49 protein-coding genes and 1 pseudogene (2 of these 50 cut by a window edge) are annotated in these 57,671 nt (G+C 62.4%); 28 read left to right on the forward strand and 22 right to left on the reverse strand.

The annotated features are described in order from the left end of the window. The 3 genes from C482_RS01070 to C482_RS01080 form a co-directional block, all read right to left on the reverse strand. A protein-coding gene (locus C482_RS01070) for an ATP-grasp domain-containing protein (RefSeq protein ID WP_006165493.1) crosses the window boundary here: on the reverse strand, nucleotides 1–847 show its 5' portion. 29 nt of this gene lie to the left of the window's left edge; the window shows 847 of its 876 coding nt (coding positions 1–847); it begins with the start codon at nucleotides 845–847; the stop codon falls past the left edge of the window. A 118-nt stretch (nucleotides 848–965) separates the two neighbouring features. Further along, complete coding sequence (locus C482_RS01075; protein WP_006165494.1) at nucleotides 966–1,685, reverse strand: hypothetical protein; 720 nt, start codon at nucleotides 1,683–1,685, stop codon at nucleotides 966–968. Nucleotides 1,686–1,921: 236 nt separating this feature from the next. Next, entirely contained in the window at nucleotides 1,922–2,452 is a 531-nt protein-coding gene (locus tag C482_RS01080) for a 50S ribosomal protein L16 (RefSeq protein ID WP_006165495.1), read from the reverse strand. Nucleotides 2,453–2,692: 240 nt separating this feature from the next. Between C482_RS01080 and C482_RS01085 the strand changes: the two genes are divergently transcribed. The 4 genes from C482_RS01085 to C482_RS01100 all read left to right on the forward strand — a co-directional run bounded on the left by C482_RS01085 (nucleotide 2,693) and on the right by C482_RS01100 (nucleotide 6,643). Then, nucleotides 2,693–3,940, forward strand: a complete 1,248-nt coding sequence (locus C482_RS01085) for a CBS domain-containing protein (protein ID WP_006165496.1) — start codon at nucleotides 2,693–2,695, stop codon at nucleotides 3,938–3,940. 105 nt (nucleotides 3,941–4,045) lie between these two features. Beyond that, nucleotides 4,046–5,131, forward strand: coding sequence for an ABC transporter ATP-binding protein (locus tag C482_RS01090; RefSeq protein ID WP_006165497.1), 1,086 nt, complete (start codon nucleotides 4,046–4,048; stop codon nucleotides 5,129–5,131). Next, a complete protein-coding gene (locus C482_RS01095; RefSeq protein ID WP_006165498.1) occupies nucleotides 5,131–5,943 on the forward strand; it encodes an ABC transporter permease in 813 nt (270 codons plus the stop codon). The genes C482_RS01090 and C482_RS01095 overlap by 1 nt, the downstream gene beginning before the upstream one ends. 85 nt (nucleotides 5,944–6,028) lie before the next feature. Continuing rightward, entirely contained in the window at nucleotides 6,029–6,643 is a 615-nt protein-coding gene (locus tag C482_RS01100) for a zinc ribbon domain-containing protein (RefSeq protein ID WP_006165499.1), read from the forward strand. 129 nt (nucleotides 6,644–6,772) lie between these two features. Here C482_RS01100 and C482_RS01105 read toward each other — a convergent pair. Next, nucleotides 6,773–7,841 (reverse strand): annotated as a pseudogene (locus C482_RS01105) (NADP-dependent oxidoreductase). Between the two features lie 174 nt (nucleotides 7,842–8,015). Between C482_RS01105 and C482_RS01110 the strand changes: the two are divergent. Further along, entirely contained in the window at nucleotides 8,016–8,717 is a 702-nt protein-coding gene (locus C482_RS01110; RefSeq protein WP_006165500.1) for a carbonic anhydrase, read from the forward strand. Between the two features lie 137 nt (nucleotides 8,718–8,854). Here the strand turns inward: C482_RS01110 and C482_RS01115 are convergent, their stop codons facing one another. The 3 genes from C482_RS01115 to C482_RS01125 all read right to left on the reverse strand — a co-directional run bounded on the left by C482_RS01115 (nucleotide 8,855) and on the right by C482_RS01125 (nucleotide 13,736). Further along, nucleotides 8,855–11,344, reverse strand: coding sequence for a DUF2309 domain-containing protein (locus C482_RS01115; protein WP_006165501.1), 2,490 nt, complete (start codon nucleotides 11,342–11,344; stop codon nucleotides 8,855–8,857). Beyond that, nucleotides 11,341–12,834 (reverse strand): proton-conducting transporter transmembrane domain-containing protein, encoded by a 1,494-nt coding sequence (locus C482_RS01120; RefSeq protein ID WP_006165502.1) that lies wholly within the window; start codon nucleotides 12,832–12,834, stop codon nucleotides 11,341–11,343. The genes C482_RS01115 and C482_RS01120 overlap by 4 nt, the downstream gene beginning before the upstream one ends. A 437-nt stretch (nucleotides 12,835–13,271) precedes the next feature. Then, complete coding sequence (locus tag C482_RS01125) at nucleotides 13,272–13,736, reverse strand: Lrp/AsnC family transcriptional regulator (RefSeq protein WP_006165503.1); 465 nt, start codon at nucleotides 13,734–13,736, stop codon at nucleotides 13,272–13,274. A 188-nt stretch (nucleotides 13,737–13,924) separates the two neighbouring features. Here C482_RS01125 and C482_RS01130 point away from each other — a divergent pair, with 188 nt between their 5' ends. The 15 genes from C482_RS01130 to C482_RS01200 all read left to right on the forward strand — a co-directional run bounded on the left by C482_RS01130 (nucleotide 13,925) and on the right by C482_RS01200 (nucleotide 33,702). Beyond that, entirely contained in the window at nucleotides 13,925–14,119 is a 195-nt protein-coding gene (locus tag C482_RS01130; protein ID WP_004267330.1) for a cold-shock protein, read from the forward strand. Between the two features lie 260 nt (nucleotides 14,120–14,379). Continuing rightward, nucleotides 14,380–15,093: a ubiD operon protein gene (locus C482_RS01135; RefSeq protein ID WP_241431858.1), complete on the forward strand. Its 714-nt coding sequence runs from the start codon at nucleotides 14,380–14,382 to the stop codon at nucleotides 15,091–15,093. Then, nucleotides 15,090–16,724, forward strand: coding sequence for a UbiD family decarboxylase (locus tag C482_RS01140; protein WP_006165505.1), 1,635 nt, complete (start codon nucleotides 15,090–15,092; stop codon nucleotides 16,722–16,724). The genes C482_RS01135 and C482_RS01140 overlap by 4 nt, the downstream gene beginning before the upstream one ends. Next, nucleotides 16,721–18,217 (forward strand): UbiD family decarboxylase, encoded by a 1,497-nt coding sequence (locus C482_RS01145; RefSeq protein WP_006165506.1) that lies wholly within the window; start codon nucleotides 16,721–16,723, stop codon nucleotides 18,215–18,217. The genes C482_RS01140 and C482_RS01145 overlap by 4 nt, the downstream gene beginning before the upstream one ends. A 175-nt stretch (nucleotides 18,218–18,392) precedes the next feature. Beyond that, complete coding sequence (locus C482_RS01150; RefSeq protein WP_006165507.1) at nucleotides 18,393–20,126, forward strand: acyl-CoA synthetase; 1,734 nt, start codon at nucleotides 18,393–18,395, stop codon at nucleotides 20,124–20,126. 68 nt (nucleotides 20,127–20,194) lie between these two features. Further along, nucleotides 20,195–21,361 (forward strand): acyl-CoA dehydrogenase family protein, encoded by a 1,167-nt coding sequence (locus tag C482_RS01155; RefSeq protein ID WP_006165508.1) that lies wholly within the window; start codon nucleotides 20,195–20,197, stop codon nucleotides 21,359–21,361. Between the two features lie 9 nt (nucleotides 21,362–21,370). Then, nucleotides 21,371–23,149: an acetyl/propionyl/methylcrotonyl-CoA carboxylase subunit alpha gene (locus C482_RS01160; RefSeq protein WP_006165509.1), complete on the forward strand. Its 1,779-nt coding sequence runs from the start codon at nucleotides 21,371–21,373 to the stop codon at nucleotides 23,147–23,149. A gap of 9 nt (nucleotides 23,150–23,158) precedes the next feature. Continuing rightward, nucleotides 23,159–25,018 carry an acyl-CoA carboxylase subunit beta gene (locus C482_RS01165; protein WP_006165510.1) on the forward strand — a complete coding sequence of 620 codons (1,860 nt, stop codon included), beginning with the start codon at nucleotides 23,159–23,161 and terminating at the stop codon, nucleotides 25,016–25,018. 66 nt (nucleotides 25,019–25,084) lie between these two features. Then, nucleotides 25,085–25,450 (forward strand): cupin domain-containing protein, encoded by a 366-nt coding sequence (locus C482_RS01170; RefSeq protein WP_006165511.1) that lies wholly within the window; start codon nucleotides 25,085–25,087, stop codon nucleotides 25,448–25,450. Between the two features lie 271 nt (nucleotides 25,451–25,721). Then, nucleotides 25,722–27,746, forward strand: a complete 2,025-nt coding sequence (locus C482_RS01175; RefSeq protein WP_006165512.1) for an AMP-dependent synthetase/ligase — start codon at nucleotides 25,722–25,724, stop codon at nucleotides 27,744–27,746. A 133-nt stretch (nucleotides 27,747–27,879) separates the two neighbouring features. Next, nucleotides 27,880–28,176, forward strand: coding sequence for a hypothetical protein (locus tag C482_RS01180; protein WP_006165513.1), 297 nt, complete (start codon nucleotides 27,880–27,882; stop codon nucleotides 28,174–28,176). A 90-nt stretch (nucleotides 28,177–28,266) separates the two neighbouring features. Continuing rightward, entirely contained in the window at nucleotides 28,267–29,952 is a 1,686-nt protein-coding gene (locus C482_RS01185; protein WP_006165514.1) for an aldehyde ferredoxin oxidoreductase family protein, read from the forward strand. A 134-nt stretch (nucleotides 29,953–30,086) separates the two neighbouring features. Beyond that, complete coding sequence (locus C482_RS01190) at nucleotides 30,087–31,448, forward strand: ethanolamine ammonia-lyase subunit EutB (RefSeq protein ID WP_006165515.1); 1,362 nt, start codon at nucleotides 30,087–30,089, stop codon at nucleotides 31,446–31,448. Nucleotides 31,449–31,454: 6 nt separating this feature from the next. Next, nucleotides 31,455–32,231 carry an ethanolamine ammonia-lyase subunit EutC gene (gene eutC / locus C482_RS01195; protein ID WP_006165516.1) on the forward strand — a complete coding sequence of 259 codons (777 nt, stop codon included), beginning with the start codon at nucleotides 31,455–31,457 and terminating at the stop codon, nucleotides 32,229–32,231. A 7-nt stretch (nucleotides 32,232–32,238) separates the two neighbouring features. Further along, nucleotides 32,239–33,702, forward strand: coding sequence for an ethanolamine ammonia-lyase reactivating factor EutA (locus C482_RS01200; RefSeq protein ID WP_006165517.1), 1,464 nt, complete (start codon nucleotides 32,239–32,241; stop codon nucleotides 33,700–33,702). Between the two features lie 84 nt (nucleotides 33,703–33,786). On the opposite strand, the gene C482_RS01205 is transcribed toward C482_RS01200, so the two are convergent. Together C482_RS01205 and C482_RS01210 are read right to left on the reverse strand one after the other, a co-directional pair. Continuing rightward, nucleotides 33,787–34,119 (reverse strand): PLD nuclease N-terminal domain-containing protein, encoded by a 333-nt coding sequence (locus tag C482_RS01205; RefSeq protein WP_006165518.1) that lies wholly within the window; start codon nucleotides 34,117–34,119, stop codon nucleotides 33,787–33,789. Between the two features lie 180 nt (nucleotides 34,120–34,299). Next, nucleotides 34,300–35,436, reverse strand: a complete 1,137-nt coding sequence (locus C482_RS01210; RefSeq protein WP_006165519.1) for a thiolase family protein — start codon at nucleotides 35,434–35,436, stop codon at nucleotides 34,300–34,302. 160 nt (nucleotides 35,437–35,596) lie between these two features. Between C482_RS01210 and C482_RS01215 the strand changes: the two genes are divergently transcribed. Together C482_RS01215 and C482_RS01220 are read left to right on the forward strand one after the other, a co-directional pair. Next, on the forward strand, nucleotides 35,597–36,346 hold the full coding sequence (locus tag C482_RS01215) for a DUF5806 family protein (RefSeq protein ID WP_006165520.1): 750 nt from the start codon (nucleotides 35,597–35,599) through the stop codon (nucleotides 36,344–36,346). A gap of 163 nt (nucleotides 36,347–36,509) precedes the next feature. Then, nucleotides 36,510–37,568: a hypothetical protein gene (locus C482_RS01220; protein ID WP_006165521.1), complete on the forward strand. Its 1,059-nt coding sequence runs from the start codon at nucleotides 36,510–36,512 to the stop codon at nucleotides 37,566–37,568. A gap of 24 nt (nucleotides 37,569–37,592) precedes the next feature. Here C482_RS01220 and C482_RS01225 read toward each other — a convergent pair whose 3' ends face one another. Then, nucleotides 37,593–38,126 carry a DUF7529 family protein gene (locus tag C482_RS01225; protein ID WP_006165522.1) on the reverse strand — a complete coding sequence of 178 codons (534 nt, stop codon included), beginning with the start codon at nucleotides 38,124–38,126 and terminating at the stop codon, nucleotides 37,593–37,595. A gap of 104 nt (nucleotides 38,127–38,230) precedes the next feature. Continuing rightward, nucleotides 38,231–39,043, reverse strand: a complete 813-nt coding sequence (locus C482_RS01230) for a lipoate--protein ligase family protein (protein WP_006165523.1) — start codon at nucleotides 39,041–39,043, stop codon at nucleotides 38,231–38,233. A gap of 58 nt (nucleotides 39,044–39,101) precedes the next feature. On the opposite strand from C482_RS01230, the gene C482_RS01235 reads away from it, so the two are divergent. Next, the gene (locus C482_RS01235; protein WP_006165524.1) at nucleotides 39,102–40,007 is read left to right on the forward strand and encodes a hypothetical protein; all 906 of its coding nucleotides are present in this window, start codon (nucleotides 39,102–39,104) and stop codon (nucleotides 40,005–40,007) included. A 32-nt stretch (nucleotides 40,008–40,039) separates the two neighbouring features. Here the strand turns inward: C482_RS01235 and C482_RS01240 are convergent, their stop codons facing one another. Then, the gene (locus C482_RS01240) at nucleotides 40,040–41,545 is read right to left on the reverse strand and encodes a serpin family protein (protein ID WP_049896367.1); all 1,506 of its coding nucleotides are present in this window, start codon (nucleotides 41,543–41,545) and stop codon (nucleotides 40,040–40,042) included. Nucleotides 41,546–41,832: 287 nt separating this feature from the next. Here C482_RS01240 and C482_RS01245 point away from each other — a divergent pair, with 287 nt between their 5' ends. Continuing rightward, on the forward strand, nucleotides 41,833–42,327 hold the full coding sequence (locus C482_RS01245) for a PaaI family thioesterase (protein ID WP_006165526.1): 495 nt from the start codon (nucleotides 41,833–41,835) through the stop codon (nucleotides 42,325–42,327). Nucleotides 42,328–42,455: 128 nt separating this feature from the next. Here the strand turns inward: C482_RS01245 and C482_RS22590 are convergent, their stop codons facing one another. Both C482_RS22590 and C482_RS21685 read right to left on the reverse strand, forming a co-directional pair. Further along, nucleotides 42,456–42,581, reverse strand: coding sequence for a hypothetical protein (locus tag C482_RS22590; RefSeq protein WP_006165527.1), 126 nt, complete (start codon nucleotides 42,579–42,581; stop codon nucleotides 42,456–42,458). 153 nt (nucleotides 42,582–42,734) lie between these two features. Further along, entirely contained in the window at nucleotides 42,735–42,908 is a 174-nt protein-coding gene (locus C482_RS21685; RefSeq protein WP_006165528.1) for a hypothetical protein, read from the reverse strand. Between the two features lie 352 nt (nucleotides 42,909–43,260). On the opposite strand from C482_RS21685, the gene C482_RS01250 reads away from it, so the two are divergent. Both C482_RS01250 and C482_RS01255 read left to right on the forward strand, forming a co-directional pair. Then, entirely contained in the window at nucleotides 43,261–43,974 is a 714-nt protein-coding gene (locus C482_RS01250; protein WP_006165529.1) for a YqjF family protein, read from the forward strand. An 87-nt stretch (nucleotides 43,975–44,061) separates the two neighbouring features. Beyond that, on the forward strand, nucleotides 44,062–45,501 hold the full coding sequence (locus tag C482_RS01255; protein ID WP_006165530.1) for a sugar porter family MFS transporter: 1,440 nt from the start codon (nucleotides 44,062–44,064) through the stop codon (nucleotides 45,499–45,501). A gap of 225 nt (nucleotides 45,502–45,726) precedes the next feature. On the opposite strand, the gene C482_RS01260 is transcribed toward C482_RS01255, so the two are convergent. The 8 genes from C482_RS01260 to rio1 form a co-directional block, all read right to left on the reverse strand. Beyond that, nucleotides 45,727–46,779: an alanine dehydrogenase gene (locus C482_RS01260; RefSeq protein ID WP_006165531.1), complete on the reverse strand. Its 1,053-nt coding sequence runs from the start codon at nucleotides 46,777–46,779 to the stop codon at nucleotides 45,727–45,729. A 296-nt stretch (nucleotides 46,780–47,075) separates the two neighbouring features. Further along, entirely contained in the window at nucleotides 47,076–48,734 is a 1,659-nt protein-coding gene (thsA, locus tag C482_RS01265) for a thermosome subunit alpha (RefSeq protein WP_006165532.1), read from the reverse strand. A 355-nt stretch (nucleotides 48,735–49,089) separates the two neighbouring features. Further along, on the reverse strand, nucleotides 49,090–49,449 hold the full coding sequence (locus tag C482_RS01270) for a hypothetical protein (protein ID WP_152421944.1): 360 nt from the start codon (nucleotides 49,447–49,449) through the stop codon (nucleotides 49,090–49,092). 69 nt (nucleotides 49,450–49,518) lie between these two features. Next, a complete protein-coding gene (locus C482_RS01275; RefSeq protein WP_049896369.1) occupies nucleotides 49,519–50,415 on the reverse strand; it encodes a hypothetical protein in 897 nt (298 codons plus the stop codon). Between the two features lie 302 nt (nucleotides 50,416–50,717). After that, nucleotides 50,718–51,275, reverse strand: coding sequence for a KH domain-containing protein (locus tag C482_RS01280; RefSeq protein ID WP_006165534.1), 558 nt, complete (start codon nucleotides 51,273–51,275; stop codon nucleotides 50,718–50,720). 300 nt (nucleotides 51,276–51,575) lie between these two features. Beyond that, nucleotides 51,576–52,889 carry a tryptophan--tRNA ligase gene (locus C482_RS01285; protein ID WP_006165535.1) on the reverse strand — a complete coding sequence of 438 codons (1,314 nt, stop codon included), beginning with the start codon at nucleotides 52,887–52,889 and terminating at the stop codon, nucleotides 51,576–51,578. A gap of 254 nt (nucleotides 52,890–53,143) precedes the next feature. Next, on the reverse strand, nucleotides 53,144–54,016 hold the full coding sequence (locus tag C482_RS01290) for a hypothetical protein (protein ID WP_006165536.1): 873 nt from the start codon (nucleotides 54,014–54,016) through the stop codon (nucleotides 53,144–53,146). A gap of 87 nt (nucleotides 54,017–54,103) precedes the next feature. Then, complete coding sequence (gene rio1 / locus C482_RS01295; RefSeq protein WP_006165537.1) at nucleotides 54,104–54,979, reverse strand: serine/threonine-protein kinase Rio1; 876 nt, start codon at nucleotides 54,977–54,979, stop codon at nucleotides 54,104–54,106. Nucleotides 54,980–55,171: 192 nt separating this feature from the next. On the opposite strand from rio1, the gene C482_RS01300 reads away from it, so the two are divergent. After that, nucleotides 55,172–55,567, forward strand: coding sequence for a 2Fe-2S iron-sulfur cluster-binding protein (locus C482_RS01300; RefSeq protein WP_006165538.1), 396 nt, complete (start codon nucleotides 55,172–55,174; stop codon nucleotides 55,565–55,567). A gap of 223 nt (nucleotides 55,568–55,790) precedes the next feature. After that, nucleotides 55,791–57,671 carry the 5' portion of an NAD-dependent DNA ligase LigA gene (gene ligA / locus C482_RS01305; protein WP_006165539.1) on the forward strand. 219 nt of this gene lie beyond the right edge of the window, so the window shows 1,881 of its 2,100 coding nt (coding positions 1–1,881); its start codon is at nucleotides 55,791–55,793; the stop codon falls past the right edge of the window.

The following is a 57,671-nucleotide window of genomic DNA, read 5'->3' on the forward strand; positions in this document are numbered from 1 at the left end:
TCGCAGCCGCCAGTCGATCGTAAAATGCCGGTTCGTACTTCGTCTCCGCGTCGATCGTCGGTCGTGCGTTCGTCTCGTTGATCACCACCCGCTCGTCCGTCACGAGCAGATCGACGCCGACAAAGGGAATCTCGAGTTCCCGCGCCGCAGCCTCGGCAACCTCACGCCACTCTGTCGGCAACTCAACCCCCGTCGCCTCCGCACCCCGATGGACGTTGTGCTTCCACTGTCCCTCCCGACCCGCGTCGTCCGGCAGCCGCCGCTCGACCGCGCCAGCGTACTCGGACTCAAGTACCATCACGCGATAGTCGGTCGCGTCGGGGAGGTACTCCTGGACGAGAAACGAGCGGTCGCCGGTCGCCCGGTAGTCATGGACCAGCGAAAGGTAGTCACAGATTCCCAGAAACGAATCCAAGTCGTATGCCTTCGCGACGCCGACGCCGCGCGTGGTCGAGTTCGGTTTGACGACGACGGGGGGATCGAACTGGGCGAAGACAGCGGCCAGTTCGTCCTCGTCGATATCGTTCGAGACGTAGACCGACTTCGGAACGGGGAGGTCAGCGCGGTTGAGTCGCGCGATGACCTCGGCTTTGTTTCGCGAAGTCAGCACCGCCTCGCGGTCGTTGAGCCACGGAATTTCGAGTAAGGCATCCGCGACGCCGCCCTCCATCAGCCGGCCGGGGTAGACGAAGCCGACATCGTACTTGTCGGGCTCCCACGGCGGATCGGTCAGGTCCACCACGCGCTCGCTCGCGGGCACGTGATGGGCTCGAACGTCGCGTTCTGCGAGCGGGTCGCACATTCGCCGGAACGTCTGCTTCGCGTTGGCGACCGCGAGCTCAATCATACACCGACTTCGGGAGTAGAGAGACAAAAAAGTAGCTCGACACCGAAGTTATAGTAACAACTGAAACTGTTTACACGCCAATCGCACGACAACTGTGCAATTGGGTGTGCACTGACTTTCAGTGGCTACTATACTCGTCGGCCTCCTCCGCATGAGTCGCCTCCGCGCGCACGTCGTAAGACTCCCGCCCCCGCAAAAACGCCCCCTCGAACGAGACCGTCTCGGTTTCCTCTGTAGCTAACTCGAGTTCCTGCTGGTCGTCGATATGGCCGCGAACCTGTCCGCCACTCGGTGTGGTGAGCGTGACGTCGATGGGGCCAGCCTCGCCGTCGTTTCGGACATCTGCCTCGATGGCTCCGATCTGGGCCTCGAGGTAATAGGCGTCGTATCCGCCGAGGTCGACATCGGTATCGTCGAAGACGATTTCGCGCCGTTCGCCCGCTTCGAAGTGAGCAGTGGTCGCGCGAGCGGGCGCGGCGGCCGTGAGGACGGAGTCGCTGTCGTCGGACGCCTCAAGGAGATACAGCAAAATCGTGGCCTCGCCGGGATCACCGTTGTTTTCGAACGTGCCGGTGAGTTCGAGAGTAGAAGCAGAGTCGGGATCGGACGCAGAACCGGAACTGGAATTAGAACTAGAACTGGCGTCCGCATCGATTGACTCGATGGGCGGCATACCGTCGCGGTCGACGTGCGCGACTGCTGGAATCCGAACGGCTTCGACGACTGGTTCCGGCAGTTCGTCGTCCTCGTCCGCCGACTCGGTCGAAACGGAGACACAACCGGCGACCGAGATCGGAAGGAGACCGCCAGCAGTGGCGAAGACCTGTCGACGTTCCATACGCCGTTAGCCACAGCGTGCCCTCGTTATTCTTTCGCCTCGGTTGCTGTCGAATCAACGGGTGGGTGCGTAATCTGGGACAGTCGGACCGTAATCAGCAGCCTGCTCGAACGGCTACAAAGGGTGCCACTGGAAAGTAACAGCTGTTTGTCCGGTTGATGTCGGAAGACGCCGCGCTATCTGGGAGCGGTGCTACAGTAGCACGAGAGACTGCAAGGGAAAAGGTGGGTCTCAGTCTACGCGATGAGCTTCTCTTCGCCCTTCTCCACGACGATACGACACGGCGGCGTGATCTTGTTGTAGGAGCGACGGAGCGCCTCCTTGGCGAACTCAGCGTCGTCGACGTCACACCAGATCGTGAAGATACGCTCGCCGGCGTCGATGCGGGCTGCAGTGCCGACGATCTTCCCGAACGCCTGGCGCATCCCGTCGGAAACACGGTCTGCACCTGCGCCGGTTGCCTGCTTGTTCTCCCGGATGACGTGGTGGGGGAACTTGCGCAGGATCATCTTGTACTGGTGCTCGCCAGCGTTTTTCAGCATGTGGCGGTTGGCCGAGAGGCGGGAGGCCTCGAGGCTGCCGTGGCGGATCTGGACCTCTTCTTCGGTGACGAGGCTGATCTGGACCGGGTAGTCCTCGGGGTCTGCCTGCAGGTCGCCCATCTGGTGCTGTGCAATCTTCGAGCCGGGAATGCCAGTAATGTACTCGCGTCGCGTGTATGCTGGCTTGCTAATTTCCCGGTACATTGAGGCGGGTTTGTCGGACATGGTTGTGGTTACTTACGAAAAGGCAGGCCTACCGTCCGGATAAAGCCTTCGAAGCGCGCGCTGGAAACGGCCCCACGATACCGGTTCGTACCCGTTCTTCGCTTGTTAGTGTGTCGCAAGAAAAAGAGGTGGAAGTGTGAAACAGGTGGCCAATACAGGATTGAGAACCGGCCGAGCGAGCGAAGCAAACCCGCTTATTGCGGCGGGGTACTTAAGTTTCTACCACAGGTAGCATAACGCATGATGAAGAGTTTCCGGATCGGAACCCTCTTCGGAATTCCGATTAAACTCGATATCACGTTCTTGCTGGTGCTCCCGTTCTTTGCGTATATTATCGGGTTCCAGATCGGTACCGTAGCGGAACTCCTCAACGCATTTATGGGAGCCAACATCGACATCGAGTACGTCTCAGCCGGGTGGAATCCCTGGATCTTCGGGCTCGCGGCCGCGCTCGGACTCTTCGTCGGTGTCATCTTTCACGAACTCGGCCACTCGCTGACCGCCCAGCGATACGGCTTCCCGATCGAGTCGATTACGCTCTGGCTGTTCGGCGGCGTCGCCGCGTTCTCTGAAATGCCCGAAGACTGGCGACAGGAATTCGCAATTGCCATTGCCGGTCCCATCGTCTCCGTGCTCGTCGGTATCGCCTCGTACGGTCTCTTCTACGTCACTCCGGCGAGCATGGACGGCACGCAGTTTGTGCTTGCATACCTCGCAATCCTGAACATCGCCCTCGCCGGGTTCAACATGCTCCCCGCGTTCCCGATGGACGGTGGTCGCGTCCTACGAGCCTTTCTCGCCCGGTCGAAACCGTACGCACAGGCGACCCAGCAGGCCGCAGGTATCGGCAAGCTCTTTGCAGTCCTCATGGGTCTGTTCGCCCTCATCCCGCCAATTAACATCATCCTGCTCGGCGTCGCCTTCTTCGTCTACATCGCCGCCTCGAGCGAGGCCCAGCAGGTGACGATGAAAGCGGCGTTCCAGGACGTGACCGTCTCGGATATCATGACCCCCGCAAACGACCTCCATACGGTCGCTCCCGACGCCTCCGTCGCACAACTGATCCAGCGGATGTTCAGCGAGCGCCACACGGGCTATCCGGTCGTCGAACCCAACGGTGCCGGCGGCGGTCGGCTGGTCGGACTCGTGACGCTCTCGGACGCCCGCGAGATCCAACCCGTCGAACGCGACGCCTACATGGTCGAAGAGATTATGACGACGGATCTGAAGACCATCTCCGCAGAGTCAGACGCGATGACCGCGATCGAACAGATGCGCGAGAATAACATCGGCCGGCTGCTCGTCGTCGAACGAAACGGTCACAATGCCATCTCCGGCCAAGAGACTGACGTACCGCCGGGAAGCGAACCGCAGGCAGGCGACGATCTCGTCGGCCTCATCTCGCGCTCCGATATCATGACCGCCTTCGATATTGTCCAGAAAAGCGGGTCAGTCGGCCTTGCGGCACAGACCCAGCGCGCGGACTGAAAGTGACAACCGATGACCGTACAGATGCCGCCATAGCCGCCGAAACACGCGTCTCGTGTGCCGAGACCAACATTCTTAACCGCGGCGGTAGCCGAGAGTGCGCCGATGCCACCGGCCATCGAGACCGTCGATCTCGTGAAGGATTACGGGGAGTTGCGCGCGTTGAACGAGCTGTCGCTCACCGTCGAGGAGGGTGAGTTCTTCGGCCTCCTCGGTCCCAACGGAGCGGGAAAGACGACGTTCATCAACACGCTCGTCGGTCTCGTCCGCAAATCGGGCGGCAAAGCGCAGGTCTTCGGCTACGACGTCGAGGCTGACTACCAGCAGGCTCGCAACGCGATCGGACTCGCACCGCAGGAGTTCAACGTCGATCGGTTCTTCCCGATCCGGGAAGTCCTGATGCACAAGGCCGGCTACCACGGAATTCCCGAAGACGAAGCCGGCGAGCGCGCCGACGAGGTACTCAAGCGCGTCGGCATCTACGACAAGCGCAACGAGCGCTTCGACTGGCTCTCCGGCGGGATGAAACGCCGCCTGCTCCTCGCGCGGGCGCTCGTTACTGACCCCGACTTGCTGATCCTCGACGAGCCAACCGCGGGCGTAGACGTCCAACTGCGCCACGACCTCTGGGACCTCGTCACCGAACTCAACGAGGAAGGGACGACCATCCTCCTGACGACCCACTACATCGAGGAGGCCGAACGCCTCTGTGACCGCGTCGCCATCATGAACGAAGGCCACAAGGTCACCGTAGCAACCCCGGACGACCTCAAACGCCGCGGCACGGACACGATCGAGATTCGACTCGAGTCCACCTCACCCGCTGCCACGACCATCGAGTCCGCGCTCGGCGAGTACGCCCACGAGGTGTCGACGAGCGGCGACCAACTCGAGATACGTGTCGACGATGGCGGGTCGACCGTGCCGCAGGTGTTGCACGATCTGGAGGCGGCAGGCCACGAGATTGCGGACCTCGAGATTTCGCGGACGTCACTCGAGGAGATCTTCGTGGATCTGACGCGCCAGGAGGATCGGTCGGTGACGCGGTCGTCTGCGTCGAGCGCAAGTGGGAGTGGGGGACCTGATGGTGATGATGTTGCTAGTGAGGCTGCGCACGGACAGACACAAGAACAAGAGCGAGAGCACGAACACGAGCATGAGCAAGAGCGCGAACAGGAGGGGGTCGCCTGATGCTCTCCGTTGGCTTTCGCGCCCTGTTCAAGCGCGAACTCCTGCGATTCATCCGCCGGCCGAAGAACACGTTCATGCCGCCGGCGATCACGAACGTGCTCTACTTCGCCGTCTTCGGGATGATCCTGGGCGGCCGCATCGACAGTCCGGTCGAGGATGTGGCGGGTGTTGACTTCGGCTACATTCTCTTTCTCATCCCCGGGCTCGTCGTCCTCGGCACCATCTCGAACGCCTTCGAGAACGCCTCGTTCTCGATCTTCCACGGGCGGTGGAACGAGTACATTCACGAGACGCTCACCTCGCCGCTGTCGTACGTCGAGATGGTCGTCGCCTACGTCTCCGCGAGCGCTGTCCGCGGGCTGATCGTCGGCATCATTATCGCCGTCATCGGCCGCCTGTTCGTGCCGATCAGCATCGAGAACGGCCTCTTCCTCGTGGCCACGATGGTCGTCATCGCCGCGCTCTTTGCAGGCCTGGGGATCATCGGCGGTCTCGTCGCACGGGACTTCGACGACCTCACCGTGATGAACCAGTTCATCCTGCGCCCGCTGGTGTTCTTCGGTGCCGTCTTCTACTCGCTGACAATGCTCGAACCGATCTGGCAGGCCGTCTCGTTGCTGAACCCGATGGTCTACATGGTCGACAGCGTCCGCTACGGCCTGCTCGGCTACTCCGATATGTTCGAAGTCGCACCGGCAGCCTACGCCGAGTTCGTACCGCTTGCCTCTCTCGGCGTGCTCACGCTACTGACCGTCGTCGTCCTCACGATCGACGTCTACCTGTTCAAGATCGGCTACGGACTCACCGACTGAACGGACGAGGAAGCGCGAACACGCCAGTCGAAACCAGCCACTCGATTAGCGCCGTTTTATTGTGTTCTGGAAATATCTTTCCAGTATGACAACTGAGGAGTACTGCTGGAACTGCGGATCGGTACTCGAGTCCGACGCAAATTATTGCTCGGCGTGTGGTGTCGAAGTTGGTCGCGATAGCGAGGGAGATGTGAGTGGGGGAGGGGATCGAACGGATGAGTGGGGAACGGGTGAGTGGGGAACGAACGACTACGGAACTGATGACTATGGAACGAACGACTACGGAACTGACGACTACGAAGCCGACGACTATGGAGACGATTACGGCACCAGTAGCAACGAGCGAACTGGGTACGGTTCGGACGACTACGCGACAGCGGAGTACGGAACACGGGGAAACGACACGGCGTTCGCCGCCGTGACGCATCTGCTCGCGATCTTCACGTGGCTCATCGGTCCGCTAATCGTGCTCGTCGTTACGGAAGACGAGTTCGTCGACGCGAACGCGCGGATGGCAGTGAACTGGCAGATTATGTTCACCATCTACATGCTGCTCTCGATGATGCTGGTCATCGTCGGCGTCGGTATTCTTGGGCTGATCATCCTGCCGTTCCTCGACATCGCGTTCTGCGTCGTCGCGGCGGTGAAGGCGAACGATGGCGAGGTCTGGCAGTATCCGCTCACACCGGAGATTGTCTGAGAAGTGGAAATCGCTGTCTGTTGCTGTCTGTCGCCGTCTGTCGACGTTTGTTGACGTTTGTCGACGTTTGTCGACGTTTGTCGGCGTTTGTCGCCATCTGTCGCTGTTTATCGCTATCCGTCTCGTCCGTTACGCATCGTACTCGCCGACCTGCACGAGCTGTTTGCCGATGTTGTCACCCTCGAACAACCCGAGGAACGCGTCGGGTGCGTTCTCGAAGCCCTCCACAGTGTGCTGGCGGTACCGAATCTCCTCGTTCTGGATGAACGTTGAGAGCCGGCGGAGTGCTTCGCCCCAGCGGTCCTCGTAGTCACGAACGAGTAGTCCTTCTACGCGGGCGCGACTCTCGATGAGTTTGGCGAGTTTTCGCGGCCCGGTCGGAACCGCCGTCGCGTTGTAGATCGAGATCTGTCCGCAGACTGCGACCCGCGAGCGGACGTTGAGCAGCGGCCAGACGGCGTCCGTGATCGGCCCGCCGACGTTGTCGAAGTAGACGTCGATACCGTTCGGGCAAGCCTCGGCCATCGCACGACCGAGGTCGTCGGTCTCCTTGTAGTTAATCGCCGCATCGAAGCCCAACTCGTCGGTGAGCCACTCGACCTTCTCGTCGGACCCTGCGGTGCCGACGACGCGTGCACCAGCGAGTCGGGCGAGTTGGCCGGCGACGGAGCCGACCGCGCCGGCAGCCGCCGAGACGACGACCGTATCGCCCGGCGACGGAGCCGACCGCGCCGGCAGCCGCCGAGACGACGACCGTATCGCCCGGCGTCGGCTCTGCCACGTCGAGCATCCCGAAGTACGCGGTGACGCCGGGCATGCCAAGCGTCCCGAGCGCAGTCGAGATCGGCCCCTGGTCCGGGTTCACCCGCCGAACCTCGTCGGCGTCGGCGACCGCGTGCTCGGCCCACAGGAGTTCGCCGGTGACGACATCGCCCTCCTCGAGCGTATCGGCGTTCGACTCGAGTACCTCGCCGACGACGCCGGCGCGCATCGGCTCGCCGACATCCCAGGGTTCCTCGTAGGACTCCGTGTCGCGCATCCGACCGCGCATGTAGGGGTCGACCGACTGATACAGCGTCTTCACAAGCACCTCGTCCGGCCCGGGTTCGGGTCGCTCGACGGTTACAAGTTCAAAGTTCTCGAGGCCCGGTTCGCCGGTTGGGCGGCTCGCAAGATGCCATTGTCTCGTCTCTGTCATATGGACACTTTGGCGCGCCGGCAGGTGAAGATTGGGCTGCCGGAAGCCTGTCACGACCAGGACAACGTCGGTTCGAAACCCCCACCCACTCGAGGAGCCCGTGGCTCGCGTCGGCCGCTCCGTTCGAAGCCGCCGCATGCTACCTTTTTGTCCATAATCAACGTATCCCATCTCATGGCAACCACGCCCGCGTTCCTCGAGGAGTTACTCGCGGGGAACCGCCGCCACGTGGAGTCGCTCCCGGACGAGTATTTCGCCGGCGTGCAAACGAGCCAGCACCCCGATGTCGTCGCGATCTGTTGCTCTGACTCGCGGATTCCTCAGGAACACATGTGGGGGTTCGATCACCCGGGTGCGGTGTTCACGCCGAGCAACATCGGCAACCAGGTCTGGGACGAGGACGAGGGCGAACGGATCGTTGACGGCGGACTCCTGTACCCGATCCATCACGCCGGCACCAATGTCGCGGTCGTCGTTGGCCACACTGGCTGTGGCGCTGTCACGGCCGCCTACCAGGTCGCAACGGGAGACGACCTGCCGGGACCACAGGGCGTCGACAAGTGGGTCAACATGCTCGTCCCCGTCGTCAAGGAGGCACTCGAGAGCGGCTTGATCGACCGCGAGGCTGACGAGGAGACGGTGATCAACCAGCTCGTGGAGTACAATGTCGACCACCAGACGCAGTTCCTGCGTGAGGCCGAGAACGTCCCCGCCGATGTCGACATCTACGGCTTCGTTTACGACTTTCAGGGAGTCTACGGCAACGAGGCCGGCTGTGCGCACCTGGTCAACGTCAACGGTGAGATCGACCCCGAGTCGATCGAGAAACTGGTTCCAGCGGAGTACGAGACGGCGACCGAGAGTCTGTTGTTCTGAGCCGGCCGCCACCCCAGTTTCGAGGCGACCGACGCCGGAGTGCGGCCACAGCGTCGTGGACTGCCGGACGCTAACACCGGCTCGAAACGTACCAAACTCCGAGAACTGTAGTTCGACGGGAGAGCCATGACCCGGCCTCAGTCCGAAGTCGCGGGCGATCCGGCGGGCTGCTGTGTGACCGTCGCCACGACGGGGGGCTCCCACTCGAGATCACCCTGGTAGTGGAACACCCGGTTGTCCTGTGTCGGATCAACGACCGTTAGGCCGCCGATCCAGCCGTTGGCGACCAGTCGCTCGACATCGTCGTGTTCGCGGAGAATCTCGGTCACGCGGTCGACGGGGGCGTGGATCACCGCCGACAGACGAAGCGGCTGGTGGAACGGCCGCTCGTCGTCGGCCTTCAGCGACTGTAACGGCAGGCCAGTCATCAGGTCGCCGCCGTTGCCCTGCACGACGCCGACGTTGCCCACCGGGTTCTGGGTGACCTTCGAGCCGCTGCCGTAGACGCCGTTGTCGACCGTCGCGAAGTAGTACTGGTTGTTGATCCACTGGGTGACCACGAGGGGGCCAGCCATGATCGCTTCGAGCGCCTCTCCGTCGGGGTCGGTCGTCCAGTCGTAGGAGTGGAGGAACGCCCGGCCCTCGAGGGAGGCGTCGTCGGTCAACTCACGCGGACCGATGACGAACCCCGCGTTGCCGGCCAGCCCCCACTCCGGGCGGGTTTCGGCCCAGTCGACCGCGCGGCGCTCGGTCTCGGCGACGCCACGATTCGGATCAGCGCCAGCCATCGACGCCACGCGTTCGGTCGCCGCGGCCTCGCGGGCCGCCTCGAGATTCTCGCGAAGTCGCTCGAGTTCCCCCGCGTGGCTCTCGGGGACGTCGCCGTCGAACAGCGTGACCGCGTCGGTCGTCGTGTTGTGCTCGCCGGCGAGAAAAACGGTGTCCTCGGGGATGTCGTAGCCGCGCTCGCGGAGTTCGGTTCGCACGCCCTCGTCGTTACAGATTGCCGCGAGCGCACGGGCGTTCGGCCCGCCCGGGTTGCCGGCGCAGGCCCCGCAGTCGAGGCTCGAGTCGAACGGGTTGTTCGTCGTGTGGCTCGCGTGGCCGGTGAAGACGACCAGGCGGGCGAATTCAGTCCAACCCATGAGGTCGAACGCAGTCTGGGCGTACTCGACCCGCTGCTCGTGGGTCATCCCCACCGAGAGGTCGTGCTCGTCGTGTTCGTAGCCGTACTCGTGGTCGTCGCAGTCGACGGTCGGGGAACAGAACTCGCCGGGACGGGGCACGCGCTCGTCGACGGCCGTACGGAGTGTGGCCAGGCTCGAGGGGAACAACGTTCGAGCCGCCATTGCCGAGCCGTAGGCACTCCCTGCCCCCTCAATGAACGTGAACGCGGCGACAACGTTGGTTTTCAACCGCTTGAAGTGCTTACGGGTCGCGTGCGCGAGACCAGACCACCGGTCGCGGATATCGGCGTCGGCTGCTCCGTCCGCTCTGGGGCGGTCGACGACTCGGTGCTCGGGCTCGAGAATGGGCGGACAGGCGTCGACCTCGACGGCCGAGTCGTACCCCTGATGGCGCATCGGAATCCCGAAGAAGCCCGCGTAACCGTGAGTCTCGTAGGGACCCTGTGCCTCGAGGTGGCGGCGGATGATCTCCGAGCGCGTGTCGATGCAGAAGACGAGTTGAGCGGCCGGGCGCTCCCCGTCGCCGTGGGATGACTCAGTCACGGAGTCATCGACGCACTCGAGTAGGTCGTGGCGGTAGCTCTCCTCCCAGGCGGAGAGGAAGCGTTCGGGGATCGGAACCGCCTCGTCGCCGGTCGCGTCGTCGACCTCGTCGACGTTTGCTTCCGCGCCCGGTTCGGTCGGCGCGTTGAACAGGTCCGAAAGCGTCAGCCGCACCGCCAGGTACTCCGTGATCGTGATCGGGTACCGCTCCTGCCAGGAGTCAGTGCTTGCCTCGCGCTGCTTGATGAGCCCGGTCCAGCCCGGCAGCGAGGCCAGGTGGTGCTCGAGGGTCTCGTCCCAGCGCGGTTCTGGGCACTCGCCCAGCACTGCCTCGAGCGCCTCAAGCGGCGTCTCCGGGAGGTCGTCACCGTCATCACAGGGAATCTCGCCGTCGTAGGGCGCGAGGGTCCGCCAGGCGGCGTAGAAGCCCGCCTCGCGATTCGGCATCGACCACTGGGCTTCACCCTGTTCGAGGAAGGACGCAAGCCACTTCGTGAGGACGCGGTCGACCCGCTCGGTCGCCTCGTCCGTCGCGGGTTTCCGGTCTGCTTCGGCGGCTTCCATCTCTTCGAGCAGCGCCTCGGGGTCGCGGTCGACGCCGTGAGCGGCGAGTTCCTCGTCGAGGATAACGGAGTCAATCCGGCCGTCCTCCCACGCCTGACGGAAGACCGACGGGTGCGGGTAGCCGCGGCCACCGAAGAGGTCCTGCGCTTCGTCGACGGCGCGGTGGAACGGCCGGTGCTCGAACCCCGAGAGGGGGTTCGCGGTGACGAACGAGTGCAGCGGCCATACGGAGCCGACAGTGTCGGCCGCACGGTCAATGCTGTCGCGGATGTGTTCGTGGATATCGGTGCCGTCGGTGCCGTCGGTCGGAGACTGGGTGCGTGTGCGGCTCATTTGTCGTACTCCTCCTTGTCGGTGAGGATGGTCGAAGGGGCGGGCTGGGAGACGTTCAGCAGAGAGACGTAGAGGCGCTCGCTCGAGCGATGCCAAGCGAGTTCGGTGGCGAGGTAGGCGCTGACAAAGAGCGCGACGACGAGATAGTGGGCGACGGTGAGGTCGGTCGGCGCGTAGGCCATCGGCACGTCGGCCAGCATCGTCGAGACGGCGTTAAACGCGATTGCGTAGCCAGAGATGGCGACGAGCACGACAAGCGGGACGCTGACGAACCTGACCGAGGTCGGCAGCGTTGATCGCCGAAGGATGTCACGCGCAGCCGTCAGGGTCGTGAGGACCACAACGACCGTCAGCACAAGGCCGCTGTCGAGTGTCAGCGCGAGGTCTGAGAGCTTTCCGGTGAGGGCCATGAAAAGGACGCCCGCGCCGACTGCAGTGAGGAGGCTGACGGCGAGTCCCGGGAAGCCGAGATGCGTACGCTCGGCGTGCTTCGGAGCGGTGTGCTCGACCGACGCGCCCGACGAGAGGAAAAGATAGGCCTTGTAGAAGCCGTGAAGAATCAGGTGGGCAATGGCGGCGGCGAAAAAGCCCAAGCCACATTGCATGATCATAAAGCCCATCTGGGCGATGGTCGAACTGCCGAGTTCGCGCTTAACGTCGGTCTGGACGAGCAACATCGCCTGTCCGAGCAGGGCGCTGAACGCGCCGACAATGACAATAACTGACATGAACAGCAGTTCCTCGCCGACGACCGGCGCAAACCTTGTCAGCAAGACCCCGCCCGCGTTGACGAACCCGGCGTGCATCAGCGCCGAGGCGGGCGTCGGCGCAGTCATCGACGACAGCAGCCAGTTGTGAAACGGGAACAGCGCCGACTGGAGCATCGCCGCGAGGAGGATTCCGCTCGCGGCGACCAACAGAACCGTTGTCGACGCTCCTTCGAGCCCGCCGAGGATGCCGGTGACGGTCGTCGCGCCGGTCGCCCAGACGAGGACGCCCAGGCTCCCGGCGAGGAGGGCGCTACTCGCGGCGAAGTAGCGGCGAGCGAGACTCGCAGCGGACCGGGCCTGGGTCCACTCACGGACGTGGCCGATCAGTGAGGCCATCGCCAGTCCCATCCCCAGCCACGCCAGCGCGAACAGCGCGACGTGGTCGGCCGCGGTCAAAGTCATGACGACCAGCGTGAACGCGAAGATTCGACCGTAGAACCAGTTCAAATCACGGTCGCCGGCCATGTACCGCCGGGAATAGCTGTGGACGATGCCGCTGAAAAAGGTGACCACAACCCACATGACCGCGGTCAGGCCGTCGATCACGAGGGCGTCCGGGAGCACCCACTCGTGTCCGCCCCAGGCGGTCAGTCCGAGGACACCCAGGCTCGCCAGAAACAGCGTCCAGACCGACCAGGTAGCCGCTCGCGGAACGGATGACGTCGATTGTGTCGGCGGTTCGGCGTGGTGCACTTCGTCGGTGGTGCTATCGTCGTGCATTCGTTGTTCTCGTTCCGGCCCGACCGGTCTCGTTCGCCGGTACCTCGTTGCCAACAGGTACCGGACCGGTTGTAACCAGCCCTACTTTGAACAAGGTGATTATTATATCCACTGGTTCGAACAAAATGTTCGTGCCACGGCGTGCCAAAGACCAGATTGATACCACAGCCACCGCGGATCGAAACGATCGCTCCAACCGAGACGAGTTCGACAGTTCGGGACGACGACTCCGGCCGGCCGAGAGACCGTGCTTGGCCGCTCGATACCATACCAGCGGGGCTCGAGTTCCGCTCAAGTCAGGATAGGTGACAGCCCGGTATAAAATCACCCGGTTTCGAACGTTCCGTTGAATAGTGCGAACATATCGAACGGTTCGGTACGATCGCTTCTGAGGGAGCGACTTCCCGCGAAAAGGGCGAACGGCAGAGACCCCACAGTCACTCGGCGACGAATTCGTCGAACGATGTCGCCTCGTGACTGCGAACGAGCACCTCGTCGGTGATCGTCAGACCCATATCCGACAGTTTCTGGGCGACCGGCGTGATATCCTGGTCGGTCTCGCCGACGGCCGTCACGAGCAGGTTCTCTTCGCCGGTGACGAGTTCCTGCACCGAGATGACCCGCGGGATATTCAGGATCTCCTCTCGGTACTCGCCGCGTTCTGGAATCGGTGCCGTACAGAACAACAGCATTCGGATCGGATAGCCAGACCCAGTGAAGTCGATGTCGGCACTGTACCCTTTGATGATCCCCTCCGACTCGAGTCGTTGAATTCGCTTGCGAACCGTACTCGAGGAAGCCTCGGTTCGCTCGGCGATCTCGCCCGACGAGAGGTTCCGGGCTTCCTCCTGCAACGCGTAGAGGATTTCCCGGTCGACCGCATCGAGCTCGTAGTCACTCATACTAGCCGTTTGCCCCGGGAAATATAAGGACGTTCGGCTGTCGGAAACCGCCGAGCGCTCGCCGCGGCGGCGTCGAGGGGCGTCGAGCGCCCAGCCCGACCCCAAACGGACAAGAATCCCGCGTCGTGTCTCACGGTAAGGGCCGAGTCGGTGTATTTATACGTCCCCACCCATTCTCTTCAGAAGCAATGGCGAAAGGAACCGTTGATTTCTTCAACGACACTGGCGGCTACGGATTCATCGAGACTGAGGACGCGGACGACGACGTGTTCTTCCACATGGAAGACATCGGCGGCCCGGACCTTGAGGAAGGACAGGAACTCGAGTTCGAAATCGAGCAGGCCCCAAAGGGCCCGCGCGCGACGAACGTCGAGCGCCTGTAAGGTAGGAGCAACTGAAACACAGTGCACATCGCTCGCACACTCTCGTGCGAGCGGGTGTAAACCGTTTCAGTTGGTGCTATCAATTCGTAACGGTATCGACTCTTGACTGCAGTATTCTACACCTGTGAGCGACAGCCCTGTCGTTACTCCTGTCGCCACTCACTGGCAGTCCGATAACTGACAACCCGAATCGAGCGGCTGCGCCGTAACCGGTCGACTGGACCGTGCCCTTTTATTTCACTCGCCTCTGTAGCTTCGGTTTGACTTCCCAGTCGGGCGGTTTCAGCGACCACGCCGACTGGCACACAGCCGAACACGACTCACCACCAATGGCGAACCAGTACGTCACGGCCGCAGAACACGTCCCCGAGGATGCAACAGGCGAGACAGTAACGACACTCCAGTTACGCGATCCCGAGACGAAAGAAATCTTCGAGGCGCGCGTCCGCCTGTCCAGAACCGAAACCCACCTCGAAGACCCACATCCCCTCTCGGTCGTCAGCGGCCCCCACGAGACCACGACCGAACAGTGGTACGTCGAGTTCGTCGATCGCGCCGTCGACGAGACACTACTCGAGTCCCTCGCCGCAGACCAGCGCGAGCGCTCGAACGTGATCAACACCAGATCGGACGATCTAAAGGTTCTCCTTCGGTATCTCGTCGAGACGGGCCGCTACGAGTCCTCGTCGGCGGCCATCCGCAAGCTGTTGTTCAGCCAGTTGGCCGAGCAGGAGCCGGCGTTGCTCGACGCGTACGACGAGATCCGCACCGAGTACGACTCCGATCCGCTGCGTGAGGCGCTCGAACGGACGGCTGACAGAGACGAGCAGGCAGTCCCGAATACGGGGGCAGATGCGGATAGGGATGGAGATGAGGATGCGAGTGGGAGTGGGAACGAGAACGCGGCCAGCGAGGAGACCACACCGAACACAACAGCGCCGACCGACCGCGATCGCACCCATCCCTCCCGATGACGACCCCCGCAACGACGTTCCGTGAGTTTCTCACCGTACTCGAAGACGCCGGTGCGCTCACTGAAATCGAGACGCCGGTTTCCTGGGACCTCGAGGCGAGTGCGATCACGATGGCTGCGAACGCGGCCGATGAACGGATTCCGGTCTTCGAGTTCGTTGAGGGCAACGGCAGGGCTGCCCGCCTCGTCGGCGATCCCTACCGCGGTCCCCGCGGACGGGAGTTCGACCACCTCGCGCGGGCGTTCGATCTGCCGAAGCCGGCGCGGCAGTCAGGACCTGCCTACTACGACCAGCTTATCGACCGACTCGAGGAGCAGCGCGAACCGACCGTCGTCGAGCCGGAGACAGCGCCGTGCAAGGAGGTCGTTCGTACTCGCGCGGCTGAAAACACAGACGCAAGCGCAATCGGGAGTGCAAACACGAATACAGACACAGCGAATCCGGACGCGAACCTACTCGAGTTCCCCTGGCCGTACATCCACCAGCAGGACGGCGGGCGCTATGCCACGCTGACGACGCTGGTCGCGCCCGATCCGGACGGCGAGTGGGGGCGCTGGTCGCGCCACCGGGCGATGATCCACGGCGAGTCGCGAGCGAGCGTGTTGTTCCTCGCGGGCGAGCAGCTCCCAAACCGCTACTACTACGAGTACGAGCGCCGCGGCGAGGCGATGCCGGTTGCGCTCACTCTCGGCGCGGGGCCGGCGGTCACCGCTGCCAGCGAGATGTGGATCCCCGTCGGGCGGAGCGAGGCGACGTTCGCCGGCGGCCTGCAGGAGTCGCCGGCCGAACTCGTTCCCTGTGAGACGAACGACCTCCGCGTGCCGGCGTCGGCCGAACTCGTCATCGAGGGGCGAATCCTCCCCGAGGAGCGGCTCGACGAGGGACCCTTTGGCGACTACTTTGGGTACGTGAACGGACCGCGCCGCTCCATGCCGGTACTCGCAGTCGACGCGATCACCCACCGTGATCGGCCGTACCTCCCCTTCTGCGTGGAGGGCTCTGGCGTCGGCTACGCCAGTAACTCGACGAGTTCGATGCAGGTCGCAGCTGCCGGGCCGGATGCTACCCTCGGCCTGCGCGCCGCGGGCTACGACGTTGCGATGGCCGCGCCCTGGCCCTACACCGAGCGGACCGTCTGGGTGATCGCGACGGATCGGCCGTATCCAGGCGCGTTGCACGAACTCGCGAACTTCATCTTCACGACCTGGGGGATGCTCCACATCGACTGCTTCGTCTTCGTCGACCGCGAGGTCAACCCGCTCGACTCGCGCGCGGTACTCGAGGCGCTGGCGCTACACGCTGATCCGGCCACGGACTTCCACCAGTTCGGCGTCGAACGCATGCCGAAGGTGCCGCTGAACATCTACCAGACGCCCGACGAGAAGGGAAGTGCCGCCGTTGGCACTTCGAAATCGAAAACCGCGAAGGCATACATCGACGCGCTCTCGGAGGGCGACCGGCCAACCCAGACCATCGGCGATCCCAAGGAGCGTCGGCGCGCACGCGACCTGCTCGCTGAGGCCGGTGTGGCCGGCGTGGCTGCCGAAGTCGACGCGATGGGCGAACCGCACAGTGCACTCGATCAAGAGATGGACGCGACGCAGCACCCACAGCACCACCAAAATCGATGACCGCCTTCCGCAAACACCTCGAGTTCCTCCACCGCACCGACGACTGTCGTACCCTCTTTCGGCCCGCCGATTGCTCCCCACAGGTCATCGCCGCTGAGGGGCTTCGAGCGGGCGGTCCTGCGGTCGAGATGGAACCCGGTACCGACGGCGAGGGCACACCCACCGCAACCACCGTCACCCTCGCAAGCGGCGTCTACGGCGGCATCGACCAATCGCGCGGACAGCGCACAACGGACTCCCGACACCGGCAGCGCTACCCCTGGACCCGACTCGGCATCGGGCTCGGCATCGACCAGGATCCTGCCTACACCGACGTACTCGAGTCCCTCCTCGCGCTCGGCGAGCGCCGCGACGAGCGCGACGTGACCTACGTCGAGCGCGCTGCCGACGCAACGGCACAGGATCTCCGGGAACTCGGACTCCCGACACCGCCGGACGAGGCCTGGCCGCGGTTCACCCTCGGACTGCTCTCGATCGGCACCGATCGGGGTTCCTACTGGGCACCGATTCACGGCACAGTCCTCGACGGCAACACCATCCGTGCCCGAGTGCCGACGGCCGTCGCCGAGCGAGACCTCCTCGAGACGGGCACGGCGGTCACCATTGCACTCGGTGTTCCCCCGGAAGCGCTCGCGGCGACACACTTGCTCGCGATCACGGACCGACTCGAGACGCCGATCGAAGACCGCGGCGTCGGCGCGACGGTACCTGTCATCCCCACCGCGGGCGGCGTCGTCCCGAGTTCCGCAGAAGTCGTCATCGAGACGACCGTCGCTGATCGTCAGCCCGCAACCCAATCCGAGAAACGCGAGTTCTGGGAGCGCCTCGATGAGGGAACGACGCTGACACTCGAGTCCGATGCAATCTTCACGCGCGAGAATCCGGTCGTGCCGTTCACGCCGCTTGGGGTGCCGCTGTCGGACGACCTGCAGCTTGCGGCGCTGTCGCTGTCGGCGACGCTGTTCGATCGGGTCAACAGCTACTGGGGCGTCTCACCGGTTGACTGGCTGTTGTTGCCCGCGGAGGGCCGACTCGGGCTCTGCATCGTCGCCTCGGAGATTCTCTACGCCGGCTTCGAGTGGCAGCTTGCGAACCTGCTGTTCTCGCTCTCTGATTGCTTCGACAAGGTGCTCGTCGTCGACACTGAGATCAGTCCGCGAAACCTCGGCCGGGCGCTCGGCGATAGCTGGGTCAAGGCCCACCCCTCGCGGGACTGGCTGGTGAGCGAACCGGAGGCACCAAGTGCCCGGATGCCGGCCTACGGCCGGAACGGTGCTGGAGACGGGAACAGAGGCGAGGACGGTGATAGCGACACCGGTGCACGTCTCTACGTCGATGCCACCTGGGATCCCCGCTGGACGGACGAGTTCATCGCGCCGCAGGTCTCGTTCACTGAGTCGTACCCGCCAGAGATTCGGACAGCGGTCCACGACTCGTGGGCAGCGTTCGGGTTCGATCGGAGACCGCTCATCGATCGGGAGCGCGACCCGTGAATTGCTCGAACGCAGAGATGTGTCTACATTGCGGCCAATACCGTATACGATACTGTTTACGCAATACGGGAGCGGGGTAGATCTGTGTTCGGCGTAGGCCAACAATTTGTTTCCAAACCCAAATTGGCAAAAATTACCAGAATAGTTATCATGTCCGAAGTGACCGCTTCGCCATATGGCATCGGACCACAACCTGGCATCGTACGGCGATGAATGTAAATCGTTCTCGTGGGACAGTATCTACGAGGACGCAGACTGGAACGCACCCGACAGCATAAACATCGCACACGAGGTGTGCGATCGCCACGCTGAGAACAAAGAAAAGGTTGCGCTCTACCAGGTTGCGGAAGACGGCGAGTTGACGACGTTGACCTTCTGGGAACTCGCCGACCGAACCAACCGGTTCGCGAATCTCCTCGAAGAACTCGGAATCGAGCAGGGAGACCGCGTCTTCTCGTATATGCCACGAATCCCTGCACACTATGTGGCGCTCGTCGGGACGCTCAAACGAGGTGCGGTCTTCGGTGGCATCAACGAGCGCTTCGGGCCTGACGGCATCTCGTACCGCCTCAATGACTGTGACGCGACGGCAGTCGTTACTACCGCTTCAAACCGCGACACCGTTGCATCGGCGCTCGAAGATGCGCCTTCAGTCGAACACGTTATCGTCGTCAGTGACGACGGAACGGGGCTCTACCGCACCGATGTGAGTTATCACGCTGCGATGGAACGAGCTGATCGGGAGTACGAGCCGGCCAAGACGAGTGGCGAGGTCGATGCCTTGCTGTACTACACGAGCGGGACGACCGGGCTAGCAAAAGGTGTTCTCCACAAGCACCGCTGGGTGACCGGCGTCGCCGCGACCCAGAAGTATGCGGTCGATCTGCAGAAAGGCGATTGCTACTGGTCGACGGGCGATCTTGGCTGGCTGACCGGCCCGATCAACACGCTCGGTGCCTGGTTTTGGGGAACCGCCTTATTCACCTACGAGGGAGAGTTCGATCCGGAGACGTGGGCCGATCTGCTCGACACGTATCCGATCACCGTTCTGTTCTCGGTGCCGACGGCCTACCGAATGCTCCGGGAAAACGAGGACGTTCTTTCGGACGCCTCGCTCGATCTGCGCCACGCGCTGTCGATCGGTGAACCGCTCTCGGCCGGCGTCGTTGAGTGGGGCGAGGAGACCCTTGGGGTCACCATCCACGACACGTACGGGCAGACTGAGACAGGGAACATGATCATTAACAACTATCCGACGATGGAGATTCGCCCCGGTTCGATGGGCAAACCGCTACCCGGGATCGAGGCAGACATCGTCGATCCGGAAACGGGTGTAGTTCTCGAGCCCGGCGAGACGGGGGAGATCGCCCAGCGCGGAGACTATCCCTCCTTCTTCGCCGAGTACTGGGAAAAACCGGAGAAAACGAGCCGCTGTTTCGTCGACGGTCCGGATGGTGGTGAGCAGAGCGACGCAATGCGATCCTCACCAGACGAGATGGCTGGCAATGAATGGTACCTCTCGGGCGACCTCGCCCACAAGGACGAAGACGGCTATTTCTGGTTCGAGGGGCGGGCGGACGACGTCATCCTCTCATCGGGGTACCGCATCGGCCCATTCGAGGTTGAGAGTTCACTGGGCGAGCACGAGGCCGTCGCTGAGGCGGCCGTCGTCCCGAAGCCACATCCTGAGCGCGGGAACATCGTGAAGGCGTACGTCGTCCTCGGCGACGAGGCGGCACCGTCGGAGTCGCTCAAAGAAACGATCACGGACCACGTAAAGTCCGAACTGTCGGCACACGAGTACCCTCGCGAGATCGAGTTCCGCGAGGAACTCCCAAAGACGGTGACAGGAAAGATTCGCCGCACGGAGCTACAAGACGAAGCAGCAACTGAAGTGGACAACGAGTAGGAAACGAAGTACACAAACGTCAAGAGTTGGCACCAAACATATCCACACACACACGAACAAGATACACTATGAACTTCGAATCTACACAGGAGCGCGATCTAATCCGACAGACAGCAACCGACGTGGCCACCGAGTACGGCCCCGAGCACTGGCGCGAGAAGGAAGAAGCCGGCGAGTTCTCCGAGGCCTTCTGGGACGAACTCGCGGAGGCAGGCTTTCACGGCCTGCTGATTCCCGAGGAGTATGAGGGCGCTGGCATGGGCATGCAGGAGATGGGCCTCGCCATGGAGACCCTCTGTGCGGAGGGCTGTGGCATGGCGGGCACCTGGTACCTCGTACTCACCGCGGGGATGGCCGCGGTCGGTATCCGTGAGTACGGCACCGAAGCCCAGAAGGAGACGTACCTGCCGGACATCGCGAACGGGAAGCGTAACTTCTCGATCGGGATCACCGAACCCGAGGCGGGGACGAACACGCTGAACGTAGCGACGAAGGCAGAGAAGGACGGGGACGAGTACGTTCTCAACGGCCAGAAGGCCTGGATCACGTTCTCAGATCGCGCCGAGAACATGATCATCGTCACGCGGACGACCCCCCGCAAGGAAGTCGACCGCGGCACGGACGGAATCAGCCTGTTCATCGTCGATATGGACGACTCGAACATCGACGTCTCGCCGATCGACAAACACGGCATCAACTACTCGAAGTCCTGCGAGGTCTTCCTGGAGAACGTCCGCGTTCCCGAGGAGAACATGCTCGGCGACGAGGGCGACGGATGGTGGGTCCTGGTCGACATGCTCAATCCCGAGCGGATCGGCTTCGCAGCGGCCGGAACGGGAATCGGCAAACTCGCTGCGAACACGGCCATCGAGTACGCGAACGAGCGCGAGGTGTTCGACGCACCGATCGGCTCCCATCAGGGCGTCTCGTTCCCAATCGCGAAACCCTACGCGAAGATGGAGACCGCCGCGCTCATGCGCGAGAAGGCGGCCTGGCTCTACGACCAGGGCGAGGACTGTGCCTACGAAACCAACGTCGCGAAGGCGACCGCCGTGTCGGCCGGCATCGAGGCCGTCAAGCAGTCGATGCAGGCCTTCGGCGGCTGGGGGTACGCCACCGAGTACGACGTCGAGCGCTGGTGGCGCGAGATCAACCTGACCCGGCTCGCGCCGGTCTCCCAGCAGATGGCGTACAACCACATCAGCCAGCAGCTCGGCTTCCCCAAGTCCTACTGAGTGATCACGATGTTTAGCAAACTACTCGTTGCCAACCGCGGCGAAATCGCCGTGCGCGTCATGCAAGCCTGCGAGGAACTGGGTATCGACACCGTCGCAATCTACAGCGACGCGGACCGAAACGCGGGCCACGTCGAGTACGCCGACGAGGCCTACAACGTCGGCCCCGCACCCGCGAGCGAGTCCTACCTCGATCAGGAGACGATCATCGACGTCGCCGACCGGGCAGGTGCCGACGCGATCCACCCCGGCTACGGCTTCCTCGCGGAGAACGCCACGTTCGCCGCCCGTGTCGAGGGTGCCGAGGGAGTCACCTGGGTCGGCCCACCGAGCGAGGCCATGGAAGCCCTCGGCGAGAAGACGACGGCCCGACAGGTCATGCAGGAGGCCGATGTGCCGGTCGTCCCCGGCACGACCGATCCCGTCGACTCCGCCGACGAAGTCCGCGAACTCGGCGAGGAGTACGGCTATCCCGTCGCGATCAAGGCTGCCGGCGGCGGTGGCGGTCGCGGTATGAAGATCGTCCGTAGCGCCGAGGAGGCCGACGACGCCTTCGAGAGCGCAAAACGCGAGGGCGAGGCTTACTTCGACGACGACACGGTCTACGTCGAGAAGTATCTCGAGTCCCCCAAGCACGTCGAGGTCCAGATTCTGGCGGACGAACACGACACCGTGCTCCATCTGGGCGAACGCGACTGTTCGCTGCAGCGCCGTCACCAGAAGGTCATCGAGGAAGCGCCGAGTCCAGCACTGGACGACTCATTGCGCGAGTCCATCGGCGAGGCGGCACGCCGCGGGGTCCGCGAGGCAGGCTATACGAACGCCGGAACCGTCGAGTTCCTCGTCGAGGACGGCGAGTTCTACTTCATGGAGGTCAACACCCGGATTCAGGTCGAGCACACCGTCTCCGAGGAGGTGACGGGAATCGACATCGTCCGGGAACAGCTTCGCATCGCGGCTGGCGAGGAACTTCCCTACGAACAGGCGGACATCGACATCGAGGGCCACGCCATCGAGTTCCGGATCAACGCCGAGAACCCTGCAAAGGAATTCGCGCCGACACCAGGTACACTGGAAACCTACAACCCGCCGAGCGGCCTCGGCGTTCGCCTCGACGACGCGGTCTCCCAGGGCGACGAGATTGCGGGCGACTACGACTCGATGATCGCGAAACTGATCGTTCGCGCACCGACGCGCGAGCGTTGTCTCGACCGCTCACAGCGCGCGCTCGCCCACTTCGACATCTCGGGTCCCGAAACCATCGTGCCGTTCCACCGACTCATGCTCGCTGACGAGGTCTTCCGCGCAGGCGAGCACACGACGGCCTACCTCGACCGCGAGGTGAGCCAGGACGAACTCGCCGACGCCGTCGAGCGCTGGGGCTCGAGTGCAGCAGCCAGCGACGCAGGCGGTGACGACGCGAGCGAGCACGAACTTACCGTCGAGGTCGACGGCCGGCGATTCGACGTGCTGGTCGAAGACGGCCTGCCGCGGGCGGCCAGCAACGGCGGCACAGCCGCTGGTGAGTCGTCAGGATCGGGTGGTGGGTCTGGCGCTACCGAACAGGTTGCGGCCGGCGACGCGGTCACGGCCGAGATGCAAGGCACCGTGCTCTCGATCGACGTCGGACCGGGCGACGAAATCGGAAGCGGGGACGTGGTCTGCGTCCTCGAGGCGATGAAGATGGAGAACGACGTGGTCGCGCCGGGGACTGGAACCGTCGCCTCGGTTCCCGTTTCCGAGGGCGATTCGGTCGATATGGGCGACCCGCTGGTCGTACTGGAGTGAGCTGAAACGATGACGATAGACCTCAAACTCAGAATTTCGGACGCGGCGGCACAGGACGAGAGCGAAGTGCAGGCGGTCGCCTCGGCGCTCGCCGAGCACTTCGGCGAGGATGTCGAACTGTACACGCAGTCGGGGGACGACCTGCTCGCGAGCGCGTCAGCGCCCGCTGGTGCGGCGAGTGGCGGTAGCGGTGGCAGTGGCGCTGCCGGCTCCGGACCAGTCCAGAGCGCCGGACGAAGCCGTGACCGCAGTAAGGCGGCGGACGACCTTGAGCCCACCGAGCGCGAGGAGCTCCTGCGCGAGGAAATCGAGGAGATACTCGAGGGCGGCCCCGAGAAGTACAAGGAGCGACTCCCCGATCAAGGGAAGCTGTTCGTTCGTGATCGGCTCGACCTCTGGTTTGGCGACGACGGCGGGGCGGACGACGGCGGTTCGGACGGCGACGCGGCCGATAGCGGCAGCAGGAACACCATCAAGTTCGAGGACGGCAAGTTCGCCAACTTCGACGCCGAGGACGACCTGCCCGCGGACGGTCTCATCACCGGTGCGGCGGAGTTCGAGGGCCGCAACCTGCACTTCATGGCCAACGACTTCACCGTCAAGGCGGGCTCGATGGCCGAGAAGGGCGTCGAGAAGTTCCTGCGGATGCAACAGCGTGCGCTCAAGACCGGCCGCCCCGTCCTCTATCTGATGGACTCCTCGGGCGGCCGTATCGACCAGCAGACCGGCTTCTTCGCCAACCGCGAGGGCATCGGGAAGTACTACTACAACCACTCGATGCTTTCCGGGCGCGTTCCACAGATTTGTGTGCTCTATGGCCCGTGTATCGCCGGTGCGGCCTACACGCCGGTCTTCGCGGACTTCACGATCATGGTCCGGGACGTGAGCGCGATGGCCATCGCCTCGCCGCGGATGGTCGAGATGGTCACCGGCGAGAACATCGACCTGCAGGATCTCGGTGGCCCGGACGTCCACGCCCAGCACTCGGGTAGCGCGGATCTGATCGCCGAGGACGAAGAACACGCACGCGAACTCGTCGCGAAGCTGATGGGTTATCTGCCGGACAACAGCGACGAGAAGCCGCCTCAGACTGCGGGCACGACTCCACGACTCTCTCCCGAGGGTATCGACGCTGTCGTCCCGCAAGATCCGAATCGCGGCTACGACATGTTCGACGTTATCGAACGCGTCGTCGACGCCGACTCGGCCCTCGAACTGCGGCCGGAGTACGGCAAGGAGATCATCACGGCCTTCGCGCGAATCGACGGCCGGCCGGTCGGTATCGTGGCTAATCAGCCGAACCACCGCGCGGGCGCAATCTTCCCCGACGCGGCCGAGAAGGCCGCCGAGTTCATCTGGACCTGCGACGCCTACGACGTGCCGCTGGTGTACCTCTGTGACACGCCGGGCTTCATGGCCGGCTCGCAGGTTGAGAAGGACGGCATCTTAGAACAGGGCAAGAAGATGATCTACGCGACCTCCTCGGCGACGGTGCCCAAGCAGTCGGTGGTCGTCCGTAAAGCCTACGGCGCGGGTATTTACGCCATGTCCGGGCCCGCTTACGATCCGGAGAGTGTTATCGGCCTGCCGAGCGGCGAAATCGCGATTATGGGTCCCGAGGCTGCGATCAACGCGGTCTACGCGAACCGACTCGCAGACATCGACGATCCCGACGAGCGCGCCGAACGAGAGCAGGAACTGCGCGAGGAGTACCGCGAAGATATCGACATCCACCGGATGGCAAGCGAAGTCGTCGTCGACGAAATCGTTCCGCCGAGTTCGCTGCGCGAGGAACTCGAGAACCGCTTCGAATTCTACGAGACGGTCGAGAAGGACATTCCGGACAAGAAGCACGGGACGATTCTCTAAGCGGGCAGGTCGAACGCAGCACCCAAACCGGGTGCTGTTTTGGTTCTGGCGTCCGAATCGGCGGCCATGACTGACCCACTAATCCGAACTGGTGACGAAATCGCTTACGAGGCCGTCGACGCTGCGGACGGACTCGAGAAGGGTGTGCTAATCGCGGCCGAACACGGCGCGCCGAACTTCGCGATCCGGCGGTTCGTCCTCGAGGCGGGAGCCGAGGTTCCGGAGCACACGAACGCGGTCGAACACGAGCAGTACGTGCTGGAAGGCGAGTACACCGTCGGTATAGACAACGAAGAGTACGAAGTCGAGGCGGGCGACTCGCTGCTCATTCCCGCGGGAACAGTCCACTGGTACCGAAACGAGAGCGACGAAGACGGTGCGTTCCTTTGTGCGGTCCCAAACGGTGACGACGAGATCGAACTACTCGAGTAAGGCTGGTGGCAGGCCGCCAGTATACCACACCGCGTTCCGTCCGAGCACTGCCGATACTGGACAGCAGGACGGAACCCGAGCGAGTTGTCGTAACTGTCCGACGCCTGTAGAGCGGTTCCCGAACGAGGGGCAACCCCCACATCTGGTTACCATTGTTCAATTGAGACTGACGTTCTGCTTACCGCTCCTGTTTTACGCCATTATTTCAACCAGCATATTGTGAAACATCCTATGCTTTCAAGAGTGATCGCTTCCCTTGGTATGATAAGCCATGGATTGGCAGACTGCAGAGCGAGAGTTCTCGAGCGACGTACTGGGAGGGGAACCACTGGGGCAGCTGTTCGAGGCGTCGGTCGAGCGGAATCCGAACGCGGTCGCCCAGCAGTATCAGGGCGGGATCTACGACCGGAGTTTGGCGGGGACGGCGTTCGAACCCGCCCCACACGGCGACTATGCGAGTCTTACCTACACCGAGATGGCCGAGATCGTCCGGCCGCTGGCGACTGGCTTTCGCGAACTCGGCGTCGAGGGTGGCGATCGGGTCGGCATCTTCGCCCAGACGCGTATGGAGTGGGCACAGACCGACTTTGCGCTGCTTGCTGCCGGCGCGGTCGTGACGACGGTGTACAAGAACTCCTCAGCTGAGAAGGCCAGGTATCTGCTCGACGATCCTGACGCGGAGGGTGTCGTCGTCGAAAACGCAGACGTGCTGGAGCGTGTCCTCGAAGTCGAAGACGAACTCGATCTGGAGTTTATCGTCTCGATGGACGAGTTAGACGACGAATACGCAGACGCTGAGACGGAGATTTACACGCTCGCGGACGTCTACGAGATCGGCGAGGAGCGACACGATCCGGACGCCTACCGGGAGTGGCTCGAAGAGCGCGACCTCGACGACCTGGCGAGCATCATCTACACGAGCGGGACGACAGGCAAGCCGAAGGGGGTCATGCTCACCCACGGCAACTTCCGGACGAACGTCAACCAGGTCTATCGCCGGTACGGCCCGCGACCGGACAAGGACGACGACGTGCCGTGTATCGATCAGGACAGCACGCTGGTCTCCTACCTGCCGCTGGCGCACGTCTTCGAGCGGACGGCGGGGCACTTCCTGCTGTTCGCTGCGGGCGCGACCGTCGCCTACGCCGAGAGTTCGGACACGCTGAAGGAGGATTTCCAGGCCGTTCAGCCGACCGGCGCGACAAGCGTGCCGCGCGTCTACGAGAAGATCTACGACACGATCCGCGAGCAAGCGACGGAGTCGCCGGTCAAGGAACGCATCTTCAACTGGGCAACCAACGTGAGCCGCGAGTACTACCAGGCGGACGATCCAGGAGCAATTCTGGAGTTCAAGCTCTCGGTCGCAGACAAACTGGTGTTCAGCAAGGTCAAGGAAGCGCTGGGTGGAAACATCGAGATGCTCGTCAGCGGCGGTGGCAGCCTCTCGCCGGAGCTCTGCCAGCTCTACCACGGGATGGGGCTGCCCATCTTCGAGGGGTACGGTCTGACCGAGACCTCGCCAGTCGTCACGACAAATCCGCCCGAGGAGCCGAAGATCGGTACCGTCGGCCCGGCGATCGTCGACTGTGACGTGACCGTCGACGACTCAATCGTCCCGGACGGCGACGCCACCAGCACACCCGGCGAGACGGGTGAACTCCTCGTCCGCGGACCGAACGTAACCCAGGGCTACTGGAACAAGCCCGAGGCGACGGATCGGGCGTTCACTGAGCACGCACCGGGTGTAGACGAAGACGAGGACGGAGACAGTGAGGACAAAGGCAAGTGGTTCCGTACCGGCGACATCGTCACGATCCGCCCCGATGACTACATCGAGTTCCACGAGCGTACGAAACAGCTTGTCGTGCTCTCGACCGGCAAAAACGTCGCGCCTGCACCGATCGAAGACGCCTTCGCCTCGAAAGGGCTCGTCGAACAGTGTATGGTCGTCGGCGACGGCGAGAAGTTCGTCGGCGCGCTCCTCGTGCCGAACATCGACGCGATCGAGCGCGCGGCCGCAGACGAGGACGTTGCACTCCCGGAGAATCCGTCCGACATCTGCGATCACGAGTGGGTTCGCGACCAGATCGACCAGGTGGTCGACACGGTCAACGAGAACTTTGAGTCCCACGAGACGATCAAGGAGTACCGACTCGTTCCGATCGAGTTCACGGAGGAGAACGACCTGCTCACCCCGACGATGAAGAAGAAGCGCCGCGCGATCCTCGACGCGTTTGACGACGAGATCGAGTCGATCTACGCGGATGACTCGGCCGAACAGGCACCCGAAGCCTGAAGCGGGCGCTGTAGCGAGTTTCAGCACAGCCGTTGCTGTCTATTTTACGTGCAGTTGCCAATGGCTCACCGGCTAGCCAGCTAGCACCGCTGAGACCAGAAGACAGACAAGCCCCCACCCAAGCATCAGCCCTATGGTCCTCCACCGCTGGGCGTATCGCACGAGCGCGGACGCCCTCCACCCTGGCACGACCGTTCGCTACTACTACCGGACTGGCGACTCCCTCGCAACCGTCATCGAACGAACCGAGCGCTACGTTACCTTCGCCGGCGAGGAGTGCAATGGTCGGTTCACGCACGACCAGATCGACCGCCTGATTCGAGACGGGCGACTCGAGATCGTCCTCGACGACACGAATCACTGTCCAACGGCAGTCGGAGTAATATTCGATCACCCTTCCAAAAATCCTCATGACACTGTCCGAGATTGAATGATTAAACCAACTAGTCGATTGAGGGCCAAACAGACCTAGTCACAGAACCGGTATCATTTTGCCGGAGCGCGTACCACGGTACCGTGTATGAAACACGTCCGGGGACCGCTGTGTACGATCGACGTCGGCGAACAAACAGTCGAAACTGAGCCGATCGACGACGTTCTCGAATCATCGATCGGCGGCCGTGCGCTCGGGACGTCCCTCGCCCACGAGCGCATCCCGTTCGACGCCGACCCGCTCGGGCCGGAAAACCGACTCTACCTCGCGACCGGCCCGCTCCAGCACTCGACGATGAGCTTCACGGGCCGCATGTCGGCCACCGGCGTCTCGCCGCTGACCGACGGCCTGCTCTCCTCGAACGCGGGCGGCTTCCTCTCGCGGAACTTCACCGGTACCGGCTACAGCGCCGTCGAAATTGCCGGCGCGAGCGACGATCTCGTCATCGTCCACGTCACTGATGAGGGCGTCGAGTTCGAAGCCGTCCCCGAACTCGAGAAGGCCACCGTGCCAGAAACCTGTGAGTACGTCGAGGACGAACACGGGTTGGACTCCGAACACACGGTCGTGATCGGACCCGGTGGCGAGAACGAAGTCCGCTTCGCCTCGATTATGACATCCGAAGAGCGCGCGTTCGGCCGCGGTGGCCTCGGTGCCGTCCTCGGGTCGAAGAACGTCAAGGCGATCACCTTCGACGGCGACTCCACCCGCGAGGTTGAGATCCCACCACTGCAAATGGACGTCCACCGCGAGGCTGCCCAGTCCGACCACATCATGAAGCGACAGGGGACCTCCTCGATGACCGAGTACGCGAACACCGTCGAAGCCCTGCCGACGCGATACTTCTCGGAGCTCTCCTTCGAGGGTGCCGAAGGCATTAACGGCGACCGTGTCGAGGAGAAAAAGTACAAGAAAGGGACCTGCTCGGCCTGTGCGTTCGCCTGCAAGCTCCCGACGAAGGACGAGGAGGCCGGCATCGAGACCGAAGGCCCCGAGTACGAAACCGTCATGGCGTTCGGCTCGAACTCCGGCGTCGACGACATCGTCGACGTGATGCAGTCGAACAAGCTCTGTGACGAACTCGGACTGGACACGATTTCCGCCGGCGACGTCGTCGCCGCCTACCTCGCCAGCGAAGACGAATTCGGCAACGTCGACCTCATTCACGAAACCGTCGAGAAGATTGCCCACCGAGAGGGCATCGGCGACGATCTCGCGGAAGGGATCGACCGCGTCCACGAGGATCTCGGCGTCGACAACTGGAGCGTCAAAGGCATGGAGTTCCCCGCTCACGACGGCCGCACGCTGAACGGACAGGGGCTCTCCTTTGCGACCTCGAATCGCGGTGCCGACCATATGTACGCCGAATTCTACCCCTACGAGTACCCGCTGGTCGACGCCGAGAAAGCCTTCAGCAAGGACGGACTCGAGGGCAAACCACCGAAGGTCATCGAACTCGAGAACATCAACGCGATCAAGGACAGCGCCGTCCTCTGTAAGTTCTCTCGTGACTTTGTCACCACCGAGCGCATGGAGACGCTGCTCGATGCCGACTACGAGGAACTGCTGGCAGTCGGTGCCGAAACAGTCGCACTCGAGCGCCACTTCAACAACCAGCGCGGCTTCGACCGCGAGGACGACAGCCTCCCGTACGACATTCCCGAGTTCGAGCAGGGGCTCGACGAGTACTACAAGGAACGCGGCTGGAACGAGGACGGGACGGTGCCCAGAGAACAGTTCGACGGAAGCTTCACCACACCAGCCGACGACTGATACGGACCGCTGTACCTGTATACCGACGTGGTCGGTGCCGAATACAACTGTAGATTCAGTAGAACAACTGAGGTTTGTCAACAAATACCAAAGCATAATACCGATCCTCGATATAATGTATGCCAGTCAAACCCATGGCAATTGAAACCACTGATTCGTCGGTCAAAAGTCGGTTCGACTCGGTCGTCGAGGTTCTCGCGACGGCCAACGAACCGAAGACGGGAGACGAACTGGCGGGGATCGCAGCCGAGTCTGACGCCAAGCGCGTCGCTGCAAAGCGAGTGCTGGCGGGGATGCGTCTCGAGACGTTGCGCGAAAACCCCGTCGTCCCGTACGAGGAAGACGAGGTGACACGGGTCATCCAGGATGGGGTACGGGAACCGATATACGACGAACTCAAAGACTGGACCGTCGCCGATCTCAGGGAGTTTCTCGTCGACAGCGCGACCGGTGAGCGCGAGATTGCGGCGATCCGACCGGGGCTGACCAGCGAGATGATTGCTGCGGTGACGAAGCTCATGTCGAACCTGGATCTGGTGCTTGCCACCTCGAAGATGGAGGTCACGGCCCGTTGTAATACGACCGTCGGCGAGTCGGGCACGCTTTCGTTTCGACTGCAGCCGAACGATCCGGCCGACGATGTCGAAAACATGGTCAGTGCGATACGAGAAGGGTTGGCCTACGGCGTCGGCGACGCGGTGATCGGCGTCAATCCGGTCGCCGACAGCGTCGAGACGACGACCCGCATTCTCGAAGCTACCCACGAGTTCATCGACGACTGGGACGTTCCGACCCAGAACTGCTGTCTCGCCCACGTTACTACCCAGATGGATGCCATGCGCCAGGGGGCACCGGCGGATCTCGTCTTCCAGAGTCTTGCCGGGACGGAGGCCGGCAACGACGAGTTCGGGGTCGACGTCGATCTGCTGGATGAGGCCTACGATCTCGCTCGGCGTCGCTGTACCTCCTCGGGCCCGAACGTGATGTACTTCGAGACGGGTCAAGGGGCGGAACTGTCGGGCGACGCCCACCACGGCGTCGATCAACTTACACTCGAGGCCCGCTGTTATGGGCTTGCAAAGCAGTACGATCCGTTCCTCGTCAACACCGTCGTCGGCTTCATCGGCCCGGAGTACCTCTATGACGGCCAACAGGTCATCCGTGCCGGCTTGGAGGACGTGTTCATGGGGCAGTTACACGGGCTCTCGATGGGGATCGACGCCTGTTACACGAATCACATTCAGGCCGACCAGAACGACATCGAGAACCTCGCCGTCCTGCTGGCAGCGGCGGGGACGAACTATTTCATCACGGTGCCGATGGGCGACGACGTGATGCTCAACTACCAGTCGAACAGCTATCACGATGCCGGCGCGCTCTGGGAACTCTTTGATCTCGAGCCGGCCCCGGCGTTCCGGGACTGGCTCGCGGAGATGGGACTCTGGCACAACGGACGACTGACCGACCGAGCGGGCGACCCGACGATCTTCGCGTAATCACCCATGACACCAGACTCCAACGCCAATGCGACCGACCCGACCGACGACCGTACCGATGCGGAAACGCTCCGGCGTGTCGCCGATCGGACGCCGACGCGACTGGACGTCGGCCGGGCCGGCCCGCGACCGCCGACGGACGCGCTTCTCGAGTTCCGTGAAGATCACGGGCTCGCACGCGATGCGGTGTTCTCACGGGTCGATGACTCCCTCGTCGATGACCTTGACCTGGTGACGCTCCGAACACGGGTGGCCGACGCGGACCAGTACCTCGCCCGTCCCGATCTCGGACGAGAGCTTGCCGAGGAGAGCATTACGCGACTCCATGAGGAGTGTTCCGAGACGCCGGGCGTACAGATCGTCGTCAGTGACGGACTCTCCTCGACCGCCGTCGAGACGAGCGTCCCCGAGTTGTTGCCGGTTCTGAAAGACGGACTCGCGGAGCGCGACATCGATGTCGGAACGCCGGTGTTCGTCGAGTTCGGTCGCGTCGACGTGATGGACGTGATCGGAGAGGAGCTCGCGGCCGACTGCTGTGTCATCCTCATCGGCGAACGGCCCGGACTCAGAACGGCCGAGAGCCTGAGTGCGTACTTCGTCTACGGGCCGGAACGGGGCGGACCGACTGCCGAGAAGTCAGTCGTCTCGAACATTCACGACAGCGGCCTTCCACCGGTCGAAGCCGGCGCCGAACTCGTCGATCTGCTCGCGAACGTGCTCGAACAGGAGGCCAGCGGAATCGATCTCCGGGAGGACGACCGGGAGTTCGAAACGGAGTCGTGACCGTACCGTGACCGACTTCCAGGGGCCGCTCACCAGCATCGGCATCGACGTGGGAACGACGACATCTCACGCCATCGTTAGCCGACTGCAGATCGAGACCCCGCCAGGCGACGCCGCCAGCCCGGCGATCGTCGATCGCGAAATCGTCCACCGTGGGGAGGTTCGGGAGACGCCGCTCGTCGACTCCCAGACGATCGATGTCGATCGAGTCGCAGCGTTCGTCGACCGCGAACTCACGGCGGCGGGCGTGTCACCCGCCGAGATCGACACCGGCGCGGTCATCGTCACCGGTGAGACAGCCCGTCGCGAGAACGCCGAACCGCTCGTCCACCGTCTGGCCGCTGACACCGGACAGTTCGTCGCGGCGACAGCCGGGGCAGCGCTGGAGGCCGTGCTCGCGGGACGAGGCTCCGGCGCAGCGGCCCGCGCCGCCGAAACCGGCGGGACTGTCGCCAACGTTGATGTCGGCGGTGGCACGACGAACATCGCGATTTTCGACGGCAGCCAGACGTGCGATGACGGCATGGGGTTCGATGACGTTACCGTCGCCGAGACCCGCTGTCTTGACGTCGGTGGGCGACTCGTTACGGTCGACGACGACGGCCACGTCGAGTCGGTCTCGCCGCCGGCCCGAACAATCGCCGACGCACTCGATCTCCCGGTCGCTGTGGGGAGTGCCCTCGATGCGGACGTCCGCGATAGACTCATGAGCGCGATGGTCGACGCCATCGTCGACTCGTGTTCCGGACCGCCGTTCGACGCCCTCACCCGATCGCTCTCGATCGGCACGCTCCCGGACGACCAGCCGGCTCTTTCCGGCGTCGTCTTCAGCGGTGGCGTCGGTCGACTCGTCAGGACACCACCGAAAGATCCCTTCGAATACGGCGATCTCGGCGGCGGTCTGGCGGCCGCGATCGCAGACCACGAGACCGTTCGATCGTGGTCGGTGTTCGAACCCGCGGAGGACATCCGGGCGACCGTCGTCGGCGCGGGTACCGAGACGACGACGCTCAGCGGTCGGACCATCTCGCTCGATGAGTCGGTGTTGCCGCTGCGAAACGTTCCCGTCGCGGCGGTGTCCGGTCCCGTTTCCGATACAGAAGAGACGTTCAAACAGCGATTCGACGCTGCCACCGCGGCGATATTGTCCCATCACGATCCCGGCGAGGTCGACGCGATCGCGCTGTCGATCGATGACGTTGGTGACCTCACGTACGATCGAATCCGGGTGATCGCCGACGCACTCGAGAGTGCACTCGCGCCGATCCCGCCGACGCTCCCGGTCGTCGTCGTTACGCGCCAGAACTGTGCGAAGGTTCTCGGGCAGACACTCCGGCGGACGACCGATCGATCCCTGCTGGTCCTCGACGAGCTCGCCGTCGACGGCGGTGACTACCTCGACGTCGGCGAACCGACGGCAGGCGGCGAGAGCGTTCCTGCCGTGGTCAAGACGCTCGCGTTCGGCGAGTGATCGTCGAGGTGTACACTCGCCTCCTATCCGATCCAGCCAGGTCGGAACCATCGGAACCGGTGACGTCACACAGTTGGCCGGCACTCACGTTTCCTGCCGGTTTTCCTCGTCATCCGACCGATCCGACGGCGAGTCCTGATCGTCCTCCCGCGACCGAAGCGGTGCGTCGTCGGCTCGAGACGGATGAATGTTGAAGTTGTGTCCTCGATACGGATCCGTCTCTGGATCGTAGTCGAGTTCGCTGCGCTCGAAGAGGTAGATGAAGAAGCCAAAGAGCGGGATAAAGAAGGTGATCGCTGCCCACTTGGTTGGCGGCTCGAGTCCAACCTTTCCGGCGTCGTAGTACGTAAACGCCGTCAACCCGACGTGCCAGGCGAGTGGAATCCCGACGACGATAGCCACGAGCAGCAGGTCCATTGGTTGTGCTACGTGCCCACGCGTTGTAAGTTGACTGCCGTACACAGGAACCGTGGCAGGACGCAAGCAACGGCAACATCAAAATCAGAACCAACCCGACTCGGATTATCGATCAGATGGAGCGCGACTCGAGTACCGCCACGACACGGACAAACACTGCACCGTGAAATCGCGGTCCAGTTACTTCACGTCGAACTCGATCGCTGCACCTTGACCGAAGCCGACACAGAGCGTCGCCAGGCCGAGACCGCCGCCGCGCTTCTGGAGTTCGTGGATCAGCGTCACGGGAAGGCGCGCGCCGGAGGCACCAAGTGGATGACCAATGGCGATTGCGCCGCCGTTGACGTTGAAGCTGTCGGGGTCGATGCCGAGTTCGTCGCGCGAATAGAGCGACTGGCTGGCAAAGGCCTCGTTGAGTTCGACGAGGTCGTACTCGTCGATGTCGCGGCCGTTACGCTCGAGCAGGCCTCGAGTTGCGGGGACCGGACCGATACCCATCACGGTTGGGTCGACGCCGGCGACGTTGTTCATGCCGACTTCGGCCATGATCTCGAGGTCGTTCTCCTCGGCGAATTCCTTGCTCGTGATGAGCAGCGCGGACGCGCCGTCGGAGATCTGTGAGGCGTTGCCGGGCGTGACGGTGCCGTCGGACTTGAAGACGGTCGGCAGTTCGCCGAGCTTCTCGGCGGTCGTGCCGGGGCGAAGGCCCTCGTCCTCTTCGACGGTGCCGTCCTCGGTTTCGATCAGGACGATTTCGTCGTCGAAGCGGCCCTCCTCGGTTGCTTCGACGGCGCGCTGCTGGCTCTGTGCGGCGTACTCGTCCTGCTCTTCGCGGCTGACGCCGTACTCCTCGGAGACCTTCTCGGCGGTCATCCCCATCTGGAGCTCGCCCATGTTGTACAGTTCGGCCATCCGTGGGTGGACGTTGTGCGTGTTCTCGCCCATCGGAACGCGGCTCATGCTCTCGACACCGCCCGCGATGATCGCGTCGCGGTTGCCGGCGGCGATGGCGTCCGAGGCGGAGATGACTGCCTGCATCGAGGAGGCACACCAGCGGTTGATCGTCGTTGCGGGAGTGTGCTCGCCGAGTTCAGAGAGCAGTGCGATGACGCGGGCGACGTTGTTCCCCTGTTCGTCGCGCTGCTGGGCACAGCCCCACATCAGGTCGTCGACGTCCTCGCCGGAGAGACCCGTCTCGGCCAGGATTTCGTCGATGAGCGGGACCGAGAGATCCTCGTTTCGGAGATCGGCGTACACACCGTCCTCCTTGCCCTGTGGTGTCCGCACGGCCTTCACTACGACTGGCGTCTGTGACATACAGTATCGAAGACGCTTAACAAACTTAAATCCGGGAGAACTCGCGAGAATGCAGGCGGAGTTTATCGTGACACTCAGCCGCTGTCCCGAGATGGACACTTGTCGGTCACTGCCGGCGTCGAGAACAATCCTTATCTCGCGCGTCTCGGAATAGGCGGCCATGGACGAGGACGGACCGAACGAGCGACGCGAACGCGAGCAGTCGCCAGCAGACGGCGACGCCGCTACGGCCGCACCAGCGAACGATTCGGCGGCGTCGGCGAGTAGCTCCGAACGAGAGACACGGGAGGGTCAGCAGGCCGTCGTTGAGTCAGACGGTGAGTCTGAGACGAGAACAGATACGAATACAGACGCAAATCCCAACACTGACTCCGACTCGATGCCCGGCGTCCCGGACACCGAGCCCGAAGACTCCGACGTCCCCGAAGACGTCCAGAAGTACGCCCGCTTCACAAAGATGGACGGCGCGCAGTACGACCGTGTCAACGAGTTCCTGCGCGACCGAACCTATATCACCGCCCGCGAGTGGGCCATCGCGCGGCTCTGTTCTGACTTCCGGACCGAAACTGGCGTCGAGATGACCAAAATCGGCGAGAACCTGCCCGAACTCGTGCCGTTCATGACCGACACCTACACACCCCAGGCAGTCAACCAGGCCCGCTCCTCGTTCGAAGACAAGGTCCAAACCGCCGGCGCGACCTTCCTCTACGGCGCGATGTGTGACTTCTTCACCGCCGAGGAACTCGACGACGTGATGTACGAATCCACCGAAGTCGCGAAGTTCTTGTTGGAGGTCGAGGGCGTCGACCTCTCCGTCGAGGACGAACTCGAGGCCGAGGAGCGAATCTCCAGCGTCATGCGCGAGGTCCGCGAGGCGAGCGAGGAATTGCGTGAGCAGGAAGACGAGTAGCCACGCACGGCGCGAATGTGGCCAGTAGGGAGCGTCGATCAGACAGTTGTACCAAATACAATCGTTCTTTCCGATGGTAATCGGCGGAAAACACCGTTTCTGAATCGGGACTATCTGGTAGCTGACTCGATACTAACCGTCCCGTTGTGCGAGCGAGTCGTGCATGACATCCCACGAAACCGACGATGCAATCGACGACGGGACGACCGATAGCGACGACGGTCGTGATCGACACGCGACCTCACGAACTGCTACCAATGTGGACTCGAGTACCCCGTCAGCGGACAACCTGAAGCAAAACCAGAACCCAAGCCTGAGCCTGAGCCGCCGGCAGACGATCCGCGCGAGTGGCGTTCTGGGAGCGCTCGGACTGGGGGGAGTTGTGGGTGGACTCGAGTTCGGGACTGGCGTTGGTGCAGCACAGACACCGGACACGACGCAGTGCGGTCGGCCGGACGACGTGGTTCACCTGCAGTACGACGACTACGACAGGTGGGACGACATCTATCGGCTGTCGAACGGTGACCCGGCGTCGCTTGCCCTCGTTGCCGATCCGACGGCCTCCGGCGAGCGAGCACTGCAACTGCGCGTGCAGGAAGGAGACCACTGGGGTGCGAGCACACACTACGATTTCGAGGACGGTCTGTTCGAGCTCACCGGCCGTGTCCAGTTCGGGCTCGATACGGGCTGGGAGATGACTGGCCGGTATCCGGCGAACTGCCGGCTCTGGAACTGTGCGATGGCGCTCGGTGAGGGGAGCGCTGGCGGTGGGATGCCCGATGGGACGAACGGCTGGAGTAATCGACTGTACATCACCAATCAGGGATCGGACCCCGACGGGCCGTTCTATCTCCTCTCGCACACGTACCATCTGGATCAGAACCAGGACCACGATTTCGTCATGGACGGCGAGCCGTACGCGCTCGGCCAGCCCGAGATCGTCCCCGGAAACTGGTACGAGTTCGAGTACTACGTCTGTGTGAACACCGTGACCGATGGTGAAGCGAACCCGGACGGAATCGTCCGCTACTGGCTCGACGACGACCTCGTCTATGAGCGCGAAGATCTCCGGTTCACCACGGACCACGCGGACAACATCATCGACTCGAACGGTCCCGCGGGCCACTACGGTGGCCAGTACACCGCACCGCAGAATCTCTACGCGTACTACGACGACCACTCGATGGCATTGAACGGGACGTTCGAGTTTGGGTCCTGCTGATCCAGTCTGGGTCAGTTCCAGTCGTCACTCACTCGGTGAGAACTCCCACGACTGCACGTCTGATTTCGAGAGGAACAGTGACGGATCGTCGTGAGAAAACGTCACCCACGGGTCCGTCTCGTCCGAATTGATCGCCCGAACGTGGATCAACAACTCCTCCTCGAGAAGCGCCGTCTCGAAAACGGGTTTCGCTTCGGGGAGGGAGTAGGTCACCGGAACGAAGACGGCGATCGAGTTGTCCACGTCTCGTTCGACAGCGAGTGCGAAACGATGGGTGTCGTCGTGAGTGGTGTCATCCTCGTCGACCGGCAGATAGTACACTTCCGCGTCGCCAAACGTCGTCTCCGAATCCGCGACGTGTGCTTCGACCTGCTCGAACGTCTCTCGGCCGACGCCAACGTCGAGACCGAAACGCTCCTCGTCCTCGCCCGGCGAAACGGACGCCGGCTCGAGGACGATCGATTCCCAGCCGTCGTCCTCGTACTCCGCGGCGATGGCGTTCGCGTCGGCGAGCAGTTCCGTCCATCGGTCGTCGGTCGTCGGTCCATCGTCGCTCATCGCGAACCCTCCACGGCACGACCACCGTGCCGTCGGTCTGTCGCTATATCGGTCTGCATACTCGTGACCGACGGACCGGAGCCCGAAAACAGTACCTCTCGCTCTCAGAACGGTGTGTCATCTGGCGCATCGATTTCAGGTTGCTGTGCCGCTGGACCGCCGTTCGACTGGCTGCTATCAGTCGGACCCCAGTCGACCTCGACCGGCACAGACTCGACGGTGACGGTCTCCGAGTCGACATCGCCGATAAGTGCCTCCTCGAACCGCGCGCGGACCACAGCCGGATGTGGCTCGCCACCAGCCGCCGCAATGGACCCAACTGAGTCGGGATCGAACGCAAGCCCGAGCGCGCCGTAGACCGACTCGAGTACCGGTCCGATCTCCTCTCGGTTGCCGACGAGGACGATTCCTGCCGTGAGGGCTGCATCCTGGCGAACACGCTGGGCAAGGCCGACGAGTTTGCCAAGCGTCGGATTCCCGCCATCGGCGGTAAGCCTGGCAGACACCGAGTGCGAGCCAGGGCAAAATGCGTCGGCCGGCTCGCCGCGCTCGCCATCAACGCCCAGTTCGGAGAGTGCCCGCTCCGTTGCTTCCGTAACACGTTCGTAGCGTGCGTCGGTCCCGCGCCGGAAGTCCGCGACCGGGTCTGCGCGCGCAAGGGCGAGCGTCGTCTCGCCGTCGTAGGCGACCGCACGGCCGCCAACCGATCGCTCGATCGGCGCGAACCCGTGCTCACGTGCAGCCTCGTAGGCCACGTCGTATCCCTCTTGCCTGCGATCACGCCGGCCAAAAGCAACCTGTCGATGGGGCCGCCAGACACGAACCGCGGGTTCGCCAGCGGCGGCGAACTCGAGTAGCGACTCGCTTGCCCGCCGGTCAGCATCGATCGTGTCGGCGCGGCCGCGAAGCACTCGCATACCACGGGGTTCGTGTCGACGCACCTAAACGCTCTCGCTGCGAGTCGTCGGTACGGTTGTGATCGATGTGACGGGGACAGATACGGTAACGCTCTCGAAGACAGTACTGAGTCAGTACGCCCGCTTCTCGCTGTACAACTCGCCGTACCCAGCCCACGACGCTGGGTGTGCGATCGACCTCTATCCCGGGACGCTGCGCGACGGCCGGACGACCGCCGCGCCGAGCCCCGTCGCTGGCACCGTCCGCGAGACGCGCACGGTCCGCGCACCGCCAAAACCGTACGCGCCAGAACACGATCACCTCATCCTGATCGACTGCGACGGCCCCGGTGACTGTGCAGGGCTGACGGCCAGAATCCTCCACGTCGACCCCGCCGTCGAGGCCGGCGACCGCGTCGAACCGGGAGAGTCACTGGGCAACCTCGTCCGCGCCGGCTTCTTCGCCCCGTGGGTCGACAACCACCTCCACGTCGGCTTTCGAACGCCGGCACAGAACCCGTATCGTGCGTCGGGGTCGGTTTCGATCGAACTCGCAGAGGCCGTCCGTCCCCGCCCACTCGCGTGGGACGGCACGGGAACCGTCGTCGCGACCGGCGAAACGTACGCCGTCCTCGACGCGCCCACGCACCCGAATCCGGGCGAGGAATTCGTCGGTGTCGGAGTCGACGACAACGACACGAGCGGCGTCCTCGACGGCGGGCTCCCGCATTACGACGGCGGCGGTGTGTACTCGAGTACCCGGCTCCCGTCGCAGGTCTCGTTGAACGGGGACGAACTCGGCTCGGTCGCGGACGACGGCCGGTCGATCACGTGGGACGATGTGGTCGTCACGGCGAACGGCGACCCGATTACGGGGCTCTCGCTGTTCTGTGCACGAGATGCGGATTTCGGTGCGAAACTGATCTGCCCGAAGCGGCCGTTTGAGGATGGCGAGCAGGTACAGGTCCGCGTTCGAGGGCAATAGCGGGATACCGGTGACGGAGCCGACTCGTTGAGTCAGTCGTCGAACGTCTCGCCGTTGATAACCCGACCCAGAAACAGCGGTGTCTCGGTCGGCTGGTCACGGATGTAGAAGAGGAACGGCCGATCGATCGTCAGGTCAACCTGTTCTGGCGGAGCCGCGGTCGGCATCATGACAGCCGTCGCCGCGGCGGCTTCGGTTCCCTCCTCGTCCACCTCGACGAAGCTCTGGTGGACGATATCGCCGATGAACAGGTCACTCGTCTCGCCGTCGACCATCCCGCTGAAATCTGCGCTGGTGAACGCCCGCCGCATCCCCAGTTCCTGCATGATCGAGACGAGACTGACCTTCGACTCGATACCGAACTTCGGCATCGCGAGGTCGACCTGCGGATACGAGGCATCGTCGAGCATCGCCGCGAGCACGTCCACCGAGAACGACTCCTCGAAGGATTCGAACTCGCCTGCTGCGGGGAGGATAATGACCATGCTCGTCTCCTCGTTGGCGTAGGGGAGTTCGACGAGCTGGTGGCCATCGTGCTCAGCGTAGCGCAATTCCTGCGTCTGATGCATCATCTCGACCTCGGTCTCGGCACCAGCGAGCCCGGTGAACGTCTCCGGCTCGTTCGCCGGGTCAAAGTCGTGCTTCCAGGCCGCAAGGAAGTAGACCGCGTTCGTCAGCACGAGCCGCGTCGAGGCGTCGACCGAGCCAGCAGGCAGGAGGTCCTCGATCCGATCGTTCGTCTGTGTTTCGACCCAGGCGTTGATCTCTTCTCGCGCCTCGTCGGGACTCCCGGTGAAGTCGACAAGGTGCTCGCCAGCCCCATAGTAGGCCTCGAGCAGATCGAAATACGCGTCGTCGAACGAATGGTCGTCGGCCGCCCAGACGGCGTTGGCACTCGAGAGCTGGAAGCCCAGCTCATCCTCGCTCTCATCCTCGTCTTCGTCCTCGGTAGCATCGTCATCATCTCCAACCGAATCACCCCGCGGCTGGTCGACTTCCTCCCCGTCTTCGTTTCGCCGATCGAACTCGGTCTCGAGTGCACCGAAGGCTGCGTGGAGCGTCGCGTCATCGGATCCGGTTGCTGTCGACCAGTCGTCGGCACTTCCCGGCAGCTCGTATCGCAGTGCCTCACGCATCTCGGCAGCCGTCTCACCACGCGCACCGGCGTAGGTCATCGCCAGCGCCACGGAGACGCTGTACGGGGAGAAAAAGAGGTTCTCATCGGGTTGGTCCGACCGGAGCTGGGTGAGAAGGTCGAGCGAGAACGCGACGTTACTGCGGATCTGCTCTGCGAGCAGGTCCGTCTCGAGTTCGGGATCAGTGACGAACTCGAGTTCGGGGAAGTCGTCGTCAAGAGTGAGTTCGACTGGGCCCTCGTCTTCGTCGTCTTCGTCGTCTTCGTTGTCGGTTTCGTCCACGTCGTTCTCGGTCCACACTGGGTCGCCACCCGTCTCCGCACAGCCCGCAATCCCGGCGAGAAAGGCACCGGAAAGGGCGAGCATCGTTCGCCTGTCAGTCGTCCCGGAGATTGGTTGCATACGACGACCAACGGCTAGCGGTTTCAAGTTTGTTTGGCATGGTGAAACACCGGTTTGAGCTTGCGTTATTCGCCTGCGGTGCGCTCGCGGTGGCGTTCACGTGTTCCTGGTAGGCGTCGTCCTCCCGTACTGTTCCCGGTAGGATTCGAAGACGAGTACTGCCTCACGTTTGTCGGGGTCTCCCCACTGTTCAGAACGCTCAGTGACCCCCGAATCCCAGCAAACGTCCAACAACTGAGAACCACAAAAGCACAGCTATCAAGACAATTGGTGTCAGACCACAGAGTATGACCGAAGAAACCCTCGATATCGCCAGCGACGGTGGCTACGACGACATCGCACAGTTCCTCCAGAGCTATATCGACGAGTATCAGGACTTCCTCTCGTGGATCGGCACCAGCGTCGACGACGTCGGTCCCGGCACGATGACCATGTCGATTCCCTACGACCAGAAGCTCACGAATGTCCGCCCGGCCACCGACACCGATCGACGCCCCGACATCCACGGCGGCATCGCCGCCACACTGATCGACACCGTCGGCGGTCTCGCGCTTCGGACCGAACTCGAGAACCCCGTCGACGCGTCGATCGCGACGATCAACCTGAACGTGAACTACCTGCGCCCGGCGACGGGTGATCTGACGGCGACAGCGAACGTGATCCGCGTCGGTGGAACCGTCGGCGTCAGCGAGGTAACGGTCGAAAGCACGACGCCGGACGGCGAGACGAAGGAGGTTGCGACTGGACAGGGTTCTTACCGGGTGTTCCGGCGCGAGGACTGAGACGGTCTGTTGGTGGTCTGTACTGGTGATCGCTCGGCTAGGAAAGCGATCAGCAGTAAAACGTGAACAACGATACCGGTGAGGTCAAGGTCGAGTGCAACCGGCTCTGAGACGGGTGTGATGCCAGTTTACGTCTCGTTCCGACCGGCTCGCGACCGAAACCGGAGTCGACCGTGGAGGTAACAGCCGATCGCACAGACGAGCACAAAGTAGCCGTAGATCGCCGTTTCGACGTAGACGGGGACCGGTTCCATCACGATAGCGTGGGTACTCGTGTGGGATAGATCTGGACCTGAACTGCTTGCGGCTTTATTAACGATGCTAAGGCGCAGGCTAGAGTGACAACAGAACCCAGTCAAGTCACACACTATTCGTGTCGCAACCGTGCGAGTGCTATGCAGTGCCGGTCAGTGGGCACCGTAGTTCTGGCGTACCATCCAGAACCGAACACCCAGATAGACCATGACAATGCCGAACGTGACGGCGTACAGCATCGCTCCGTTCGTCGCCGCGGCTACCAGCGCGCCAGCGTTGAGGAGAATACCGAAGACGTACATCGCCTGCAGTCGTCGTCCGGTCATCGACCGCTCCCCCATCGATTACTCATACTCACGGCTTTGGCTGGGGCGACTAAAACTCCGTCTTTGTCGGTTCGCACCTCACCCGTCCCACCAGCCTGACCTCGTTCCACCGCATCGACAGTCGTTTCACATTCGGTTATGCTCATATCACTCTGCCCGATAGCGAACCTCCACCGGTTTTGACAGGCAGCTATCTGTTTTATGTCGCTGTCCGCTGTACGGGTGAGACGGATATCGGTCTCTACCGGTCGTCAAACAGTGACAACAGACATGACAGACGGACGGACGGACGGACCAGCGTCAGTGGCGATTCACCGACGGCCAGCGACCGCGAGCACCGCACATCGCTTCAATGACGTGGCGACACGGGTTGTTCGCGAACTGGCCGGTCGACCCCGACCAGCTCCAGTCACATGTCCCAGGACCCCTTGAATTCGAAACCTGGGACGGCGACGCCTGGCTCAGCATCCTCCCGTTCGTGCTCACGAACGTCGGCATTCGTGGCTCGCCTTCCGCGACCAGAATCGCGTTCCCAGAACTCAACGTCCGAACCTACGTCACCCACCGCGGTGATCCGGGACTCTACTTCCTCAGCGTCGACCTCGACAAGCGACTGCTCACAAACGCTATCGGCCGACTGACCCGCCTTCCAGTGTTTACCGCCAGCATGTCCGTCAGCGGCACCGAGGACGGCATCACGTTCTCGAGTCGCCGCTCGGATACGCTGGCTACCGGCGCTGGAGAGAACGAAACCGACGACGAACCCGCCTGGTTCGCCGCAACCTACCGCCCGAACGGACCAGTCACCACGGCAGCACCGGGGACACTCGAGTACTGGCTGACTGAACGCAGGCGGTTCTATGCGCCGGCGAAGGGGCCCGGGCGTGGGAATGTACTTACGGCGGAGATTGCACACGATCCGTGGCCGTTACAGCCAGCGGACGCGACGATTATGGCGAACACGCTGTTCGACCGGCTCGGATTGACGGAGCCGTCCGGCGAACCGGTCTGCTATTATTGCGACGAACTCGAGATGACGGGATCGATTCCGCGGCGTGTGCGGTAGCTCACTCGCTCGTGTCGCTCAACGAACTCGATTTTTCGGATATCGATAGATTGTTACTACTATTGGAGACAATTATTATAATCGACGATGGCAGACACAGCCACAGGAGCGGTCCCCGCACGTCGGAACTCGTTCGTGTACGTTGTCGCGGCGCTGGCTGCGCTCAACGGCCTCCTCTTCGGATTCGACACGGGCGTGATCTCCGGTGCGATGCTCTACATTCAGGAAACGTTCGATCTGACAACACTGTTCGGCCAGTCGATCCACCCGTCATACGTCGAGGGGATCATCGTCAGCGGGGCGATGGTCGGCGCAATTATTGGCGCTGCACTCGGCGGCCGCCTTGCGGATCGGCTCGGACGACGGCGACTCATTCTGGTCGGTGCCGTCGTCTTCTTCGTCGGCTCGCTCATCATGGCGGTCGCACCGACGGTAGAGATACTCATCCTCGGCCGTGTACTCGACGGTGTTGGAATCGGCTTCGCCTCCGTCGTTGGTCCGCTGTACATCTCTGAGATCGCGCCGCCGAAAATCCGCGGCTCGCTCGTTTCCCTCAACCAACTCACCATTACGAGTGGTATCCTCATCGCCTATCTCGTCAACTTCGCGTTCTCGAGCGGCGGCGACTGGCGCTGGATGCTCGGTCTCGGGATGGTCCCTGCAACGGTCCTCTTCGTCGGTATGCTCTTCATGCCTGAGAGCCCGCGCTGGCTCTACGAACAGGGACGAAAGGCAGACGCACGTGAAGTACTTTCACGAACCCGCGTCGACGACCGCGTCGAGGACGAACTGCGCGAGATCACCGACACGATCCAGACCGAATCCGGCACCCTCCGCGATCTGTTGCAACAGTGGGTCCGCCCGATGCTTGTCATCGGGATCGGACTCGCCATCTTTCAGCAGGTCACCGGCATCAACACGGTCATGTACTACGCGCCGATGATACTCGAATCGACTGGCTTTGAGGACACGGCATCGATTCTCGCCACCGTCGGTATCGGTGCCGTCAACGTTGTGATGACCGTTGTCGCGGTGGTGTTGATCGATCGCACCGGACGCCGGCCGCTGTTAATTGTGGGGCTGGCCGGCATGACGGTCATGCTCGCAATTCTCGGGACTGTCTTCTACCTCCCCGGTCTCTCGGGCTGGCTCGGGTGGCTCGCGACTGGCAGTCTGATGCTGTACGTGGCGTTCTTCGCCATCGGCCTCGGGCCGGTATTCTGGCTACTGATCTCCGAGATTTACCCGATGGAGGTGCGTGGAACTGCGATGGGTGTCGTGACGGTGATCAACTGGGCAGCGAATCTGCTCGTCTCGCTCACGTTCCTCCGCTTCGTCGACGTGCTCGGCGAGTCGGGCACCTTCTGGCTGTACGGTGTGCTCGCGCTTGGGGCCCTGCTGTTCTGTTACCGGCTGGTTCCCGAGACGAAGGGGCGCTCGCTCGAGGAGATTGAGGCAGACCTTCGCGAAACGTCGTTGGGGACAACGACGGGCGATCAGTCTGATACAGTTCGCGCTGATGACTGACGGCTGGCAGTCGGATTCGACAGGACAAAACGGGACAGAACAGAAAGGATAGCAGGACGGAGGAGTCACGGGTCCCGTTCAGGAGTGACGCGAACCGTACAGTAACCGATCACGGTCAGGTCACCCGTGGAACCCACACTGTTTTCGTTAGAAAGAGATCAACGGCGGCCAGAATCGAGGCCGGAAAACCGAGTCGGGACCACAATTGCGCTGCGTCGAGAACACTCACTGGACAGTCGTGTCGATCAAGCCAAACGGTGTGCCGTTGTCGCGGTCGCGGGCGTTCTCGTAGACGACGTGGGCGGCAGCAACATCCTGGATCGCGAGCCCGGTTGAGTCGAATACAGTCACACCCGTCTCATCGGTTCGACCGTCTTTTGCACCGACGACGAGTTCACCAATTTCGCCGTAGATGTCTGCATCAGTTAGCGTTCCCTCGTGGTACGGGACGTTGATCTCGCCCGAGTGGGTGCACTGCTCATGGTCGTCGATGACGATGGTCGCCGCCTGCAGGAGGTCGTCGGCGAGTTCGTGCTTGCCTTCAGCGTCGGCACCGATGGCGTTGATGTGCGTCTGGTCACCGACATCCTCGGGTGTGACGACGGGGTCGCGTACAGGCGTAACTGTGGAGAGGATGTCGCAGTGACCGGCCTCCGAAATCGAGCCGGCGCGGACATCGAACTCGTCGTCGTAGGTGTCGATGAACCGCTGGGTGCGCGCGTCGTCGAGGTCCGAGACGATGACCTCCTCGATGGGACGGATCTCGCTGATTGCATCGAGTTGGGTATAGGACTGGACACCAGCGCCAACAAGTCCGAGACTCGTTGCGTCTGGGACGGCGAGGTAGTCCGTTGCGACGGCTGCTGCCGCGCCAGTTCGTTTCATCGTTAGCGCCGTCCCGTCCATGATCGCGAGCGGGGCGGCGGTTTCGGGGTCGGAGTAGATCATCGTCCCCAGCACGGTCGGCAGGTCGTGCTCGGCGGGGTTGTCCGGGTGGACGTTGACCCACTTGAGGCCTGCCGCGTCCCAGTCACCACCAGCGTCAGAACCGCCCTGCGATCCTGACTGACTCGAGGGCGCGTCGCTTCCTCGAACCTTGAGGTAGGCCGGCATCGACCGGAAGTCACCGTTGTACTGCGGGAGGTCGATGTAGGACTTGGCTGGCATCTGTGTATTGCCGCGTTCGAACGCGCCGAAGGCCTGTTCGACCGCCTCGATGATGGCACTCATCTGGGCGTTCTCCTCGACGTCGTCGCTGTTGAGAAGGAGTGTCTGCATAGAGGCAAATATTGCTCGGAGACACCTTAAGTCGTTCTCCGGGCAGGAGAGTCAAGTAACAGTATTGTTGTCACTACAGTGGTATCGAGCGCAAACGGCAAAATGGGCCGTCACAAGTGTTCTCGGAGACGATCCGAGACGACAGTACTGTTCGGGTAGTGGGATGTGGGGGGTTGTAAATCCGGTTTGCTCGCGGATTACTCGTTCCCCGCACCGTTCACGAGGTTCTTACTCGCTTACTCACGGCGCGAAACGCCGTTCGCATGGACGCGATTTTCACTCAGTTCAAACCGCGCTTACATCATGCCGCCCATGCCGCCACCCATACCGCCCATGCCGCCCATGCCACCGCCGCCTGGTGGCATGTCCTCGCCGTCGTCATCGTCGGCAACCGCGAGGTCGCCGGCCGCGATGACGTCGTCGATGCGAAGCAGCATGACTGCGGCTTCGGTTGCGGACTCGATCGCCTGCGTCTTTACGCGCAGTGGCTCATAGACGCCTTCCTCGGCCATATCGATCGTGTCGCCGGTGAACGCGTCGAGACCTGCGGCCTCGTTGCCACCGTCGTGGTCGGCGCGAAGCTCGACGAGGGAGTCGATGGGGTCGAGACCCGCGTTCTCTGCCAGCGTGCGCGGGATGACCTCAAGTGCGTCCGCGAAGGCTTCGACAGCGAGCTGCTCACGGCCGCCGACGGAGTCGGCGTAGTCACGCAGTGCGAGCGAGAGCTCGACTTCCGGTGCGCCGCCGCCGGCGAGCACCTTGCCGTCCTGGAGCGTCGTCCGAACGACGCCAAGGGAGTCCTCGATTGCGCGGTCGACTTCGTCGATGACGTGCTCGGTGCCACCGCGGAGGATCATCGTGACGGCCTTCGCGTCGTCGACGTCCTCGACGAAGATGCGCTGGTCGCCTGCGATGTCCTTCTGGGCAACGCTGCCGGCGAAGCCGAGGTCGTCCTCGCTGAGGTCCTCGACCGAGGAGACCGGCGTTGCGCCAGTTGCGCGGGCCAGCTGGGACTGGTCGCTGGACTTGACGCGGCGGACGGCGATGATGCCTTCCTGGGCGAGGTAGTGCTGGGCCATGTCGTCGATGCCGCCGTCGACGAAGACAACGTCGGCACCGGCGTCGGCGACCTGCTCGGCCATCTCCTTGAGCTGCTGTTCTTCCTGTTCGAGGAACTGCTCGAGCTGGTCCGGGTCGGTAACGTTGACCTCAGCGTCGATCTCGGTCTCCTTGATCTCGAGGTCGCCGTCGACGATCGCGACAGAGGCATCCTCGGCGAAGTACGGCATGTTGTCCGAGACGCGCTCCTTGTCGACGATAACGCCCTCGACGAGTTCGGAGTTCTCGATCGAACCGCCGACGACCTTCTCGACCTTGATGTTGTCCGTGTCGATGGTGTCCTCGTCAGCGACGGCCTGAACGGCGTCGACGACGAGACCCGACAGGAGATCTCGAGCGCTCTCTGCGCCCTTGCCAGTCATCGCGGTGGCGGCGATCTGGTGGAGGATTTCGTCGTCGTCCTCGTCGACCTCGATCGCGATCTCTTCGAGTGCGCTCGTGGCTTCCTCGGCAGCCTGGCGGTATCCCTGTGCGAGCGTGGTTGCGTGGATGTCCTGCTCGAGGAGATCCTCTGCCTGACTGAGGAGTTCACCGGAGACGACGACGGCGCTCGTGGTGCCGTCGCCGACCTCGTCCTCCTGGGTCTCGGCGACTTCGACGATCATGTCGGCCGCCGGGTGGTCGATCTCCATCTCCGAGAGGAGTGTGACGCCGTCGTTCGTGACGATGACGTTGCCCGAGGAGTCGACGAGCATCTTGTCCATCCCCTTCGGGCCAAGGGTCGTCCGAACGGACTCGGCGACTGCCTTACCGGCCTGTACGTTCATCGACTGCGCGTCTTTCCCAGAGGTTCGCTGGCTGTCCTCCGAGAGAACGATGAGGGGCTGGTTGCCCATCTGCTGTTGAGCCATAGTCACCTGAAGGATTGATTGCTATTCTATATAAGTGTTTTGATATAGTTCAGTATTAGTCCGGCAAAACGGCAACAGCAACCCCCTCTACTAAGTTATTCGCAACCTTTTATACTACGATAGCTCTTCCGTAGGAGATTGTTGATCCAGCCTTTCGTTGCGGACCGCATTCAGTAACTGGCCGTCAGAACTGCTGAGTCATGCGTTCTCGATCCGCTTGACTCACTACGGAATCGCAAGACGGCTCTCCATCAACAATGTGCTACACAAGAACGTATACTACGATTGGAGAGGAAGTAGTGATCAGAGATATCACTCATATACAGGCTAGAGATTTGCTTCACTCCTCATATCGCATCCCATCCCTAGTCGTGTAGGATATCGTGATCTTTGTCAGCCCGGGGTTCTGTGTTTCTTGTAATTTTTTAGAAATATCAATACTGCCTGAATCCTCGTCGTTGACTACGTATTCTACTGTTTTTGCCTCAGCCGGAAAGGACTCGGTACGGAATCCCTTTCCAGGCTTGATCCGTGGGTGGCCCTTATACAGGATACAGTCTTTAGCCCCTCGAACGATAAGTTCAATCGACACCGGTTCTCGAGTGAGATTATTAACGATCAGGACTTCCTCATCCTCATGATCGGTATTAATTACCCATTCTGAGCAACCCGGTAGCAAGACACCAATCCCGACGAACACGAGTTGAAGAATCTGTCTCCGTCTATGATAGGACATATATCATTAACCCTATATAATAAGGCTAAAAGATTACATTACTTCTTTGGCTTTAATATGAAAGGTTTTACCCTCCGGAGTATGTTGTAGTGTTTCGGACTCCTCGTACTCATTCTGCTTAAATGTGATTGATGCTGGATATGACACTGCCACGTCCGGTTCTGTCCCTTTCCACGCATATTCGTATATTCCACGAACGGATGTCTCAGGTCTGAAATCAACGTCCTTCTCAAGAAAAACTCCAGCGACGACCATCTGACTCCAGTCCGTTTCATCGTTTCCAGTCTTCCCGGAATCGATCGATGCCTGATATCCATCAACGAGAATACCGAGTCCCGATCCGGTCCAGCTTCCTTCGTCAAACTCGGTGTAGTCATCAGTCACAACGGATCTATGAACCTCTCGATGGTCTCGTATCTCTAATCTCTTGGCTGCGGAACTGTTTTCCCACGTGAGACCGAGTGTGTCTACCGGATCTTCCGGTCCTGCATAGATATCCCGTGGAGGGTACGATGGATCGTCTGCATACCCGTATCTAAACCGAATGTAATACGAATAATGGAATTCTTCTCCTCGTGGATTATAGGTCAGAGAAAACTGGACGTTAATATCAGCATCACAGTCAAGTGGATCGACACAAATCGGTGGTTCGTGCGCTGGTTGTGCCCGGTCTTCTTCCGAGGCGTTTTTTTGGACTGCAAACTGATGGTCCTTTTCTATGTGATTGATGCCAACTCTGTCTAGATACTTCTGACGCTCCTCCAGCCCTTCTTGTTTTGCGATCTGTTGGGCCTGAATCATCTGCTTCGTAAACTTCTCACTGGGATCGTCACGTTCACGAGCAACAACTGTTCCTGCAGCACCGAATCCGGCTGTTATTGCCCCGGCTGTCGCCAGCACTTTTCGTCGGGAGAGATCGTTTTTCTCCATTACGATTTACTATTGCCTGCAATTAATATTGAATGGATGTTAACGTTATCTGCTTCGTTCAATAGGCATAATATATATATATATATATATATATGGTTTAGAATAAGACGGTCCATATTTAGTTATAGCGACCAGTATATGTAGATAGACCATGAATGGGCTCACAGTTACCAATACATCACCGGTTTGAAAACCGACCCTAGTGAATCAAATCCCTCTATAAGACCGTACTACAGGACTGGATGGAGGAGAACAATTCCCTTTACTGAACACACGTAGTTCTGCAAGAATATAAGCGGCGGTCAGTCCTGACCGCCGGGGAACCGGTGGTACTCCATCCCCTGGTGTTTCATCTCGTTGTGTTTCTCCTCGAGGAACGAGTAGACTGTTCCGTGTGGAGCCCCATCGAGGAGCATCTCTGCGGCAGTTCGTGCGGCCTCGACCTCCGGCGGCGTCCCGATGAGCCCCAGCGTCGAACCGTAGATAACGACCGACGCACCCGAGAGCTCTTCCATAAGTTCACGGGTCCGGCCACCCTCACCGATGAGTCGGCCCTTCTGTCGCTTCATGTCGTTCTTGTTCCGTGATGCGGCGTCGATATCGACGACATCGAACAGCATCATGTCGTCTTCGAGCAACTGGAGGGCATCTTCCGGCGGGAACCCGCGTCCGATTGCACGGACGATTTCGGGACCCTTCAGCCCGAGAACGGGGTCGCCAACCGTTTCGATGGCAACCGAGCCGTTCTCCGAGTCGATATCCAATCGCACTTCGGCCGCCGCCTCGATCTCACGCATCGTCTCGCCTCCCTCACCGATGAGAACTCCAATCCGGTCCTGCGGAATCTTCACGTGCTGCATACACCCGGCTACTTGCTGCGTGAGGTTAAGGCCTTGGTCCATCGTCGACGTTCGGGACCACTGCCCACACCCCGACAACCGGCCCAGTATGGAGAACCAGTGAGCCACTAAGCCGTTCGGGGTGACCAGCACCGGTTCAGCCATCGCAAGAAGATCGAAAACAGCATCGTCGATCACGAGACGCTATGCACTGCAACTGATGTCAGTACGGATGGTGAGCTGTCAGGGTTCGGCCTCAGAACCGCAGTCCCAGCGCTATTCGAGCACCGCCCCCGCAGTACCGCAGCCGAACAGCCCTCGCTACTCGAGTACCCGCGGGACGCCAGCCCGTTCCAGTGCCCGCCGGCGCTCGTCGGCCGTGAGTCGGTAGGACTCGAGTTCGTCCGAAATTGCCCCCAGCGCGTTGCGCCGACGCTGGTGGGCCGCCAGGAAGTCGGTGATACGCTCGATTGCGAGTTCCTTCAACTCGCCGCTGAGCAGGTCGCCCGCACGGTAGGCGTCGGCGATGGACTCGAGTGTCGCGTCGTCCTTCTCGAAGAAGAATCGCAGGTACTGGAAGGGCACGTCGACCGTTGGATCGCCGCCGTGTTCGCGGTGCTTCTCGAGCGTGGCCCGGCCGCCGGTGTAGGCATGGGTGTGGATCGTCTCGGCGACGGTGTCGGAATCAGCCGTCAACTCGATTGACGGCGCGTCGCCGGAGGAACTCATCTTTCCCGGCCCCGCCAGACTCGGGAGGAAGCGCCCGAGCAGCGCACCGGGTTTGTCGACGGGCAGCGCCTCCTTCGCGGCCACGTCACGACAGACGCGAACGTGCGGGTCCTGATCGATGGCGATGGGGACAATCGTGGGCTGTCGCCCGTCGACGAGCTGCGGAAGCAGGAGGTGCGTTGCCTGCACGGCAGGGTAGAACTGCAGGCCGACAGTGTCCTGCTCGCCGTAGACGGCCTCGACGGTGGCCGGCGTAAGGTGTTTCGCCAGGCGAACGGCAATCGGATAGACCACGTCCGCGTCGGCGGTGTCGACCACGATCCGGGTGCGTTCGGGGTCGAAGCCGACCGCGAGAACGTCCCGGAGGTTTTCGCGAGTGTGCTCACCGATGGACGCGAACGACTGTTCTTTCGCGAGGAACTTCTCGTCGTCTGAGAGCGGGATGTAGACGGTTGCACCCGTTGCCTGCTGGAAGCGCTTCGCGAGGTACAGCGGCAGGATGTGGCCGAGGTGCATCGGTCCCGATGGCCCCCTGCCGGTGACGACGGCGTGTGGCTGGCCGCTGTTGGCGGCGGCGAGGTAGTCCTCGAGATCCCGACCCGCGTAGAACGTCCGCCGACGCAGTAGTGGGTGGTCGGGAAAGCGCTCGATCTGGTCGTCGGTGAGCGGGTCAGCACCGAAGCGCTCGAGTAGCTTGTCGTAGTCGACCTCACCAGTGACGGCGTAGGGCGTGACCGTAAAGTCGTCAGTGGGTGCGTTCTGGTCGGATGCTGCGTCTGGTTCTGCGTCGGCGGGCGGGTCACTGTCGGTGCTGGTTGTCGCGTCGGTTGGCTCGCTATCAGTACTGGCTGTGGTATCGGTCGGTTCGCTATCGGTCTGCTCTCTCTGATCGGGTGGTGTTGGCATGTATTGCGTCGTGACTGTCTCGCAGGTGCTCGTCAGCAATCTGTACGAAACGAAAAACGGAGGGAGCACCCGCCACCGCGACCGCGGGTTAGGCCGCGTCGGCCGCGATAGCGACACTGTCCGCTCTCGAGAACGGCTGCCAGCGCCAGCGCCACTGCCACTCGAGAGCGGTCGCCATCACCACCCAGTAGCCACCCGGGCTACCTAACAGTTTCTCCGCTCCCGATCACGGTCAGACGATTCAGGGAGTTCGATCACGACCAGCACTCGAGTCGCCGCCACCCGCCGTCGGGAACCGAGAGCGGTTCATCGGAGCGGGTGTCGTCGGTCCACTCACCAGGATCGTGTTCGATTCGGTAGACAGCGTCGGCCGTGAGGAAGTAACCGGCGAACCACTGGCCGTGGCTCTCCCAGACGGCCGCGTCGTTGTCGGCGTAGAGTAGCTTGTCGTCGTGTTCGGTCTCGATCAGGAAATTATCGAGGTACTCGCCGGCCTCGGTGAGTGCCTCGAGCGAGTCGGCGTCCGTGATCGACCGAGACTCACCGGTATCGGCGACGTGGTCGATTGCGTCGAGCAACGGCTCGGAGGTGGCGATCGGGTCCGCTGTCGTGGAGACGCGTTCGAGGTCGGACGAATCTTCGGATTCGGTGTCGTCTTTGTCGCTGTCCGCAGCAGACTCGTCGTCCTCGAACGGCCGAATCGTTATGCCCCCATCCCAGCCGCGGCCGCTGAAGCTGATGGATGCATCGACTCGTGCCCGGTTGACCCCGTCTTCGTCCTCGTCCGTGACGCGCACCGCCTCGATGGAGACGGCCCCGCTGCGTGTCGCGTTGTCTGGTGCCGAGGCAGCGATCCAGTCCGATTCGAACGCGTCGACGAACGATTCGGCCGTCTCACGCGAGAGTTCCGTCGGCGGGTCGACGTCGGTCGCGGGACAATGGGCACTCGGTGCGTTTCGGGGTGGGTCTGGAAGGGGTTCTTTGGAGCCGACGGTCTCGCCGTTGTCGTTGTCGTCACCATCTCCGTCACCGGTCTCGTCACCATTGCCGTCACCACCGTCACTGGTGAAACAGCCAGCGACCGCGGTAGTGAGTCCAGCAGCAGCCAGCAGGCGGCGTCGGTGCATACGAACACGCACACAGGGAGAAGACAAGTAGCTTCAGCAAGGTGAAACGTCTCTTTGAGGCAATTTGAGGGAACCGTCGGCTCCAGCTTAGTCTCGAGACGGATCCGGCTCCGGATCGGTGACGAACTCGAGTAACTCCTCGGAATCGGTGTCGAGTCCCTGCCGAGAGAAGAAGTTCGCGACGTTCTCACAGTCGCGTTCTAAGAAGTCGCGGCTGTTGGGATGGTGGACGGTGACGGCCTGTCCGAGGTCGATGACGACGAGTTGGCCCTCGTGGAAGACGACGTTGTATTCGCTCAGGTCGCCGTGGATGAGGCCAGCCGCGTAGAGGCGACGCATGTACTCGCGCATGACCTCGTAGGCGGTCTGGGGGTTCTCGATGTGGACCTCGCCAAGACGCTTTGCGCGGCCGTCCTCGTTGCCGATGTACTCCATGACGAGGACGTTTCGTTCGGTGGCGATCGGTTCGGGAACGCGAACGCCCGCCTTCTCGGCTCGCATGAGGTTCGCGTACTCCTTTTTCGTCCAGGCGAGGACGACGTCCTTCTTCTTGCCACCCAGGCCCTCGAAGCGTGGGTCGCCCTCGAGATAGTCGCGCATGTGCCGGAAGTTCGAGGCGTTGATCCGGTAGATCTTGACCGCGACCTCGCGCTCGTCGCCGAGCGCGTGATAGACGTTCGCCTCCTTGCCCGTCGAGAGCGGGCCGCCGAAGGCCTCGACGTAGCCATCCTGGACGAGTTTGTAGAGCGCGGCGAAGGTCGCGTCGTCGAACACCGACTGCTCGACCTTGAACTGATCCGCGTCCGTGATTCGCTCTTCGAACTGCTCGAACTCGCGGTCGCGCTTGCGGGCGATTCGGTCGGCCTCGGTGTCCGAAACGTCGATCTCCTCCCATTCGTCGCCAGGTGTGTCGGCCTCCTCGAGGTCGACCAAGCCGTACTCCGCGTCCGTTCCCTGTCCCATCTGTTCGCTTCTAAGACGTGGAGGTGGGTAAAGGACTGGGTATCCGTTGCCCGAGCGACGATTCTGATACGAACCACCCTACATACAGTAGCCCGATTGAATCGGTATGCCGGCCGCGTCTTTTTTCCCGTCGCAACGTAGAACCGGTATGAGCCAGTTCACTGGCGGTCAGCCGACGACGGAGGGACAACCGTGACCAGCTACGAGGTGGTACTCGAGCGCGCCGGCGCGCCGAACCACACGATCGAGGTCGACGAACGTGAGACGATACTCGAGGCGGCCCGCCGAGACGGTGTTCGACTCCCGGCGGACTGCCTGAAAGGGACGTGCACGACCTGTGTGGGGCGAGTGGCCGGGATCGAAGGCGAAGACGAAAGCGAAAGCGAAGGCGAAGGCAATGGCAAGACGACTGATTCCAGGCCGGACGCAGCGCTCGCCGTCGACTATCGACGGCCGCCGCAGGCGCTCGACGAACACGAGCGCGCCGACGGCTACGTGTTGCTGTGTATCGCACTGCCACGAGCCGACTGCCACATCGAGGTCGGACCACAGGTGCGTGCCGAAGTCGGTGACAGTCCCTGGCGGTAGGTCGCTGTACTCGATCGCTACCTGTATGATCATCACCTCTGTCGTTACCGTACCAGCCCGGTAGCTGGGATATCGTGGTGCTGATGAAGCCGCTGGCACAGCATCGTCTGGCACAGCAGCCGGCATGTCGCTGGCGCACTGGCTGGAGCCAGAGCCAGCGGAGCCAGAACGAAAGCCACGACAGTAACGTTAACGGGGGCGCGTGGCAAGTTTCGGGCAACGAATGTCTCTCGCCGACGAAAACACGGACGAGAACCCGTATCTTCGAGACCCGCCGACAGCGTTCGAGCCGCCAGCGCAGCTTTCCGAGGACGACGCACGCGAACAGGTCGCACAGCTCCGCGAGGCAATCCGCGAACACGACCGCCGGTACTACGTCGAAAACGACCCGCTCATCGCCGACCGAACCTACGACACGCTGTTCGAGCGACTGCAGGTACTCGAGTCCACCTTCGATCTCAGCCACCCCGACAGTCCGACGAGGAGTGTCGGCGGCGAGCCGATCGAGGCCTTCGAGACGGTCGAACACGAGGCACCGATGCTCTCGATCGACCAGAGCGGCGAGGAGGCCGATGTTCGTGAGTTCGACGAGCGCGTCCGGCGCGAGGTCGGAGCGGTCGACTACGTTTGCGAACCCAAGTTCGACGGCGTCTCGATGGAGTTCGTCTACGAGGACGGCAGCCTCCAGCGTGCCGTCACCCGCGGCGACGGCCACGAGGGCGACGACGTGACGCGAAACGCCCGGACCATCGGCTCGGTTCCCCAGAAGCTCCACGGCGACTATCCCGACTTCCTCGTGGTGCGCGGCGAGGTCTTCATGCCGAAAAGCGCCTTTCAGGAGTACAACCGCAAGCGGATCGAACGCGGCGAGGAACCCTTCGCCAACCCGCGCAACGCGACCGCCGGCACCATCCGACAGCTCGACCCCGAAATCGTCGCCGAGCGCCCCCTCGACGTCTTCTACTTCGACGTGCTCGCAGCGAGCGAACTCGAGGACAGTCATCGTGAGGAACTCGAGCGCTTTCCTGAGTTCGGCCTGCGAGTGACGGACCACGTCGAGATTGTCGACGACATCGACGACGCCATCGCGTACCGCGACCGGATGCTCGAGGCTCGCGACGACCTGAACTACGAAATCGACGGCACTGTCATCAAGGTTGACGACCGCGACGCTCGCGAGGAACTCGGCCGAACGGCCAGACACGACCGCTACGCCTTCGCCTACAAGTTCCCCGCCCGTGCCGAAGTGACTCCGATTGCCGACGTGGCCGTCCAGATCGGTCGTACCGGTCGGGTAACGCCCGTCGCCCTGCTCGAGCCAGTCGACGTCGGCGGCGTGACCGTCTCGCGTGCGAGTTTGCACAACCCCGAGGAAATTGCCGAGAAAAACGTCGATATTGGCGACACGGTTCGCGTCCAGCGTGCGGGCGACGTGATCCCCTACGTCGAGGAGGTCATCGAGAAAGCGGCGGAGAACGAGCCCGAGAGCCACTACGAACTCCCCGATCACTGCCCGGTCTGTGACAGCGCTATCGAACGCGATGGACCGATGGCGTTCTGTACCGGCGGCCTGGCGTGTGACGCCCAGCTTCGCCGCTCCATCGAGTACTACGCGAGCGACGACGGCCTCGATCTGGAGGGCCTCGGCGAAAAGAGCGTCCACCAACTCGTCGACGCCGAACTCGTCGAGTCCATTGCCGACCTCTACGAACTCGAGCGCGAAGACCTGACCGCACTCGAGGGCTGGGGCGAAACGAGTGCCGAGAATCTCCTGACCGAGATCGAGGCCAGCCGCGAGCCACCACTGGCGGACTTCCTCTCGGCGCTTGGCATCCCCCACGTAGGACCGACGACGGCACGCGAACTCGCCCGCGAGTTCGGGACATTCGAGGCAGTCCGCGAGGCGGCCGAGGACGACCCAGCGGCGCTCGAGGCCGTCGACGACGTGGGCAAGACAGTCGCGGAGACGATTCACGAGTTCTTCGCGAGCGAGGCGAACGCCGCAGCGGTGGCCGACATTCTCGCTCACGTCTCGCCACAGGAGTCCGACCTAGAGTCCGGTGGCGACGAACTCGACGGGCTTACGTTCGTCTTTACGGGGTCG

The sequence above is a fragment of the Natrialba chahannaoensis JCM 10990 genome, assembly GCF_000337135.1.
Classification (GTDB): domain Archaea; phylum Halobacteriota; class Halobacteria; order Halobacteriales; family Natrialbaceae; genus Natrialba; species Natrialba chahannaoensis.

Excerpts from the sequence above, each read along its gene's own strand:
- C482_RS01075 (WP_006165494.1), bottom strand. The coding sequence starts at position 1,685 with ATGGAACGTCGACAGGTCTTCGCCACTGCTGGCGGTCTCCTTCCGATC.
- C482_RS01080 (WP_006165495.1), bottom strand. The coding sequence starts at position 2,452 with ATGTCCGACAAACCCGCCTCAATGTACCGGGAAATTAGCAAGCCAGCA.
- C482_RS01085 (WP_006165496.1), top strand. The coding sequence starts at position 2,693 with ATGATGAAGAGTTTCCGGATCGGAACCCTCTTCGGAATTCCGATTAAA.
- C482_RS01090 (WP_006165497.1), top strand. The coding sequence starts at position 4,046 with ATGCCACCGGCCATCGAGACCGTCGATCTCGTGAAGGATTACGGGGAG.
- C482_RS01095 (WP_006165498.1), top strand. The coding sequence starts at position 5,131 with ATGCTCTCCGTTGGCTTTCGCGCCCTGTTCAAGCGCGAACTCCTGCGA.
- C482_RS01100 (WP_006165499.1), top strand. The coding sequence starts at position 6,029 with ATGACAACTGAGGAGTACTGCTGGAACTGCGGATCGGTACTCGAGTCC.
- C482_RS01110 (WP_006165500.1), top strand. The coding sequence starts at position 8,016 with ATGGCAACCACGCCCGCGTTCCTCGAGGAGTTACTCGCGGGGAACCGC.
- C482_RS01115 (WP_006165501.1), bottom strand. The coding sequence starts at position 11,344 with ATGAGCCGCACACGCACCCAGTCTCCGACCGACGGCACCGACGGCACC.
- C482_RS01120 (WP_006165502.1), bottom strand. The coding sequence starts at position 12,834 with ATGCACGACGATAGCACCACCGACGAAGTGCACCACGCCGAACCGCCG.
- C482_RS01125 (WP_006165503.1), bottom strand. The coding sequence starts at position 13,736 with ATGAGTGACTACGAGCTCGATGCGGTCGACCGGGAAATCCTCTACGCG.
- C482_RS01130 (WP_004267330.1), top strand. The coding sequence starts at position 13,925 with ATGGCGAAAGGAACCGTTGATTTCTTCAACGACACTGGCGGCTACGGA.
- C482_RS01140 (WP_006165505.1), top strand. The coding sequence starts at position 15,090 with ATGACGACCCCCGCAACGACGTTCCGTGAGTTTCTCACCGTACTCGAA.
- C482_RS01145 (WP_006165506.1), top strand. The coding sequence starts at position 16,721 with ATGACCGCCTTCCGCAAACACCTCGAGTTCCTCCACCGCACCGACGAC.
- C482_RS01150 (WP_006165507.1), top strand. The coding sequence starts at position 18,393 with ATGGCATCGGACCACAACCTGGCATCGTACGGCGATGAATGTAAATCG.
- C482_RS01155 (WP_006165508.1), top strand. The coding sequence starts at position 20,195 with ATGAACTTCGAATCTACACAGGAGCGCGATCTAATCCGACAGACAGCA.
- C482_RS01160 (WP_006165509.1), top strand. The coding sequence starts at position 21,371 with ATGTTTAGCAAACTACTCGTTGCCAACCGCGGCGAAATCGCCGTGCGC.
- C482_RS01165 (WP_006165510.1), top strand. The coding sequence starts at position 23,159 with ATGACGATAGACCTCAAACTCAGAATTTCGGACGCGGCGGCACAGGAC.
- C482_RS01170 (WP_006165511.1), top strand. The coding sequence starts at position 25,085 with ATGACTGACCCACTAATCCGAACTGGTGACGAAATCGCTTACGAGGCC.
- C482_RS01175 (WP_006165512.1), top strand. The coding sequence starts at position 25,722 with ATGGATTGGCAGACTGCAGAGCGAGAGTTCTCGAGCGACGTACTGGGA.
- C482_RS01180 (WP_006165513.1), top strand. The coding sequence starts at position 27,880 with ATGGTCCTCCACCGCTGGGCGTATCGCACGAGCGCGGACGCCCTCCAC.
- C482_RS01185 (WP_006165514.1), top strand. The coding sequence starts at position 28,267 with ATGAAACACGTCCGGGGACCGCTGTGTACGATCGACGTCGGCGAACAA.
- C482_RS01190 (WP_006165515.1), top strand. The coding sequence starts at position 30,087 with ATGGCAATTGAAACCACTGATTCGTCGGTCAAAAGTCGGTTCGACTCG.
- eutC (WP_006165516.1), top strand. The coding sequence starts at position 31,455 with ATGACACCAGACTCCAACGCCAATGCGACCGACCCGACCGACGACCGT.
- C482_RS01205 (WP_006165518.1), bottom strand. The coding sequence starts at position 34,119 with ATGGACCTGCTGCTCGTGGCTATCGTCGTCGGGATTCCACTCGCCTGG.
- C482_RS01210 (WP_006165519.1), bottom strand. The coding sequence starts at position 35,436 with ATGTCACAGACGCCAGTCGTAGTGAAGGCCGTGCGGACACCACAGGGC.
- C482_RS01215 (WP_006165520.1), top strand. The coding sequence starts at position 35,597 with ATGGACGAGGACGGACCGAACGAGCGACGCGAACGCGAGCAGTCGCCA.
- C482_RS01220 (WP_006165521.1), top strand. The coding sequence starts at position 36,510 with ATGACATCCCACGAAACCGACGATGCAATCGACGACGGGACGACCGAT.
- C482_RS01225 (WP_006165522.1), bottom strand. The coding sequence starts at position 38,126 with ATGAGCGACGATGGACCGACGACCGACGACCGATGGACGGAACTGCTC.
- C482_RS01230 (WP_006165523.1), bottom strand. The coding sequence starts at position 39,043 with ATGCGAGTGCTTCGCGGCCGCGCCGACACGATCGATGCTGACCGGCGG.
- C482_RS01240 (WP_049896367.1), bottom strand. The coding sequence starts at position 41,545 with ATGCAACCAATCTCCGGGACGACTGACAGGCGAACGATGCTCGCCCTT.
- C482_RS01245 (WP_006165526.1), top strand. The coding sequence starts at position 41,833 with ATGACCGAAGAAACCCTCGATATCGCCAGCGACGGTGGCTACGACGAC.
- C482_RS22590 (WP_006165527.1), bottom strand. The coding sequence starts at position 42,581 with ATGGAACCGGTCCCCGTCTACGTCGAAACGGCGATCTACGGCTACTTT.
- C482_RS21685 (WP_006165528.1), bottom strand. The coding sequence starts at position 42,908 with ATGACCGGACGACGACTGCAGGCGATGTACGTCTTCGGTATTCTCCTC.
- C482_RS01250 (WP_006165529.1), top strand. The coding sequence starts at position 43,261 with ATGACGTGGCGACACGGGTTGTTCGCGAACTGGCCGGTCGACCCCGAC.
- C482_RS01255 (WP_006165530.1), top strand. The coding sequence starts at position 44,062 with ATGGCAGACACAGCCACAGGAGCGGTCCCCGCACGTCGGAACTCGTTC.
- C482_RS01260 (WP_006165531.1), bottom strand. The coding sequence starts at position 46,779 with ATGCAGACACTCCTTCTCAACAGCGACGACGTCGAGGAGAACGCCCAG.
- thsA (WP_006165532.1), bottom strand. The coding sequence starts at position 48,734 with ATGGGCAACCAGCCCCTCATCGTTCTCTCGGAGGACAGCCAGCGAACC.
- C482_RS01275 (WP_049896369.1), bottom strand. The coding sequence starts at position 50,415 with ATGGAGAAAAACGATCTCTCCCGACGAAAAGTGCTGGCGACAGCCGGG.
- C482_RS01280 (WP_006165534.1), bottom strand. The coding sequence starts at position 51,275 with ATGCAGCACGTGAAGATTCCGCAGGACCGGATTGGAGTTCTCATCGGT.
- C482_RS01285 (WP_006165535.1), bottom strand. The coding sequence starts at position 52,889 with ATGCCAACACCACCCGATCAGAGAGAGCAGACCGATAGCGAACCGACC.
- C482_RS01290 (WP_006165536.1), bottom strand. The coding sequence starts at position 54,016 with ATGCACCGACGCCGCCTGCTGGCTGCTGCTGGACTCACTACCGCGGTC.
- rio1 (WP_006165537.1), bottom strand. The coding sequence starts at position 54,979 with ATGGGACAGGGAACGGACGCGGAGTACGGCTTGGTCGACCTCGAGGAG.